At 36.6% G+C, this 57,671-nt stretch carries 50 protein-coding genes (1 of these 50 running past the window's edge); 27 read left to right on the plus strand and 23 right to left on the minus strand.

Going from position 1 to position 57,671, the window contains the following annotated elements; all coding sequences use genetic code 11:
- Positions 1–2,937 (plus strand): BapA/Bap/LapF family large adhesin (locus tag AC1M9K_RS00005; RefSeq protein WP_481588104.1); only part of this gene is annotated, 2,937 nt, incomplete at its 5' end.
- Between the two features lie 77 nt (positions 2,938–3,014).
- Here the strand turns inward: AC1M9K_RS00005 and AC1M9K_RS00010 are convergent.
- The 3 genes from AC1M9K_RS00010 to AC1M9K_RS00020 are packed head-to-tail and all read right to left on the minus strand — an operon-like array spanning position 3,015 to position 6,131.
- Positions 3,015–3,212 carry a heavy-metal-associated domain-containing protein gene (locus AC1M9K_RS00010; RefSeq protein ID WP_035268662.1) on the minus strand — a complete coding sequence of 66 codons (198 nt, stop codon included), beginning with the start codon at positions 3,210–3,212 and terminating at the stop codon, positions 3,015–3,017.
- A gap of 34 nt (positions 3,213–3,246) precedes the next feature.
- Positions 3,247–3,642 (minus strand): Cu(I)-responsive transcriptional regulator, encoded by a 396-nt coding sequence (gene cueR / locus AC1M9K_RS00015; protein WP_035268660.1) that lies wholly within the window; start codon positions 3,640–3,642, stop codon positions 3,247–3,249.
- A 23-nt stretch (positions 3,643–3,665) separates the two neighbouring features.
- Positions 3,666–6,131: a heavy metal translocating P-type ATPase gene (locus AC1M9K_RS00020; RefSeq protein ID WP_481588105.1), complete on the minus strand. Its 2,466-nt coding sequence runs from the start codon at positions 6,129–6,131 to the stop codon at positions 3,666–3,668.
- 309 nt (positions 6,132–6,440) lie between these two features.
- Here AC1M9K_RS00020 and AC1M9K_RS00025 point away from each other — a divergent pair, with 309 nt between their 5' ends.
- On the plus strand, positions 6,441–7,055 hold the full coding sequence (locus AC1M9K_RS00025) for an OmpW/AlkL family protein (protein ID WP_481588106.1): 615 nt from the start codon (positions 6,441–6,443) through the stop codon (positions 7,053–7,055).
- Between the two features lie 69 nt (positions 7,056–7,124).
- Here the strand turns inward: AC1M9K_RS00025 and AC1M9K_RS00030 are convergent, their stop codons facing one another.
- On the minus strand, positions 7,125–7,733 hold the full coding sequence (locus AC1M9K_RS00030; protein WP_035268656.1) for a MarC family protein: 609 nt from the start codon (positions 7,731–7,733) through the stop codon (positions 7,125–7,127).
- A 34-nt stretch (positions 7,734–7,767) separates the two neighbouring features.
- Positions 7,768–9,804, minus strand: a complete 2,037-nt coding sequence (locus tag AC1M9K_RS00035) for a choline transporter (protein ID WP_035268654.1) — start codon at positions 9,802–9,804, stop codon at positions 7,768–7,770.
- A 248-nt stretch (positions 9,805–10,052) separates the two neighbouring features.
- On the opposite strand from AC1M9K_RS00035, the gene betI reads away from it, so the two are divergent.
- Genes betI through AC1M9K_RS00055 form a run of 4 tightly spaced genes read left to right on the plus strand, consistent with a single transcriptional unit; the run spans position 10,053 to position 14,615 of the window.
- Entirely contained in the window at positions 10,053–10,634 is a 582-nt protein-coding gene (gene betI / locus AC1M9K_RS00040) for a transcriptional regulator BetI (protein WP_035268653.1), read from the plus strand.
- A 33-nt stretch (positions 10,635–10,667) separates the two neighbouring features.
- On the plus strand, positions 10,668–12,143 hold the full coding sequence (gene betB, locus AC1M9K_RS00045) for a betaine-aldehyde dehydrogenase (protein WP_481588107.1): 1,476 nt from the start codon (positions 10,668–10,670) through the stop codon (positions 12,141–12,143).
- Between the two features lie 10 nt (positions 12,144–12,153).
- On the plus strand, positions 12,154–13,827 hold the full coding sequence (gene betA / locus AC1M9K_RS00050; RefSeq protein WP_481588108.1) for a choline dehydrogenase: 1,674 nt from the start codon (positions 12,154–12,156) through the stop codon (positions 13,825–13,827).
- Between the two features lie 8 nt (positions 13,828–13,835).
- Positions 13,836–14,615 (plus strand): TorF family putative porin, encoded by a 780-nt coding sequence (locus AC1M9K_RS00055; protein ID WP_481588558.1) that lies wholly within the window; start codon positions 13,836–13,838, stop codon positions 14,613–14,615.
- A gap of 856 nt (positions 14,616–15,471) precedes the next feature.
- Here AC1M9K_RS00055 and AC1M9K_RS00060 read toward each other — a convergent pair.
- The gene (locus AC1M9K_RS00060) at positions 15,472–16,617 is read right to left on the minus strand and encodes an RICIN domain-containing protein (RefSeq protein WP_481588109.1); all 1,146 of its coding nucleotides are present in this window, start codon (positions 16,615–16,617) and stop codon (positions 15,472–15,474) included.
- 246 nt (positions 16,618–16,863) lie between these two features.
- On the opposite strand from AC1M9K_RS00060, the gene zigA reads away from it, so the two are divergent.
- On the plus strand, positions 16,864–18,084 hold the full coding sequence (zigA, locus tag AC1M9K_RS00065; RefSeq protein WP_481588110.1) for a zinc metallochaperone GTPase ZigA: 1,221 nt from the start codon (positions 16,864–16,866) through the stop codon (positions 18,082–18,084).
- Positions 18,085–18,101: 17 nt separating this feature from the next.
- Here the strand turns inward: zigA and AC1M9K_RS00070 are convergent, their stop codons facing one another.
- Complete coding sequence (locus AC1M9K_RS00070; RefSeq protein WP_481588111.1) at positions 18,102–18,800, minus strand: DUF1826 domain-containing protein; 699 nt, start codon at positions 18,798–18,800, stop codon at positions 18,102–18,104.
- Between the two features lie 207 nt (positions 18,801–19,007).
- Positions 19,008–19,244, minus strand: coding sequence for a VF530 family protein (locus AC1M9K_RS00075; RefSeq protein WP_481588112.1), 237 nt, complete (start codon positions 19,242–19,244; stop codon positions 19,008–19,010).
- Positions 19,245–19,460: 216 nt separating this feature from the next.
- On the opposite strand from AC1M9K_RS00075, the gene AC1M9K_RS00080 reads away from it, so the two are divergent.
- The 12 genes from AC1M9K_RS00080 (at position 19,461) to AC1M9K_RS00135 (ending at position 33,103) form a co-directional block, all read left to right on the plus strand.
- A complete protein-coding gene (locus AC1M9K_RS00080; RefSeq protein WP_481588113.1) occupies positions 19,461–19,715 on the plus strand; it encodes a hypothetical protein in 255 nt (84 codons plus the stop codon).
- A 403-nt stretch (positions 19,716–20,118) separates the two neighbouring features.
- Positions 20,119–21,531: an amidase gene (locus tag AC1M9K_RS00085; RefSeq protein ID WP_481588114.1), complete on the plus strand. Its 1,413-nt coding sequence runs from the start codon at positions 20,119–20,121 to the stop codon at positions 21,529–21,531.
- A 115-nt stretch (positions 21,532–21,646) separates the two neighbouring features.
- On the plus strand, positions 21,647–23,392 hold the full coding sequence (locus AC1M9K_RS00090) for a SulP family inorganic anion transporter (protein WP_481588115.1): 1,746 nt from the start codon (positions 21,647–21,649) through the stop codon (positions 23,390–23,392).
- Positions 23,393–23,554: 162 nt separating this feature from the next.
- Positions 23,555–24,757 (plus strand): serine/threonine transporter SstT, encoded by a 1,203-nt coding sequence (sstT, locus tag AC1M9K_RS00095; protein WP_481588116.1) that lies wholly within the window; start codon positions 23,555–23,557, stop codon positions 24,755–24,757.
- 34 nt (positions 24,758–24,791) lie between these two features.
- Complete coding sequence (locus tag AC1M9K_RS00100; protein ID WP_481588117.1) at positions 24,792–25,469, plus strand: YoaK family protein; 678 nt, start codon at positions 24,792–24,794, stop codon at positions 25,467–25,469.
- 12 nt (positions 25,470–25,481) lie between these two features.
- Complete coding sequence (locus tag AC1M9K_RS00105; protein ID WP_481588118.1) at positions 25,482–26,018, plus strand: DUF2058 domain-containing protein; 537 nt, start codon at positions 25,482–25,484, stop codon at positions 26,016–26,018.
- 563 nt (positions 26,019–26,581) lie between these two features.
- Entirely contained in the window at positions 26,582–27,823 is a 1,242-nt protein-coding gene (locus AC1M9K_RS00110) for a mechanosensitive ion channel family protein (RefSeq protein WP_228143075.1), read from the plus strand.
- Positions 27,824–27,853: 30 nt separating this feature from the next.
- On the plus strand, positions 27,854–29,719 hold the full coding sequence (locus AC1M9K_RS00115) for an ABC transporter ATP-binding protein (RefSeq protein ID WP_481588119.1): 1,866 nt from the start codon (positions 27,854–27,856) through the stop codon (positions 29,717–29,719).
- Complete coding sequence (locus AC1M9K_RS00120; protein WP_481588120.1) at positions 29,706–30,140, plus strand: MaoC family dehydratase; 435 nt, start codon at positions 29,706–29,708, stop codon at positions 30,138–30,140. The genes AC1M9K_RS00115 and AC1M9K_RS00120 overlap by 14 nt, the downstream gene beginning before the upstream one ends.
- A gap of 116 nt (positions 30,141–30,256) precedes the next feature.
- Positions 30,257–31,288: an AraC family transcriptional regulator gene (locus tag AC1M9K_RS00125; protein ID WP_035267503.1), complete on the plus strand. Its 1,032-nt coding sequence runs from the start codon at positions 30,257–30,259 to the stop codon at positions 31,286–31,288.
- Between the two features lie 68 nt (positions 31,289–31,356).
- Positions 31,357–31,731: a glycine cleavage system protein GcvH gene (gene gcvH, locus AC1M9K_RS00130; RefSeq protein ID WP_035267502.1), complete on the plus strand. Its 375-nt coding sequence runs from the start codon at positions 31,357–31,359 to the stop codon at positions 31,729–31,731.
- 196 nt (positions 31,732–31,927) lie between these two features.
- Complete coding sequence (locus AC1M9K_RS00135; RefSeq protein ID WP_481588121.1) at positions 31,928–33,103, plus strand: MFS transporter; 1,176 nt, start codon at positions 31,928–31,930, stop codon at positions 33,101–33,103.
- Between the two features lie 54 nt (positions 33,104–33,157).
- Here the strand turns inward: AC1M9K_RS00135 and AC1M9K_RS00140 are convergent, their stop codons facing one another.
- The 4 genes from AC1M9K_RS00140 to AC1M9K_RS00155 all read right to left on the minus strand — a co-directional run bounded on the left by AC1M9K_RS00140 (position 33,158) and on the right by AC1M9K_RS00155 (position 39,212).
- On the minus strand, positions 33,158–34,321 hold the full coding sequence (locus tag AC1M9K_RS00140; protein ID WP_481588122.1) for a PilT/PilU family type 4a pilus ATPase: 1,164 nt from the start codon (positions 34,319–34,321) through the stop codon (positions 33,158–33,160).
- 162 nt (positions 34,322–34,483) lie between these two features.
- Entirely contained in the window at positions 34,484–35,521 is a 1,038-nt protein-coding gene (locus AC1M9K_RS00145) for a 3-deoxy-7-phosphoheptulonate synthase (RefSeq protein WP_481588123.1), read from the minus strand.
- Positions 35,522–35,930: 409 nt separating this feature from the next.
- Positions 35,931–38,066 (minus strand): sensor domain-containing protein, encoded by a 2,136-nt coding sequence (locus tag AC1M9K_RS00150; RefSeq protein ID WP_481588124.1) that lies wholly within the window; start codon positions 38,064–38,066, stop codon positions 35,931–35,933.
- Positions 38,067–38,450: 384 nt separating this feature from the next.
- Positions 38,451–39,212 carry an alpha/beta fold hydrolase gene (locus tag AC1M9K_RS00155; protein ID WP_481588125.1) on the minus strand — a complete coding sequence of 254 codons (762 nt, stop codon included), beginning with the start codon at positions 39,210–39,212 and terminating at the stop codon, positions 38,451–38,453.
- Positions 39,213–39,456: 244 nt separating this feature from the next.
- Between AC1M9K_RS00155 and AC1M9K_RS00160 the strand changes: the two genes are divergently transcribed.
- On the plus strand, positions 39,457–40,662 hold the full coding sequence (locus tag AC1M9K_RS00160; protein WP_035267772.1) for an amino acid aminotransferase: 1,206 nt from the start codon (positions 39,457–39,459) through the stop codon (positions 40,660–40,662).
- A gap of 41 nt (positions 40,663–40,703) precedes the next feature.
- Here the strand turns inward: AC1M9K_RS00160 and AC1M9K_RS00165 are convergent, their stop codons facing one another.
- On the minus strand, positions 40,704–41,813 hold the full coding sequence (locus tag AC1M9K_RS00165) for an S-(hydroxymethyl)glutathione dehydrogenase/class III alcohol dehydrogenase (RefSeq protein ID WP_092766302.1): 1,110 nt from the start codon (positions 41,811–41,813) through the stop codon (positions 40,704–40,706).
- Positions 41,814–41,948: 135 nt separating this feature from the next.
- Between AC1M9K_RS00165 and AC1M9K_RS00170 the strand changes: the two genes are divergently transcribed.
- Complete coding sequence (locus tag AC1M9K_RS00170) at positions 41,949–43,493, plus strand: phospholipase D family protein (RefSeq protein WP_481588126.1); 1,545 nt, start codon at positions 41,949–41,951, stop codon at positions 43,491–43,493.
- A gap of 90 nt (positions 43,494–43,583) precedes the next feature.
- Positions 43,584–44,021 (plus strand): hypothetical protein, encoded by a 438-nt coding sequence (locus AC1M9K_RS00175; RefSeq protein ID WP_180027843.1) that lies wholly within the window; start codon positions 43,584–43,586, stop codon positions 44,019–44,021.
- A gap of 29 nt (positions 44,022–44,050) precedes the next feature.
- On the opposite strand, the gene AC1M9K_RS00180 is transcribed toward AC1M9K_RS00175, so the two are convergent.
- Both AC1M9K_RS00180 and AC1M9K_RS00185 read right to left on the minus strand, forming a co-directional pair.
- The gene (locus AC1M9K_RS00180) at positions 44,051–44,638 is read right to left on the minus strand and encodes a uracil-DNA glycosylase family protein (protein ID WP_035267781.1); all 588 of its coding nucleotides are present in this window, start codon (positions 44,636–44,638) and stop codon (positions 44,051–44,053) included.
- A gap of 13 nt (positions 44,639–44,651) precedes the next feature.
- Positions 44,652–45,374: an SGNH/GDSL hydrolase family protein gene (locus AC1M9K_RS00185; RefSeq protein ID WP_035267784.1), complete on the minus strand. Its 723-nt coding sequence runs from the start codon at positions 45,372–45,374 to the stop codon at positions 44,652–44,654.
- A gap of 154 nt (positions 45,375–45,528) precedes the next feature.
- Here AC1M9K_RS00185 and AC1M9K_RS00190 point away from each other — a divergent pair, with 154 nt between their 5' ends.
- Positions 45,529–46,899, plus strand: coding sequence for an alpha/beta hydrolase-fold protein (locus tag AC1M9K_RS00190; RefSeq protein WP_051586584.1), 1,371 nt, complete (start codon positions 45,529–45,531; stop codon positions 46,897–46,899).
- A 24-nt stretch (positions 46,900–46,923) separates the two neighbouring features.
- Here AC1M9K_RS00190 and AC1M9K_RS00195 read toward each other — a convergent pair whose 3' ends face one another.
- From AC1M9K_RS00195 to AC1M9K_RS00210, 4 genes are read right to left on the minus strand one after another with little or no spacing between them, the layout of a single operon-like run.
- Entirely contained in the window at positions 46,924–47,667 is a 744-nt protein-coding gene (locus AC1M9K_RS00195) for an SDR family oxidoreductase (RefSeq protein ID WP_180027839.1), read from the minus strand.
- Between the two features lie 31 nt (positions 47,668–47,698).
- Positions 47,699–48,397: a histidine phosphatase family protein gene (locus tag AC1M9K_RS00200; RefSeq protein WP_035267788.1), complete on the minus strand. Its 699-nt coding sequence runs from the start codon at positions 48,395–48,397 to the stop codon at positions 47,699–47,701.
- Positions 48,394–49,515: a phosphotransferase family protein gene (locus tag AC1M9K_RS00205; protein ID WP_180027838.1), complete on the minus strand. Its 1,122-nt coding sequence runs from the start codon at positions 49,513–49,515 to the stop codon at positions 48,394–48,396. Before AC1M9K_RS00205 ends, AC1M9K_RS00200 begins: the two co-directional genes overlap by 4 nt.
- 27 nt (positions 49,516–49,542) lie before the next feature.
- The gene (locus AC1M9K_RS00210; protein ID WP_481588127.1) at positions 49,543–50,784 is read right to left on the minus strand and encodes an acyl-CoA dehydrogenase family protein; all 1,242 of its coding nucleotides are present in this window, start codon (positions 50,782–50,784) and stop codon (positions 49,543–49,545) included.
- Between the two features lie 89 nt (positions 50,785–50,873).
- On the opposite strand from AC1M9K_RS00210, the gene AC1M9K_RS00215 reads away from it, so the two are divergent.
- The 4 genes from AC1M9K_RS00215 (at position 50,874) to AC1M9K_RS00230 (ending at position 54,204) form a co-directional block, all read left to right on the plus strand.
- Positions 50,874–51,788 (plus strand): LysR family transcriptional regulator, encoded by a 915-nt coding sequence (locus AC1M9K_RS00215; RefSeq protein WP_481588128.1) that lies wholly within the window; start codon positions 50,874–50,876, stop codon positions 51,786–51,788.
- Between the two features lie 106 nt (positions 51,789–51,894).
- Positions 51,895–52,449 (plus strand): thermonuclease family protein, encoded by a 555-nt coding sequence (locus AC1M9K_RS00220; protein WP_481588129.1) that lies wholly within the window; start codon positions 51,895–51,897, stop codon positions 52,447–52,449.
- A 100-nt stretch (positions 52,450–52,549) separates the two neighbouring features.
- Positions 52,550–52,999: a MarR family winged helix-turn-helix transcriptional regulator gene (locus AC1M9K_RS00225; protein ID WP_481588130.1), complete on the plus strand. Its 450-nt coding sequence runs from the start codon at positions 52,550–52,552 to the stop codon at positions 52,997–52,999.
- The gene (locus AC1M9K_RS00230) at positions 52,996–54,204 is read left to right on the plus strand and encodes an MFS transporter (protein WP_481588131.1); all 1,209 of its coding nucleotides are present in this window, start codon (positions 52,996–52,998) and stop codon (positions 54,202–54,204) included. Before AC1M9K_RS00225 ends, AC1M9K_RS00230 begins: the two co-directional genes overlap by 4 nt.
- Positions 54,205–54,253: 49 nt before the next feature.
- Here the strand turns inward: AC1M9K_RS00230 and AC1M9K_RS00235 are convergent, their stop codons facing one another.
- The 4 genes from AC1M9K_RS00235 to fumC form a co-directional block, all read right to left on the minus strand.
- Positions 54,254–54,856 carry a nitroreductase family protein gene (locus tag AC1M9K_RS00235; protein WP_481588132.1) on the minus strand — a complete coding sequence of 201 codons (603 nt, stop codon included), beginning with the start codon at positions 54,854–54,856 and terminating at the stop codon, positions 54,254–54,256.
- 244 nt (positions 54,857–55,100) lie between these two features.
- Complete coding sequence (locus AC1M9K_RS00240; protein ID WP_035267803.1) at positions 55,101–55,592, minus strand: hypothetical protein; 492 nt, start codon at positions 55,590–55,592, stop codon at positions 55,101–55,103.
- Between the two features lie 142 nt (positions 55,593–55,734).
- Entirely contained in the window at positions 55,735–56,673 is a 939-nt protein-coding gene (locus AC1M9K_RS00245; protein WP_155756974.1) for a DUF4760 domain-containing protein, read from the minus strand.
- Positions 56,674–56,913: 240 nt separating this feature from the next.
- Positions 56,914–57,671: the 3' portion of a class II fumarate hydratase gene (fumC, locus tag AC1M9K_RS00250; RefSeq protein WP_035267804.1), read on the minus strand. It continues 637 nt past the right edge of the window; 758 of the gene's 1,395 nt are visible here — the last part of the coding sequence; its start codon lies beyond the right edge, outside the window; it ends in the stop codon at positions 56,914–56,916.

Raw genomic sequence — 57,671 nt, forward strand, 5'->3', positions numbered from 1 at the left:
ACAGATAGCAATGGTATTGCTGATGATGTTGATGCCGCGATTGCAGCAGCAACACAAGCGGTTCAAACTGCAGAAGCTAAGCATGATGAATTGGTAGAGGCAATTGCTGCTGAAAATGGTGTAATCAGCCCAACAACTCAAGCTGAATTACAAGCGATCAAAGAAGAATTGAATGCGTTGAAAGGTACAGCACAAGGCTTGGTTGATACATTACCTGCATCAGCAGCTAAAGATGATCTAGATGCTCGTTTAGATGCTCTGGATACAGCAGTACCGGCAGTGAACGATTTAGATAACAATGGTATTGTCGATGATCTTCAAGAAATAGTACTTCCAGCGGATAACTCAGTTAATTTCATTCCTGAAGTGATTAACCCGACTACTAAATTACCTTCAGCAGAACAACAACTTGAAGATAAAACTGCATTTGCGGTAGCAAGTGTTGGCTTGGGTGCAGTGCTCGAAGCTAATGTTTTAACAGAAGTTCTTCAAAATTCATTAACAGTTGATGTTGCTGATGGGACAGTTCGCAACTTAACATTGAAATCACAATCAGGTGGTGTTTCGATCGTCTCGATGTACGATCTTAAAATTTATCAATTTGATGAAGAAACTGGTCAATACAAAGAGTACATGACTGAGAAACAATGGTTGAAAGCTTATTTACTGGCTGGTGTTTCTGAAGAATTGAACGTGAGCCTTCCTGAAGGTAAATATATTGTATTCTTAACACCTTCTGTTGGGGTAACAGTATTAAGTGGTTATACATTGAAGGTATTGAATGACATTATTCTGGATTATAATGAAGTTGTGTCAGTCGATGGCGAAGCAACTGGTAATGTAATCACAGATGCAGATGCTGTTGATGGTCAGGATGTACTGCCAACTGGTACGATTGTAGAGTCAGTTATGGCTGGTTCTAATGCAGCAATTACGTTGAATAGTAATTCTGAAACCGCGATCGAAGGTAAATTTGGTACGTTATTTATTAATCAAGACGGAAGCTATCGTTACGAGATTAATGAAGACTTTAAAGGTCCATTCGGGCAAGTAGATGAGTTTACCTATTACGTTAAAACAGAACTAGGTAATACAGCTTCTGCAAAGCTTAATATATCGATTGATAATAAAGTTGTTGAGGTAAAACAATCAGAAATCAACGACACTGTTATCATCAATCCACTTCCTGAAATTAAAGATATCACTGGTGAAGTGCCTAAATTAACAAATGTTAAAGTGTTAGATGTAAGTTTGTTAGATCCAGTTATTAAAGCTGGTGCAGTTGATTTATCTTCGTTCATGAATTTCACAGTGAATGAAAATAATGTTCGTGAAATGACTTTCCAAGGCGATGGCGGCGGTGTAAGTTTAACTTCATACTCTTTATTTATTTATAAGTTCAATGCTGATACCAATGAATATGTCCAAGTTCACAGCATAAATAACTGGTACACAGTAATTTTAGGTGGTAAATCTGATGAAGTTACACTTAAATTTACAGAGGGTGACTATTATGCAGTGACTGTTCCAACAGGACTTAATGTACTTGGTGGATCTGGTCTATATGTTAATAAAGACACACTTTATGATTATTCGACTGTTAAAACAGACAATGATTTTGTCGGTCAAACTTCAGGTCAGATTGAATTAGCTAATGGGTCAGAAATCATTATTGCTGGTAATACTCAGCTTGTTGAAGAAACAGAACTTCAAGGTGTGTATGGTAAATTAATTCTCAATAAGGACGGAACTTACCAATACTTCGTAAATAAACCTAGTGAAGGCACAAGCTTACCATATGGTGAAATCGAGACATTTACTTATGTCATTAAAGATCAGAATGGAAATAGTTCACTCGAAACGTTAACTATTAAAATTGATTTAGCTGTTGCTCAAGATGATTTTGAAGAATCTGAAATTGTAATGCAAAATAAATCAGAAACTATTGTAAATGATACAATTTTAGATATTGGTCTGGCTCAACGTACTATCGATGCTAAATTTGCAATAGCTGAAAACTCAGTCAGTACAGTTGCAATTTCTTTTGAAAGTACTCTATCTTTAACTTCATCACGCAGTATTAGTTACACAGTGAAAAATGCAGCTGGCACTGTAGTTAAGACTGGTGAGTTAAATGCTGTTACTGGAAAAGTATTACAGTTAAATGATCTTCCCGCTGGTGTATATACTGTACAAGCTAATCTTGTTAATCCTGGACTTGCTTATTTCGAGGACTCTACAATCACGTTTAATACAACGTACTTGAATGAATTTACTCCAGTTGCTTTAGAACCAGTTATTGGAAACGTTTCTAATAATGATGACGGTTTAAATTCTATTAGTTCTTATACTATTAATGGATTAACGACGTCGACTTATAGTGGTAATCCTAGTGTAACTGTCGAAGGTAAATTTGGTACTCTTGTTTTCAATAATGATAGTAGCTATACGTATACACCATCAGGAAAAGGATTTGGTAAAGAAGAATTTAGCTATACTGTTTCGACAGTTGGTGGAACGACTTCAACAGCTACTTTAAGCTTTGATGTAAACAAATCATTTACAAGTTCGAAATTTAATGACGCATTCACTGGAAGTGATATCGCGGATAAATTAATCTTCAACTTACTTGATGAAGCCGATGCAACGGGTGGAAATGGTTTTGATACGTGGTCAGATTTCGAAGCAGGTGTCGATGTAATTGATGTATCTCAACTATTTGTTGATGCTAATACTTCAACTACATTCTCAACAGATTCGACTGATCAAGTTGCGGATATCTTAAGTAAATATATCACTGTTAAAGATTCTGTAATTTCAATCGATCGCGATGGTGAAGGTACACAATTTGAAGCTACTCAATTGTTGAATATTGGTCCTCAAAATGCAGATCTGACGTTGGAGCAGTTACTTCAAAACGGTCAAATCATTTATTAATTCTTTAAAAATACGCATACTACGGTATGCGTTTTATCAAAAAAGGCGAAATAATGTTTCGCCTTTTTTATGGCAATTTAATCTTTTAATTCAGGAGGGAAACCATCTTCAGTCAAAACTTCAGCGATTTTTTCAAAGCTATATGTTGTACGAATATCTGCAATTTTGTTGGCAACATCTACATTGACGCTTGCATTAGGATCAAGTGACAATACAGATGCAGTGACACCTTTAGCACAACCCGAACAACTAATATTTTCAATAAATAATTTCATAATAACCTCTTGCGTTAGTTAACATCTATCACTGTCACGATTGAATATGTTCAATTTTATTCAGAATACTGCAGTTTGAAGTCGAATCATTAGAGCACATCTGACTCGCAGCCTTTAATTTTAAAATCATTGATTGCATCGAATGAATTTGTTCTGTCAAAAAATGGATATGTTGATCTGTAATTTTTTTCACATCAGCACTTTTTCTGTCAGGATTTTTCCAAAGCTCAACTAAACTTTTGATTTGATCGATCGAAAAACCAAGATCTTTAGCATGTTTAATAAAACTTAAAGTCGAAAGGTCTTGCTCTGTGTAAACACGATAACCGCTAGCACTTCTGATCGGAACAGAAATGAGATCGATTTTTTCGTAATATCGAATCATTTTAGCAGTTAAGCCTGAACGTCGTGCTAATTCGCCAATATTCATGATCTTTCCTTTGTTTTAAGCTGCTAATTTAATTTCAAAGTTTTGAGTCTTAAGGCATTCGCTAATACAAATACCGAAGAAAGTGCCATTGCGATTGCGGCTAAAACAGGTGAGAGCAGGATACCAGTCAAGGGGTAAAGTACGCCTGCAGCAATCGGAATCAGACAAATATTGTATAAAAAAGCCCAGAACAGATTTTGATGAATATTTCTAATGGTCATTTCGCTTAATTTGATGGCTTTAGATAAGTTATTCAAATTTGATGACATTAAAATAAGGTCAGCCGTTTCAATGGCGACATCCGTACCTGAACCTATCGCAATACCGACTTGAGCTTGCGCAAGTGCAGGAGCATCATTAATACCATCACCAACAAAAGCAACATTTCCATATCGCGTTTGAAGGGTCTCAACGATGTTTAACTTTTCATGTGGTTTGACCTGTGCATAAACTGCATTGATATTGAGTTGATTAGCCACATATTGCGCTGCATTTTGATGATCGCCAGTAATCAAAGCAATGTGCTTGTCGTTCTTTTTAAGTTGAGCCATAACCTCGTAGGTTTCAGGTCTTAATTGATCCGTGATTAAAATAATTGATGCAAGCTCACCATCGATGGAGACCGCGATGGGTGTTTGAGCTTCATCTAGTAATCTTTGATGGTGAGAGAGTGCATGAGAAATCTTTGCATTTTCTCGAGTAATAAATTCTACAGATCCAATTTTAATATCCTGACCATTCAATTGTGCTTGAATGCCGAATCCTGAAATACTCTTAAACTCAGAAATTTCGATCATCTTTATATGATGATCGGAAGCATATTGAACAATCGCTTTAGCAATTGGGTGCTCGGAATGATATTCAACGGATGCAACAGTTTGTAGAACCTGTTGATGTGTAAATGGTGCGAAAATCTCGATATGACTAATCGCAGGTTGCCCTATTGTTAATGTTCCAGTTTTATCAAATGCAAATGTTGAAATTTCTCGAAGTTTTTGAAGTGAAGTCGCATTTTTAAATAAAATTCCGTGTTCAGCAGCACGTCCCGTCGCAACCATTATCGACATCGGGGTTGCAAGTCCCATCGCACAAGGGCATGCAATAATCAAAACAGAAACGGCGTTAATCAAAGCATAGCTCAGATTAGGTTCAGGTCCAATCACCAGCCACGCGATGAAAGTAATCATCGAAATCAAGAGGATAACTGGAACAAACCATAAGGTGACTTTATCGACTAAAGATTGTATGGGGAGCTTTTGTGTCTGAGCATTTTCAACCAACTGAATAATTGAAGATAAAATGCTATTTTCAGAAGAATGTTTGGTTTCAATGACAAGAAATCCATTTTGATTGAGGGTTCCACCAACAACTTCTGAACCCATCAATTTGTGGATTGGAAAAGATTCTCCACTGATCATTGACTCATCTACAAAGCCTTCACCTGAAATAACCACGCCATCTACAGGAATTTTTTCACCAGGCCGAACTTCAACCTGCATACCGATTGTAATTTTATCAATCGATATATCTTTAGTCTGGAGGTCAGATACTCTAACTCGCGCTGTTTTAGGTTGTAAGCCAATCAGATGTTGAATCGCTGCAGAAGTTCGACCTTTAGCTCGTGCTTCTAGATATTTGCCTAACAAAATAAATGTAATAATGAGTGTTGCAGGCTCGTAATAGACATGTACTGACTGTTGTGGCAATAAACTTGGAAAGAACGTAGCAACAATAGAATATAAATAGGCAGCTCCTGATCCTAAACTCACCAAAGAATTCATGTCAGGATGTAAATTTATCAGTGACTTGATACCTTGTGTGAAAAAATGCCGTCCAGGTATAAAAATAACTAAAGTCGCAAGAATAAATTGGAATAACCAGCTCTGATTCTGACTGATGTAAGTACCTATAAAATGATGAAATGAAGGCAAGAGGTGCGAGCCCATTTCAATGATAAATATAGGTAAACTGAGTACAAGTGCGATAATAAAATGCTTGAGAATTTTTTTTGATTCAAGTTCGCGATTTGGAAGTGCTGTGATCGTTTGCTGTTCAAGTACAGCTTCAAACCCTGATCTTTCAATACGCTCAATAACTTGATCAACAGGAACTGGATAAAGTAGATCAATGCTTGCTATCTCAGTTGCCAAACTTACTTGTGCTGCTAATACACCTGGTATTTTTAGTAAAGAACGTTCAACTCGGCTCACACATGCAGCACAAGTCATGCCTAAAATTTTTAATTTTATTGTTGCGCATTTTTTAATTTTAAAACCTGTTTTATTTACGGCTTGAATGATTTGTTGATCTGTTACGTCTGTAGTTAACTCAATTTGAGCTATTTCAGTGGCGAGGTTCACACTGGCATCTTGAATACCATCGACTTTTTTTAATGAGTTTTCAACTCGGCTTACACAAGCAGCACAGGTCATTCCTTCAATTTTGATTTGAATAGATTTAGTTGAAGTAGATGACATACTTAACTCCATATGCTAATTGAAATAAGGTCACGATCATTCTAAACCTTCCCATTGTGGTAAGGTCAATAAGATTTGTTTCTTGTTTCATCATTACTGATTGGAATCCAAATTAGGCGTACGTTCTTTCCTCACTTAAATTAAAAACAATATTCCAAAAATCCATTTAAATTGAATAAATTTTCTTAAATAAAAAATCATCAAAACAAATCAGAATAAAAAATAACCAACAAAAAGAATTATCGATATGATCTAAAGCATTCAATTTAATTGATTAACAATCTTCAAAATTTCAGATATTTATAAAAAATGGGTAATGATATGAATGATAAATTAAGTTTTGGTTTATTCGCGATTTTATTGAGTACCATGGCATTAAGTTCTAATGCGCACAGCGCAGATTATAAATGGAAGATAAGAGGTGCGATTAGCAATATTGATCCCACATCTTCTCCAGGTAGTATTTTTAATCAAACAGCACCCGTCACAATAGATGATGCTTGGGGAGTCACTGGCACGATCTCTTATTTTTATACACCAAATATTGCATTTGATGTATTAGTCGGTTTGCCACCACAGCATAAAATTAATGTTGCTGGTAATGAAGTCGCAAAAACAAAACATTTACCTCCAATTTTTAGTGTGCAATATCACTTCTTACCCAATGAAAAGTTACAACCTTATGTGGGTCTGGGCTTAAATTACACCTATTTTTTTAATGACCGATTATATAGTGGTGATAAGTTCGATCTCTCAGATTCTTTTGGTTGGGCTGGTCAAATAGGCGTAGATTACCAATTTAACCCTCAATGGAGTGTTGGTGCTGATATCCGATATGCGGATATCAAAACTGATGTAAAAGTAAATGGAGAAAAGGTAGGAAGTGTGGACGTAGATCCAACGGTGTATAGTTTAAATATCGGATATAGATTCTAAATATTAGGGTTTAAAAAAAGGAGTCAATGATAAGACTCCTTTTTTATAAATATCAACAACAACCTTCAATTAGCCATTGATGATCCCAGTAACACCAGTCACGATCATATCAATGGCAATCGTACCGATAAGCAATGCAGCAACACGACCCACGATATCTACATATAAGTCGATATAATTAGAATATTTATGCTGTAAATTATCATGCAAATATTTCATTAATATCAAAAGACTACAGGTTAAGAATAAGGTCATAAAGATGACTGTGATCGTCTGCCATAAACTTAATTGAATGCCAGTGATTACAGATGCAGAGATTGTTCCTGGACCGATCATAAAAGGCATGGCGATCGTACCAGCCAAATGGTTTGGTGCTCCACGCATGACCCCAATCGTATCAGCACCTTCAAATACATAACGATAACCAATCACCAAGAAAATGATTCCACCAAAAATTTGGAAAGATTCAAATCGTGCATGAAGTACATCATTAAAAAAGGCTTCACCTGTTTTAGCAAAAATGACAAAAACCACAAAGCTAATCAAACTACCTTGGATCAGGGCCATATTAAAAACTTTTGCATCTGAATTTCGAATAATCCCAAGCATATAAATGCTCATTAAAAAGGGATTAAGCAACGAAAAAAATAGAGCAAAGGCGTTTAGACTTTCTGACATGGTCATTTTCCTTGTTTAGATGAGCTACTACTAACTAAATGTCACGATCGGGAAATTGTGGACGTTTACCTGGACTGATACGGTTAATATGAAGGTACATCATATGACGTTCATATTTGTCCAAAATGTCGTTAATCACTTGTTCTTTGTTGTAACCGACCAAATCATTACCTTGCGAACCTTCAAATAAGTAACTTTCTAAACGATAGTAATAACGCTTTGTTCGTTTAGCACGGGTACTAAAGTTAGGGGTGTCATAACGAACGGGCCAAATCTCATATACGAAATTTTCTTCTTCATTCAAGTGAATAATGAGGTCCAAATGATAAAGCTCAGCATTATCTTCAAGAGGCTTAGTATTCACATCGACTTTGACACCTTTGGATAAAAGTTCCTGTGCCACGGCATCCATTGCAGGTTTACACACATCATCTAGCATTTTTAATGTTTGTTCATGGCTTGGATGAAGCATTACGCGACTGAGTCGCTTTTTCCAATTGAGAATATCCACATTGCCCACGACTGGCGCGGCATTTAAGCTAGTACTGGCTTGTCTGAAATCTTCCAATCTCAAGGATTTGTATAAACCCGCCATCACAAAGAATATGACAAAGCTAAAAGGCAGACCCATGATGATGGTTGTGTTTTGTAAGGCGGTAATACCATTTGCCATCAGCATCGCTAAGGTGAGTAAACCAATGGCTATAGCCCAAAATACGCTGAGCCATCTTGGAGAGTCATGCTCGATATTGGTGAATTTTGTTGTGAAATTACCCAAAACAAGAGCGCCTGAGTCTGCAGAAGTGACGTAAAATAATAATCCTGTAATTGTTGCTATACCTGCTAAGAAGGTAAAACCAGGATATTGTGCAAGTAGGTCATAGAAACCATGCGCTGGATTTTCTAAAACGGTTGTTGCAAGTTGTGCATTACCATCAAAAATTACATTGTGAAGTGCACTATTTCCAAAGATGGATAACCAAGTCAGTGTAAATAGTAGAGGAATAATCAACGTACCAAATACAAACTCACGAATGGTACGACCACGAGAAATTCGTGCTAAAAACAGACCGACAAATGGCGACCATGCAATCCACCAAGCCCAAAAGAAAAGCGTCCAACTGTTCATCCATTCTTTAGGTTGTTCGAATGGAAAACTCATTAAACTCAATTTCGGGAATTGACTGAGGTAATCACCTAAATTTTGGATTAAGCCTGCGAGTAAGAATTCTGTATTACCAATCAAAAGAATAAAGAGGAGTAACCCAATCGAGACATAGATATTGATTTCAGAAAGAACTCGAATCCCTTTATTCACACCTGCCGTTACTGAGATGACAGTAATAACCACCGCGATCCCGATTAGACCAGCTTGAATCCACAAATTTTCAGGTAGATCGAAGAGAACATGAAGACCATAATTGAGTTGTACGACACCAATACCACAGGTAGTCGCGATACCAAAAATCGTACCTAAGACGGCAGCTGTATCTACAGTGTGACCTATAGGACCGTTAATTTTTTTTCCAAAAATAGGGTAGAGAGCTGAACGGATCGTAAGGGGAAGGTTATAACGATAGCTGAAGTAACCTAAGGCTACACCAACCAATGCATACATGCTCCAACCAGTTAAACCATAATGAAACAAGGTCCATACCATGGACTGACGTGCTGCTTCAAAGGTTTGTCCTTCACCTACAGGTGGGTTCATGTAATGCGATAAAGGTTCAGCCACGGAAAAGAACATGAGATCAATACCAATACCCGCAGAAAAGAGCATTGCAGACCAACTCAATAAACTAAATTCAGGCTTAGAGTGTTTAGGTCCTAATTTAATTTCGCCGTATCGAGAGCATGCGATAAATACAATAAAGACAAAATAGAGTGTCGCAGCCAACAGGTAATACCAACTAAAGGTTCTGCTTACCCAATCGAGGGTTTGTGTAATGACGTTATTAGCAGCTTCATTAAACAAAATTGTGGTGATCGAAAACAAAAGTATCAATGATGCTGATACATAGAACACGACCTTATTCAAACTATCCTGCGTTTGATCATTTTTGTTATGCATAAATCAGTGACCATTCAATGAGTAATGAAATGATCTACAGCGCAGTTCGATTTATATCCTGATAGAAGCTTGCTTGATCCACAATTACAAACTTTTGCAAATACAAAACAAACTGAGCTGTACATCATGGAAGTAATAGCACTATAATTTTTATTGATTGAACGTTCAATTAAAAAAACGTTTACTAATGTTACAGCGTTCTTATTGATAAACGCTGATTATAATCTCCTGTAGGTTTAGGTCATCTTATGCCAAAAGTTGGTATGCAACCCATTCGTCGTCAACAATTGATTGATGCTACTCTCTCCACTGTAAATGAGCTCGGTTTTGCTGATGCATCCATTCAACAGATTGCGCAAAGAGCAGGTGTCTCCACGGGTATTATTAGTCATTATTTTGGTGGCAAGAATGGATTGATTGAGGCAACCATGCGCTATTTACTACAGCAACTTGGAGAAAGTGTAAGGGATCTAAAATCAGAGGTTGGACATTCTCCAGAAGATCGTTTAATGGCGATTGTTAAAGCGAATTTTGCAACTCCTCAGACCAATCAAGCCGCGATGAAAGTATGGCTCGCGTTTTGGGCTATTAGTTTGCATCAACCCGATCTACACCGATTACAGCAAGTGAATCACTGTCGGCTACATTCAAATTTAAAACATGAGTTTTTAAAACGTTTAAGCCCCCTAAAAGCTGAGCAAGCAGCTCAAGGGTTGGCTGCATTAATTGATGGGTTCTGGTTAAGGGGCGCATTAACAAGAAGTGAGATTGATACTGATCTTTCTATCCGTCTTTGCCATGCCTTTATCCAGCAGCAACTTACACAATAATTTTTAATATTTACTATATCTGAGGCTAATCGTATGAATAAATTCCCATTACAACGTCCTTATATTCATGGACAATTCGTCGATGCTCAATCAGGTCAAACTTTTGATTCGATTAATCCAGCCACGGGGCAAGTTCTCGCGACCATTCAAGCATGTTCTCAACAGGATGTGGATCAAGCCATTCTATCTGCCAAACAAGGACAGAAAGTTTGGGCTGAAATGACTTATATGCAGCGTTCAAGAATTTTAAATAAAGCTGTAGCTATTTTACGTGAAAGAAATGATGAACTTGCCACCATTGAGTCCTTAGATAGTGGTAAAGCATATAGTGAAACATCGACTGTAGATATTGTGACAGGGGCTGATGTACTCGAATACTACGCTGGAATTTTACCTGTACTCGAGGGTCAACAGATTCCTTTAAGAACAGATTCATTTGTCTATACACGCCGTGAACCTTTGGGAATTGTAGCTGGTATAGGAGCATGGAATTATCCAATTCAAATTGCCTTATGGAAGTCAGCACCTGCTTTGGCGGCGGGGAATGCAATGATTTTCAAAGCCAGCGAGATTACCCCCTTAACAGCCTTTAAATTGGCAGAAATTTATACCGAAGCTGGAGTGCCAGATGGGGTATTCAATGTTGTAACAGGGGGCGGTGATATTGGTGCCTATTTAAGCCAGCATGTAGATATTGCGAAAATTTCATTTACTGGTGGTGTGAGCACTGGAAAAAAAGTGATGGCTCAAGCTGCTGAATCGAGTCTTAAAGAAGTCACGATGGAGTTGGGTGGGAAGTCACCATTAATTATTTGTGAAGATGCTGATTTAGACTTAGCTGCAGATATTGCAATGATGGCAAATTTCTATAGTTCTGGACAGGTTTGTACGAATGGGACACGAGTATTTATTCCAGAATCATTACAGCCAAAATTTGAAGAAAAGCTATTAGAACGTATTCCTTATATCCGCTTAGGTAATCCGCTAGATCCAGAAACAAATTTTGGACCAGTATCTAGCTTTGCGCATATGAATAAAATTTTGGCATTCATCGATTATGCTAAAAGCGAGGGAGCACGTTTAGTGTGTGGTGGTTCTAGAGCAACAGGTGATCATTTAAAAAATGGTGCTTTTGTACTGCCTACAATCTTCAGTGATTGTCGAGATGAGATGACCATTGTTCAAGAGGAAATCTTCGGTCCTGTGATGAGTATTTTGACATATACATCAGAAGAAGAAGTGATTCGTCGCGCTAATAATACTTCTTATGGATTGGCTGCTGGTGTGGTTACCCCTGATATTGTCAAAGCACATCGAATCATCCACCAAATTGAAGCAGGTATATGTTGGATCAATACGTGGGGTGAATCGCCAGCTGAAATGCCAGTCGGTGGCTATAAGCATTCTGGTGTAGGAAGAGAGAATGGTTTAACGACTTTACAACACTACACGCAAATCAAATCGGTACAAGTGGAATTAAGTCCATTGCAATCTGTATTTAAAGCCTAAGGAGAACACTATGACATATGATTACATTATCATAGGTGCAGGTTCTGCTGGGAATGTACTTGCAGCGAGACTCACCGAAGATCCAGATATTAAAGTTCTGCTCCTTGAAGCGGGTGGCCCTGACTACCGTTTAGATTTTAGAACTCAAATGCCTGCTGCTTTGGCTTATCCTTTACAAGGTCGACGTTATAATTGGGCATATTTGACTGATCCAGAACCACATATGAATAACCGCCGTATGGAATGTGGACGTGGTAAAGGTTTAGGTGGTTCATCATTAATTAACGGTATGTGTTATATCCGTGGGAATGCCATGGATTTAGAGCAATGGTCTCAAATGAAAGGACTCAGTCATTGGCGCTATGCTGAATGTTTACCTTACTATAAAAAAGCAGAGTCTAGAGATATTGGTGCAAATGAATATCACGGTGATCAAGGCCCAGTAAGTGTTGCTACGCCAAAGTCAGACAATAATGAGTTATTTCATGCAATGGTTGAAGCGGGTGTGCAAGCTGGATATCCACGTACGGATGATTTAAATGGATACCAACAAGAAGGCTTTGGTCCAATGGATCGTACGGTGACACCTCAAGGCAGACGTTCCAGTACCGCTCGTGGCTATTTAGATATGGCTAAAGGTCGTCAGAATTTAACGATTATTACGCATGCCACAACCAATCGAATCTTATTTGAAAAAAAACAAGCTATCGGTGTTGAATACATTCTTGGTCAAGATGCAACTAATTTACACAAGGTCTATGCTGAGCGAGAAGTATTGCTGTGTGCAGGTGCTATTGCATCACCTCAAATTTTACAGCGTTCAGGGGTAGGAGCTAAGTCATTATTAGAGTCACTGGATGTAAAGGTTGTGCAAGATTTACCGGGAGTGGGTGAAAATTTGCAAGATCATTTAGAAATGTATCTTCAATACCAATGTAAGAAGCCCGTCAGTCTTTACCCTGCATTAAAATGGTATAACCAACCTAAAATTGGCGCTGAATGGCTGTTTTTGGGTAAAGGAATTGGTGCAAGCAATCAGTTTGAAGCAGGTGGATTCATCCGCTCAAGTGATGAGTTTGATTGGCCGAATCTCCAGTATCACTTTTTACCAATTGCAATTAACTACAATGGTACCAATGCAATCAATGAACATGGTTTTCAAGCACATGTTGGATCTATGCGATCGCCGTCAAGAGGAAGAATTCGCTTAACCTCGAAAAATCCTTTTGATCATCCGAGCATTTTATTTAACTACATGAGCACTGAACAAGATTGGCGCGAATTCCGTGATGCAGTGAGAATTACACGAGAAATTATGCATCAGCCTGCATTAGATCAGTATCGAGGTAGAGAAATTAGTCCAGGTTCAGCATTAAAAACAGATCAGCAAATTGATGAATTTGTAAAAAATCATGCAGAAACAGCGTATCATCCTTCGTGTAGCTGTAAAATGGGTGAAGATGATTTAGCTGTTGTAGATGGTTACGGTCGTGTCCATGAAATAGATGGGTTGCGAGTGGTCGATGCTTCTATCATGCCGCTGATTATTACTGGTAATCTCAATGCAACGACGATCATGATGGCCGAGAAGATTGCAGATCACATTCGTAATCGACCTGCTTTAACCCCTTCAGATGCACCATTTTATCGTGCAGAAACTTCACCCTCATTTTCTAAATTATAAATTTTATGATGATTAAAACGACTCAAGCAGTGCTGTTGAGCACTGCTAGCTTTATTATTTTACCCAGTTATGCAAATTCTACGAATCAAGAAACAAATTCACCAATTCAATTTGATGGATATGTCACATTAACCTCCAAATACATTTCACGTGGTTTAACAAATGCACCAGAAAATGATGACCTCGCAATTCAAACAGGTCTAAACCTCAGTTATAACAACTTCTATGTCGGGTATTGGGGTTCTACACTAGGCTACTCTTATGCTGAACTTCAAGGTGATAAGCGCCGTAAAACTGATAAATTAGAGCACGACTTTGTTGTCGGCTACAGTTTTGATACTGGTAGGACAAATTGGAATATTTGGAATGCCACTTATTTCTATCCGAACGCGTCAAATACAACTTCCAATGAAATGGGGGTAACTGCCACACACCAATTCAATGATAAAATCTCTTTATCAACCAGTTTATCTGCATATACATATGATGTCGTGTATGCAAACCAAGGGGATACTTATCTAAACGTAATATATACCCACCAACTCAATGATAAATTATCTGCTATAGCAAGTGCTGCAGCGAGCTATTTTAATGATAATGGGAAATATGAAGGTCTAGAGCTCGGTGATACAAAACGAGAATTTGCTTATCGCTTCTCATCTATCGGGCTAGATTATGCCTTGACACCAGAACTCGGATTGAGTGGACAATATATTTTTGGTGGTAAGAACCGCTATAACGAAAAACAGAAAAATTTAGGTGTAGTGGCTTTCACCTATAGTTTCTAATTTAAAAAAATCTTCAAATGCTTAGGCTTAAATTTTGAATACCAAAATAGCCTAAGCAAAAATTTAATTTTTAAATTAGACTCATCAATAAATAAAATATCGACATATCAAAGATTATTAGTAAAAAAACTTATCAACTTAGTATTTATTTAATAAGTGATAGAAGTATGAATTGACCAAAAATAGGTCATGAATATGACGAGGAGAGTAAAATTTTACGCAATTTTTTTCAAGAATTTATTTAGAAATAATTCTTGTAAAAAAAGTTCACTAAGATTTTTTGATGTTACATAGATGACTATGCTCAAGTATTAACTGATTTCAGCTAAATTCATAAATCAACTAGATATCCTATAATTTATAATTCATGAAGGACAATGGATTGAAAAAATAAAACTATGAATGTTCATATTAAACATGAGGTTAGAATTTGATTCTCTCCAATATTAAAATAGGGCTTTTGATTGCTATCTTCAGAGATAAACTAAACGTCTAATCTCATTTATTAAGTTTTAATATTTTGAAGAATTTTGTTCTCATCATTAACGGCGCTATCGGAAAAATAGCAACGATTTATGAAGAATATTTTTAATTGTTTTTATTTTATTGCTGTCATCAATATTACAAATATACCTTAGACAAATATCTCCCTAAAATCATTGAACTTATTTCGCTTTTTGAGCCAGTATTAAGAATGCTTTTAACCTGAGTGAGCTGGCTTATCTATGAGTAAAATCTCTAATTTAGATATCAAATTGTACTAAAATTAGTACGAGTCACTCAAAGAAAGCAAAAAAATTAAAATTTCAGCATTAAAATTCAGAGCTTTAAATGCTAAAGCTCTGAATTTAATAAGTTAACGTGTAATTTTCCACGTTTGATATGAATTATTGCTTTGACATCCAATCATTTGTAGGCGTGCCATACTATTTGCACCATCAGCGGCATCAAGGCATAGACCTGTTTTTAAGTTGATATATTGGCTTGTATGGTGGCTATACATCCATCGTTGACTACTATCATTATTGCACGGCGCAACTTTAACAAAATTATCTTTATCATCGCCCATCAAACACGCATCCCGATGAGTTAAGTATAAGCGATGTGTGTGATCCGTACTCAGACGTTGATTGCCGTTGTTGGGATCGCATGAATACAATCCCATTTGTTGACCACCATTCAAGCTATCTGCACAAAAACCTCGTGCACCATTTTTCAAAATGAAAGGTTTTTGCTGGGTGTAATTGGCATTATTCACAGTAGAAATGCAAGTAGAATCATCCGTGCAATGCGCTGATGCCACTTGTACACAATTTCCATAAGTTTTAGTCGTTTGTGATTTAGACTTGATTGAAGAGTTTGCTATTGCAGGATAGGTCGCAGAAACAGATGTATGAACATCATTACAACTGTTATAGCCATAAATACCGTTGGGTTGTTGGTGCTGTCGGAAGTTTTCGGTAAATGTAACTAAACTATCAAAACCACCCCAGGTCTGAGGCACATTGATTTTTGCAATTTCAAGTTGTTTACCAGTACTCACGTTTTTAACAAAGGCTGAGACTGTACTGTCATTATTTTTCACAATCTTAAAATTATATTTCGTGCCTTCTTTCCATTCATAAGGTAAGTCACATTGAACGCCATCACCTTCGTGATCAAATTGTCTGCAATACGCAGGGTATCCTGATTTCCAAGATGTCGTTTTCCAGATTGAGAAATTTAAATACTTCTCATCATTGCTTCGTTGCTGTAATCCAACATAACCGATATTTCCATTTTTTAATGAAAATTGATTGGCCCAAAATGTATTACCATCATCTCCTGGCTCATGGGTAATGATGATTTGATTTTCAAGTGTTGCAAAGCCGTTAGCCGGAATATTGTTCCAATGGTAGTCAGTCGAAATCATTCCGCCTGCAACCACAGCATACGTATTCGAAACTCCAAGTAACAGGGAAGTACTTAAAGTGGTACGAAAAATAAGATTGATTAAATTCATTGTTATATGCTCATATAATTAAAAAAATTAGGTCATAGATTCTTTAGTTTTACTTATGATTCTACAGTGATGAATACAATTTAGAATCACTATAAATAAATTTTATTAAAGTTTAACTAAACATTAAACATGTTGAAATGTTATAACATAACAATTATGATTTAGTTACATCAAAAATCAAGATCATTCATTGATTGCAATAAGCGATCAAATGATGTGGTTGAACATGAAAACGAGTAACTCACCATGAATATTGATTCTTCACAACCGTATAAATTACCTGTCACTGTGCTATCTGGATTTCTTGGTGCAGGAAAAACCACACTTTTAAATCATATTTTAAATAATAGAGAAGTAAAACGTGTCGCAGTAATTGTGAACGATATGTCAGAAGTCAATATTGATGCGGCTTTAGTCAGAGAAGGTGGGGCGGAATTATCACGAACGGAAGAAAAACTCGTTGAAATGAGTAATGGATGTATTTGCTGTACTTTGAGAGAAGATTTATTAGTAGAAGTAAGACGATTAGCGGAAGAGAAAAAATTTGATCAACTCGTCATTGAATCTACCGGAATATCAGAACCTCTACCTGTAGCCGAAACATTTACGTTTGAAGATGAAGACGGCGTATCTCTAAATGAGTACGCTCGTTTAGATACCATGGTGACCGTAGTCGATGCATTCAATTTTTTACGTGATTATCGTTCATATGATCTTCTTCATGATCGTGGCGAATCACTTGGAGAATTTGACCAACGTACTGTTGTGGATTTACTGATAGATCAAATCGAATTTTGTGATGTTATTATTCTAAACAAAACTGATTTAATCGATGAGCATCAGAAGTCCCAGCTTTATGCGATTCTCAAAAAGCTTAACCCTAGAGCAAAAATTGAGTCATCTACATTTGGTCAGGTTGAACTCGATAAAATACTCAACACACAGCTTTTTAATTTTGATGAAGCCTCACAAGCACCTGGTTGGTTAAAAGAGTTGAGAGGAGAGCATAAGCCTGAAACTGAAGAATATGGAATCGAAAGTTTCGTATATAGAGCAAGAAGACCCTTTCACCCACAACGTTTTTACAATTTTATCCATTCAGAATGGAAAGGTGTTATACGCTCAAAAGGATTTTTTTGGCTTGCTGCGGAACCAACAATGGCTATGTCTTGGTCACAAGCTGGAGGTATGGCTCGGCATGGTCAAGCAGGATATTGGTGGGCTTCGGTACCACAAGAGGAATGGCCACAAGATACGCAATCTATTCAGGCAATTGAATCGAGTTGGCATTCAGAAACGGGTGATGCCAGACAGGAAATTGTTTTAATTGGTCAAGAGATGGATAAAGAGCAATTAATCCAAAATTTTGATCAATGTTTACTTACTGATTCGGAGATGAGTTTAGGACCAATCGTTTGGTGTAATTTCTTTAACCCATTTGAAACTGAAAAAGAACTACTCGCCTAAATTGTGCAAGTGATTCCTTAACAAATTAAAAGTAATCTGAGTTCTCCTGCATTTTCTTTTGGAGCACGGTGAACACAAGGAAGTACTTTCTGATCAGGATGATCTACAGCCAAACGCCAGAGATGACCAACTCCTAAACTTAAAGGTGTTGCACTATTTTTAGGTTGATAGTGAAGATCCATATAGGTCTCTTCAAGAAAATCGTCAAACTCATGGTCTTCGCCATCAAACAAGGATTTAATTTTTTGACGGATTTCTGGGATAAGAATTTTTTGTTCGACCTGATCATTGGAAATAATATCGCTAGCCGCCCCGTAATAGGTACACAAATATGTATCCGTTGCTAATGGCGATCGATCTACATGAAAAGAATATACATCAGTGCTGATAAAATCCAATTCTTCATCACGCTGATACTCTTTGATTAAGTTTAAAGACGGCGATGCACCCAATTCGGTGAGCAACATTATATCATTGAGGATAATGTCTCTCGCTTTGCTTGCAGAGTCTGAAAGTTTGAGTTGCTCTAATTGTTCGATGGTAATTTCAGTAATATCTTCTATGAGTGTAAGTTTTTCAACGATTTCTTCGAAATTGAAGTCTAAATGCCTATACCAACATAAAGCATTGACAGGGTCTTCAAAAGCTTCATTCGCTAATGCTTGGAAAGTATTCACCAATTTGGCTTGAGGATATGAGTGAATGAGTTCAAGCATATGATCTAAAACTTTTTAAAAACATATTATAACTTCTAGCTCTAGACTTGATAAGACTGGATTTAGATAATCGATCGTTGTCCTATGTAGTAGGAGAGTGGGGCTTCCACCCATAACTACACGCTGTCAACAATAACGATAGATACTCATTAAGGCTATTCTACAATTGGGTGTAAAAAGCTAAACATAGCTTAAGTTTTTTGTTGGCTACAATTTCTGTTTAGCTTTTTGACGGAGAACATACAAATATAAGCTTTCTACTTTTTCACGTGCCCATGGTGTAGTCCGTAGAAATCGTAAAGATGATTTAACACTTGGGTCGATGCAAAAACAACGAATTTCAATTTTACGACTTAATCCTTCAAAGCCTCCGTAGTAATCCAATAACTCATCTAAAATGTCAGCGAGTTTTTTGCGATGTAAAGGATCATTGGAGCTGTTCATAATAGATCAACTGAATTTTGAATTCTAATCATTCGTTGTTTTATGCCATGTAACAAGACAATAGCTAGTATTGGTGCGCTGTTAAAGATATCCTATTTAACATAATTTGAAATTATGCGACTTCAGATTGACTTAACCATAATTTTTTATTTTAATATTGAACTATAAAAAAAAGTTTTCATATAAGAAAATAAACTTTTTTCTGTGAGTAGTATCATGAGTGAAAATTCATTTACAGCAATTCGACAAGTTAAAGAATTATATAGTGATTTCCAAGTAAATCAGCATTTAAAAGCAGGTTGGAAATTACTTGCAGTAACAGCTTTAACACATAGGCATGATCGTGGACACGAAGAAGCCCAAACAATATACGTTTTAGGTAGTGAAGAAGAGCCATCCGAAGAAGAAGTGAAATTTGATTTTGGTGATGACAACCCAATTATTCCAACAGAACATCCATTAAATCCTTAATCATGTTAACTTAATAAAGAGTCCACGTCATCTAATGGTTGACTCTAGTCTTAAATTTGAAAATAAAAGGGCAGTTAATCTTCCTTACCCAAAACTTCTTCTCGGCATTTTATAACTTCTTCTGCTTTTAGATTCTTCAAGTGATATTTAATCAGAGCATGTAGTACATCTGATTCTTTCATCTAAAGTTTTTTCTTAATGACGAATTTCATCGAAGATTCTTTAATGCCGAATTCTTAGCCATCACAAATTATATAAACCCATGTTCAGGGTTATTGTTCTAGATATCTTATTTAACATAATATACATTATGCGAAATTGTGGCGAATCAATCTCTGGTCAATCGACAAATCAATATTTCATGTGTATACATATGCTTAGTCAATTTTAAAGAAAATCGATTATGGATAATCAAAAAAGAATTCATGCTTTCACGGATGATATATTAGGTACAAGTGATGCGATTGAGCTCTCAAACAGAATTCAATCTAAAGACATCTCAATTGATGAAGTTTTAAGAGCTACGATTGAACGCGCAAAATTCGTAAATCCTCTGCTAAATGCAATTGAATTCGAAAACTTTGACCAAATACTTAAATCGCCTACTTTTAAACCAAATCAGATTTTTTCTGCAATCCCTACATTTATTAAGGATAATTTGGATCTTATTGGTTTTCCTACGCAACAAGGATCAACATCGTTCAAATCCAAGGAAAAGATCAAAAATTCTAAAATTACTCAACAAATGTTAGATACAGGCTTAATTGCACTGGGTAAATCCAAAATGCCTGAATTTGGATTAAATGCTTCAACAGAATTTAAGTCTGGGGATTACACACGCAATCCTTGGCATACTGATTATTCGTGTGGAGCTTCTTCAGGTGGAGCTGCGGCACTAGTAGCTTCAGGCGTAGTACCAATTGCACATGCAAATGATGGTGGTGGTTCGATACGAATTCCTGCAGCAAATTGCGGTTTAGTCGGTTTAAAGCCGACACGTGGTCGTTGGTATCCAAATGAAGGTTCGCAGTATTTACCAATTGACCTTGTTTCAGATGGTGTTTTAACACGTTCTGTGCGGGATACCGCGTTTTTCTTTGCTGAAATGGAAAAACGATATAAGCCAAAAAAATTACCCGAAATTGGCTTAATCCAGCATCCATCCAACAAACCTTTAAGGATTGGCCTTGTTTATGATTCATTACAAACCAATACTGATGCTGAGACCCGTCAAACTGTTGAGTCTACTGCTCAATTACTCAGGAATTTAGGTCATCATATTGAAGAATTTTCACTTCCTATTCCAGATTCGTTTGTAGATGATTTCAGCCACTATTGGGGTTTTTTATCATTTATGATTCAACAGTTTGGAAAACCGCTACTTGGCAAAGATTTTAACGTGAATGAGTTAGATCATCTAACAGTTGGGCTTGCAAACTTGTACAAGAAAAATTTCTATAAAACCCCTTTATTTTTATTCCGTTTAAAGCAAATCCAACGCATCTATCAACAAATCTTCCAACAATATGATGTCATCCTTTCGCCAGTTTTAGCGCATGTTTCGCCTCAAATTGGATATCTTTCACCTCACCTCGAATTTGATGTTTTATTTGAGCGTTTAAGGAATTATGTGGCATTCACACCTATTCAAAATATCGCAGGTGCTCCAGCGATATCATTGCCGATGGGTATGACCAAATTAGATTCAAGACCGATAGGTATTCAGCTTTCTGCTGATTTGGGACAAGAACGTTTACTGATAGATCTCGCTTATCAGCTTGAACAGATACAACCTTTTAAAAAAATATTCGATTAAATTCATACGCTAAGGATCATTAATCAAATTCTTGATGATCCTTATCAACAATACTCAGTGCTTGTTTATCACTTTTTATGCATAATATATATATAAATGTGATTTAGAGATTTGTATGGATTTAACGAAGCATTCTGTGGAACGAATCATCCCAGCTTGGAAATGGTTAAAAAAATACAATACTCAAGATTTTAAATCTGATCTTCTTGCATCTGTGATCGTGCTTGCAATGCTTGTACCACAAGGCATGGCATATGCCATGATTGCAGGCTTACCTCCAATTATGGGGTTATATGCCAGTATTATCCCTATGATTGCTTATGCATTGATTGGAGGGAGTACTACCCTTTCAATTGGTCCAGTTGCATTAATCTCTATGATGACTTTTGCCACGCTACAGCCATTATATGAAGTGGGTTCACCAGTCTATATTCAAGCTGCGTATTTGCTAGCAGTAATGGTTGGCATAATTTCATTTTTATTGGGATTATTCAGATTTGGTTTTTTGATTCGTCTCATTAGCCATCCTGTGATTAAGAGTTTTATCATTGCTTCAGCCGTCTTAATTGCATTAGGTCAAATAAAATTTATTCTTAATATTCCATTGCAATCCAGTAATTTAATCGAATTTTTTACGAGTTTGGCTCAATATATTTCTTTATATGATTTGGCCAGCTTATCTTTGGGTTTAGCTTCAATTTTAGCGCTCATTTATTTACCACAATTACTTAAAATTCCAGCATTTTCAAATCATCAAAAATTAATGCAATTAGTACAAAAAGCATTACCGTTATGCTTAGTGCTATTTTCAATCTTACTGGTTCAATCCTTTGATTTAACTGTCTATGGAATTAAAACAGTAGGTGAAATTCCAAGTGGATTACCTCCTATTCAAATGCCGTACTGGACATGGGACATGGTGAAAATACTGCTTCCTGGTGCAGCAATGATCGCTATGGTGAGTTTCGTTGAATCTATTTCGATCGCGCAAGCTACGGCTTTTCAATCACGTAGTAATTTGAACAGTAATCAAGAGCTTGTTGCACTCGGTGTTGCAAATTTTGGCGCTGGAATCAGTGGCGCATTTCCTGTGACTGGTAGCCTATCACGCACAGTGGTCAATGCTGATGCTGGTGCAAAAACACCTATGGCTGGGGTTTTATCCTCGCTACTTATCATTGTGGTCAGTCTATATTTTACAAGTCTATTTGAATATTTACCTTTAGGTGTATTGGCTGCAACAATCATTGTGTCGATATGGAAACTTGTTGAAATTAAACCTTTTATAGCGGCTTGGAAATATTCTAAAGCAGATGGTTTAGCAATGGCACTCACATTTTTAGGAGTGCTGTGTGTAGATATTACGACAGGCTTAATGGTGGGTATTATTTCAACATTCGTGTTGCTGTTATGGAGAATTAGCCGTCCACATATTGCAGTGATTGGTCTCGTTGAAGGCACGCAGCATTTTAGAAATATTTCAAGGCACCAAGTCATTACCAGTAAAAGGCTCGTTTCGGTGAGAATTGATGAAAATTTGAGTTTTCTCAATGCAAACACCCTGAAGGAATTTATTATTTCAGAGGTTAGCCAACATGATGAGCTTCAACATGTTGTCATTAACTGTTCCAGTATTAGTAATATTGACTATTCAGCTTTAGAGACTCTTGAAGAAATGAATTCTGAGTTATCTAAACTTAATATTCAACTACACTTAAGCGAAGTTAAAGGTCCTGTTATGGATCGCTTAAATTCAACCAATTGGATACAACATCTGACAGGTAAAATATACCTCACTCATTTCCAAGCAGTATATGAATTAGACCCGCATTTCAGCGAAAACAAATCATCTTTTGCATAAGAATTTGATATTCTTAAGTAAGAATTATCAAAAAAAATCCAGTGATTTGATTCACTTAATTTTTATTATGAATAAGTTTTATATTTAAAATCATTTTTAAGTATAGAATACCCCACTTATTTATCCGATTTTAAGCCAGACTCGGCATTATTAGGTTCAGTTATGTTCACTGCTCTAGCACGTTTGAGTTTAGTCACCAAAATCATTATCGCCATTATTCTTGGCTTTTTGGTGGCTATTTTTTTTCCTCAAGTTGCACCACAATTAAGCTTGCTGGGTGATTTATTTATTAAAGCCCTTAAATCTGTTGCACCAATTCTTGTTTTTGTTTTGGTCCTTTCTTCGATTGCAAACTTTAAAGTTGGTGATAGCAGCAGTGCGAAAATCAAACCCATTATGATGATGTATGCCGTAGGTATGTTTTTATCTGCGTTAACTGCTGTCATTGTGAGTAATTTATTTCCAAGCACTCTTTTCTTAGATGTCGCTGCGCAAGCTGATTTACAACCACCTGGCAGCTTGACTGAAATTCTTAAAAATTTATTACTCAGTTTTGTTGCGAATCCTATCGTTGCATTAAGTGAAGCAAACTTTATTGGGATTTTGGGTTGGGCTGTTGCACTGGGTATAGCATTTCGTCATGCCACAGACACCACAAAACAGTGTCTGACGGATGCTGCGAATGCCGTGAATCACGTGATTCGTCTTGTCATCAGTTTTGCACCTTTCGGTATTTTTGGACTTGTTGCAGTGACTTTTGCAGATGCAGGTCTTAAAACCTTAGCAAGTTATGCACAATTATTGTCTGTTCTATTAGGGACTATGTTCTTTGTTGCACTTGTAATTAACCCAATTATGGTGGCATTTGTTACGCGTTCAAATCCTTATCCATTGGTTATTCAATGTCTACGTGAAAGTGGGATCACCGCATTTTTCACCCGTAGTTCAGCAGCAAATATTCCGGTGAACTTGGATCTTGCCAAGCGTTTGGGCGTGAATGAATCGACAGCGAGTGTAGCAATCCCGTTGGGTGCTGCAATTAATATGGCGGGCGCATCAGTAACGATTACCGTATTAACATTAGCAGCGGTGAATACACTTGGTATTTCCGTTGACTTTACTACAATGCTTGTTCTTTCTGTTGTGGCTACTGTTTCTGCCTGCGGTGCTTCAGGTGTAGCGGGTGGTTCACTGTTATTGATTCCTGTCGCTTGTGGCTTATTCAATATTTCACCAGATGTGGCTATGCAAGTTGTAGCCATCGGTATGGTGATCAGTGTTCTACAAGATTCAACTGAAACAGCACTCAACTCATCTACAGATGTATTGTTTACTGCTGCGGTTGATCGCGCTCCTTCAAAATAATATATTCATGGCATAAACTTTTAGAATGAAAGATATGCCATTTCAATTCCTTCCAAACTGGGTACAATTTGGGGCTTTCATGCTTGCAGTAAATGCAGGCATGATCAACGTTTTGGGTCTCATTTCTCTATTACATCAGTCAGTTTCACATATGACAGGCAATGCAAGTCTGCTTGCCATCGGTCTTATTGACCATGATTTCAAAGCTGTATTTTTTCTGATTCTTATTATCCTGAGTTATGTTTTAGGCTCTAGTTTTAGCGGTCTGATATTGGGGAATAGTCAATTTAAACTCGGACGCAGATATGGTCTACCATTGAGTTTAGTGACTTTTTTTATTCTGCTCTGTTGGGTATTTATTCCCTATTATCCTCGTTATGCACTGCTATGGGCATGTTGTGCGATGGGTGTACAAAATGCCATGGTAAGTCATTATAAAGGTGCGATTATTCGCACGACTCACCTTTCTGGTGTCTTAACCGATCTTGGTTTAGCATTTGGATATTTTGTAAGAGGTCTTACAATGGAATCCAGAAAAGTTATTTTGCATTTAGTGATTTTATTTGGTTTTATTATTGGCAGTACTGTTGCGGCATTCAGCTATCCTTATTTACAATTAGAAGCGTTTTTAATTCCTGCAGGTTTAAGTTTTTTACTGACCCTGATCTATTGGATTTTATATTTCCGTCATTGTTATTTTCAAAAATCGTAGTTGGTATTACTCATGGTAAAAAATGCCTTGCAAGCACAATTGCTCAAAGCTGGTTTAGTCGATCAAAAAAAGGCTAAAAAACTTTCTAAACAAGCTGTGCATGAGCAACGCACGGGTCAAAGCAATGAAGCTGAGATTAAAGCTAAGATTGAACAAGATTTAAAGCAAAAATTAGAAAAAGATCAGAGTCTTAATCTTGAAATCAAACGCCAGCAAGATGAAAAAGCATTACGTGCAGCAGTAGTGCAAATGATTGGTCAGCATAAAATCAAAGATATTGATGGTGAAATCAGCTACCAGTTCGTTGATGAAAATAAAATTAAGAAAATTTATATTAATCAACAAGTTTACAATGCACTCGTGGCAGGCACATTAGTTATCGCCAAAGATCAAACAGGTTATGCTGTTCTACCAAGAGTGTTATCTGAGCGGATTAATGAAAAAGTCGAAGGATTTATTATTGTGAATAATGCTGAGAAAAATGAGGCTATTACGGATGAGGAAGATCCATATGCAGCTTATGTTATTCCAGATGATTTAATGTGGTAAATCTCTCTAAAGCCTAATTTATTAGGCTTTTTTAACGCTTTATATGTGATTCAGATTGCGGTGTAGCGGGTATAAATTCATGATTAAGATGCTTTAGGTCATATTGCTGCGTCCAACCATCACGAGAAGACTCTATCAATTTTCTGCGCTCGTCTTTTATTCTCTGATTCGATTTTTTTCAATCGATGTTGTTTTGGAGAGCTTTAAAAAAATAATGGATTGACTTTCTCGCATTATTTTTTCATTTTCTAACTGCTGAAGATGAGCAAGTTCAATAATGCTTCTTTGAGGAGCTTTCGCAAAAAGCAAAGAACACAGAGAGATCGATATAAAAAATATTAAATTAGATTTAAACATGGGTTTTATAATTTGAAAATGTAATGACGATAATCTACGAAATTTTATAGTGTGACTTATTTCACATTAATTTTATTTAAAATAGAATTTCATAAAACGTAGTTCAAGTAATTAATTTAATCTATTCTGTTTGATAAACGTTAACTCTAATAAATTTAATAACTTAAACCATTAAGCTAATGCTAATTCATTTAGAGGTGATCAAGTTGGACAGATTAAATTTTGTAACTCAAATCCAAGAATGGTCAGATCAATTTCCTTGGTTAGAGATGTTGACCTCTCTGAGCATTCTTATTCTCATTGCATTTATCGCAAATTTTATTGCTAAACAAGTGGTCGTCCGTGGTATTCGCAAAATTATTAGCAAACTACGTTTTAGTTATAGTGATGTCTTAGCGGAACATAGCGTTATTCGAAGAATTGCAAACATTGTCCCAGCATTGGTGATTATGAATGGAATTGTGACGGTTCCTCACCTGTCTGAAAAAGTCATTACATTGATTCAGATGTTTGCACAAGCCTTCATTTTCTTAACCATTGCCTTGGCAATTAGTCAGCTTCTCACCATTTTTAATATTATTTATCAACGTAATCCTAAATCTCACAATAAGCCAATTAAGGGTTATTTACAGTTAGTTAAACTCATTATTTTTGTTGTTTGTGCTCTGATGGTCATAGGAACATTTCTTAAAAAAGATGTTTTCACGCTATTGGCAGGTTTCGGGGCAATGGCAGCAGTGCTCATGCTGGTTTTCCAAAATACAATTCTATCTCTAGTGGCTTCAGTTCAAATCTCTTCATATGACATGGTTCGGATTGGTGATTGGATTGAAATGCCAACCTTAAATGCGGATGGCGATGTCATTGATATGTCATTACATACGGTGACCGTACAAAACTTTGATAAGACCTATACCACTATTCCGACCAATCGTTTGGTGACAGATACTTTTAAGAACTGGAGAGGTATGCAAGAGCAAGGTGTTCGTCGTATTAAACGTGCACTCTATATCGATCAAAATAGTGTTCACTTCTTATCTGCAATGGAATACAGCAAACTTAAAGAATTTCTGATTTTAGAAAAATATCTGGATGAGAAACAAACTGAGTTAAAAAACTTTAATCAGCAATATGCAAATAATGGGGTCAATAATCAACGTCGTTTAACCAATTTAGGAACATTCCGCGCATATATTGAATACTATTTAAAAAATCATCCAGGTATTGCACAAAATCAGTCCTTAATCGTTCGTCAATTACAACCGACAGGTGAAGGTTTGCCTATAGAAATTTATGCTTTTACAAATACGACAGCTTGGGTGGCTTATGAGGCGATCCAATCCGATATTTTTGATCATCTTTTGGCGATTCTTCCTGAATTCGGATTAAAAATATTCCAGATTCCTTCTGGGAATGATTTCAAGATTCCTCAAGACACAGTAAACTGAGTTTTGATTAGATGAATTAAGATTAGTCGTATGCTGCAGTGGTTTGAAAGACTCGTTGATCCATATCCATCCAAAGATTTAAATCAGCCCTTGCCGAAGAAATTTTTTCCATTTGTTTGGCAAGCAGCATCAGGAGTTAAGCGTTATCTCCTGGCGTTGGTGTTATTTACTGCAGCAACAGCTTCATTTGAAGCTATTTTCTTCTCTCAAATTGGTCATTTAGTTGATTGGTTATCCGCATCGACGCCTCAAAATTTTCTCGAAAATAACCAAACAAATCTAATGATTTTATCTGGTTTTCTACTGGCTAATATTTTCTTTGCAAGTTTGCAATCAATCATAAGGCATCAGATATTATTCAGCAGCTTTCCAATGCGCTTGCGTTGGCGTTTTCACAATTTATTACTTCTTCAAGGCTTGGACTTTTTTCACAATGATTTTGCAGGTCGATTGTCAGCTAAAGTCATGCAAACTTCACTTGCTGTTCGTGAATTTTGGGTAATTTTGGGGGATATCGTTACTTATGTGGTGATTTATTTTATTACCATCAGTGTGGTTTTAGGAAACGTCTCCCCTCTACTCCTTATTCCCCTGATGGCATGGTTGATTTTATTCATTGGCGCGGCATCCTTCTTTATCCCGCGACTTGGAAAAATTTCAAAAAAGCAGGCTGATGCACGCGCGGTGATGACTGGTCGTGTGACTGATGCTTATACAAATATACAAACAGTAAAATTGTTTGCACATGCTGGTCGTGAAAGCCAATATGCCAAAGAGTCTATGCAACTTTTTATGAAGACGGTGTATACCCAGATGCGTCTGGGAACTGCTTATGAAATTAGCATTAATCTACTGACCGCAATTTTATTCTTTGGCGTTTTAGGTACAGCAGTTTGGCTTTGGTTTATTGGTGAAGCAAACATCGGTGTGATCGCCGCAACGACAGCCATGATTTTAAAGCTGAATAGTATGGCTTCTTTTATGATGTGGCAAACTTCAGCCTTATTTGAAAATATTGGTACCATCCAAGATGGGATGACCACGCTAGCCAAACCAATAGCAATTCAAGACAAAGAAGCTGCACTGCCACTCAAGGTACATTCTGGTGCAATTAAATTTGATAATGTGAGCTTTGCATATAATCAAAAAAATGTTATTAATCACTTGAATTTAGAAATTAAACCGGGTGAAAAAATTGGAATCGTTGGTCGGTCTGGTGCTGGAAAATCGACACTGATCCAACTACTACTTCATTTTTATCAAACCCAACAAGGTAAAATTTATATCGATGGTCAAGCGATTGACGAAGTCACCCAAGATAGTTTAAGAAAAAATATTGCACTCGTGACGCAGGATACTTCTTTGCTGCATCGAAGTGTTGCTGAGAATATTAAATATGGTCGACCTGAAGCGACTGATGAAGAAATGTATGAAGCTGTCCGTAAAGCTCGGGCAGAAGAGTTTATCCCGCAGCTTACAGATCTACGTGGTCAGACAGGATATGACGCTTATGTGGGTGAGCGTGGTGTAAAATTATCTGGTGGGCAAAGACAGCGTATAGCAATCGCACGGGTATTCCTAAAAGATGCTCCAATTTTGATTTTGGATGAAGCAACCAGCGCACTCGATTCAGAGGTTGAGGCGGCGATTCAGGCAAGCCTTGATGACTTGATGGAAGGTAAAACGGTAATTGCAATTGCACACCGACTTTCAACCATTGCTCAAATGGATCGATTAATTGTTTTGGATCAAGGAAATATCGTAGAACAAGGATCTCACGATGAGCTGATCCAACAGAATGGAATTTATGCCCAACTTTGGCAACGCCAAACGGGTGGATTTTTAGTTGAACAAAAAGTGAAAGACAAGGAATTAGACGAAGATGCTTTATCTTGATGATTTAAAAGTGGGTGATCAGTTTAAAAGTCGTGAATATGAGTTAACACTCGAAGAAATTAAAGAATTTGCACAAAAATATGACCCTCAAGTCTTTCATACTGATGAAGAGGCTGCAAAAGATCATCCTATTTTTCAAGGTATCGCAGCCAGTGGTTGGCAAACTTCAGCCATTACCATGCGTCTCTGGACTGAATGTTTTCCAATTGCCAAGGGGCTTATCGGTTCAGAGTCAAGCTTAAGATGGCCAAAACCAGCTCGTGCAGGTGATCGTTTGCATGTGGAAGTTGAAATTGTTGCTATCAATCCTTCTAAAACAAAGCTAGATCGTGGAATTGTGAGTTATATCACACAAACAAAAAATCAGTATGGTGATGTTTTGTTGATTTCAACCACAAAAATTGTCGTTTTTAAGGCTTAAACATCGGTTTCACACTAGATTTGTCCGACAAAATTGGTATTTTCTATCTGGAATTTATGTCAGTATTATTTTCACCAAAAATTATGAAAAAAATTGTGTAAAGCAATGGATCGCACATGAAAACAGTTTCAGTTCGCCCAGATTTAGGCATTCCAGGTGTTTATGGACTCTTACTTTTAGATGTTGTTTCTCGTTGGGGTTATAGTGCTGAGTCGCTATTCGCTCCCTTTGGATTCACCAACGAGCAACTTGCCGATCCTGAATTTAGAATTCCACTACAAGTAGCGAATGAGATGATTATTCTCGCGCGCAAAATGACAGGTGAAAGTTCTCTTGGTTATCATCTTGGTAACCAAATGCGGATTTCTATCCATGGTTTTATTGGCTATGCCATTATGACCTCGAATGAGATTACTGATGCACTTATTTTAGCCAACCGCTTTATACAACTGCGTATGCCTTTTCTGCAATTTCATTTTTCGACATTTACAGAACAAGTTTCTTTGCAGTTACAATGTGATATTGATCTTGAACCGCTGAGAACTGAAATTGTCATGGCTTTGACTTTTGGTGTCATTACCATGGCAAAAGCACTGACAGGCATAAATGATTTGTATGGCGAAATTAATTTCGACTTTCCTAAACCTGAAGGCTTTGACAAATACATCAGTCGTCTACACCCTAAAACGATTATTCATTTTGACCAGACTCATTTTCTTGCCAGTTTCGATAAAAGTTATTTAGGCTTGAAGATGGTTAACGCAGATCCGATTGCCAGTCAAATTGCAATTAATCAGTGTGAAGCAGAACTATCAGAGCTTGGAGAACGCCGTCGAATTTCAATGCGTGTTCGCGATATTTTGACACATTCTGAACAGCACTATTTAAGTATTGAAAATGTGGCAGATCGCCTGCATATGTCTGATCGTACACTGAAACGTCAGTTGGCTGCAGAAGGAACTTCTTTTTCAACCTTAGTGGATGAAGTTCGATATCGTCATGCAACCTCCCTACTGTCACGTACTGACTATTCACTTGAACAAATCGCAGATGAACTCGGTTATTCAGATGTTGCGAATTTCAGTCGTGCATTTAAACGTTGGAGTGGTCGAAGTCCAAGCAGTTGGCGTAAAGATCCATATTTATAGAACTTTCGTTTTTAAATAAAACACTGTATAACACAAGAAAATTTTTCAAATCGAATTGAGGAGTCGTGATGAATCATCCTTCAGAGCTTAAATATGCTCGCACACACGAATGGGTACGTATTGAAGGTGATCTCGTTGTTACTGGGATCTCAGATCACGCACAAGATGCATTGGGTGATCTTGTCTATGTAGAAGCACCTGAAGTAGGTCGTGAATTGACTGCTGGTGAACAAGCGGGTGTAGTTGAGTCTGTGAAAACAGCTTCTGATATTCATGCTCCTGTAAGTGGTGTAGTTGTAGAAATTAATGAAAATCTAGAAGATGATCCAGATTTTGTAAATGATGATCCCTATGGCAAAGGCTGGATCTACAAAATTAAACCATCTAATTTGGCAGATGTAGAACAACTTCTCTCAAATACAGATTATGAATCAGGTTTGTGATATTTATGACCAGTCTACGGACTGGTTTTTTATTTATACATTTTCGGATGAATGGCTCACTTTTTGATGTAATTTTCATGTAATTTGATTATAATTAATTCAACTTCTCTCCCTACTTCATTGCTGACCAAAACCAAAAATAATTTTATTTGGCACAGATTGAAGCTTTTAATGGTTCAATATTTCAAGGTTGTCTATGTCTTCTATACATGCTGAGCATCTATGGAATAAATCTTTTATTCTGTGTCTAATTAATAACTTATTTATTTTCATCTTCTATTTTGCTCAGACAACGATATTGCCAATTTATATTCTGAATGATTTAAATGGTAATATTACCCAAGCTGGGCTTGCACTGACTTTATTTCTAGCTTCATCGATCGCAATACGACCGTTTACCGGTCTCATTATCGAGAAGATTGGGCTTAAAAAAGCACTTTATATCTCTGAGTCATTTTTTGTACTGCTCTCTTTCGCTTATATCTTTGCTGATAATCTAACCCTATTACTGGTCATTCGGTTACTACAAGGAATTTGGTTCAGTATTTTGACCACTGCCATGATACCAATCGTCAATGACTTCATTCCAAATCAGCGTAAAGGTGAAGGCATGGGCTATTTTGTCATGTCAGTCAATCTTGCCATTGTACTAGGACCCATGTTGGGCTTGATTCTCATTCAACCATGGGGATATATTCCAGTGGCTACACTTTTAGCTTCAATTGTTTTTATTGGTTATTTGTTCTGCTTTTTGATTCCGATCCAGACACAATTTCAAACTGTTAAGCGCAAAACAAAAATTAGTGTTCATGATTTTGTTGAGATTAAAGCTTTACCTGTTGCGATGATGGCGATGCTCATTTCATTTTCTTATGCAAGTATCATGTCTTTTATCTCGACATATGCTGAATCAAAAAATTTATTGACCTATGCGAGCTTATTCTTTGCTGTTTTTGCAATTTCCATGATGCTTCTAAGACCCTTCACAGGAAAGTTATATGACTCTAAGGGTCCTGCCTACGTTGTCTATCCAGCGATTGTGAGCTTTAGCATTGGGCTATTCATTCTAAGCCAAATTCATTCTGCTGCCGGATTATTGATATCTGCTGTCTTTATTGGTATAGGCTTTGGGTCTGCACAGCCATGTCTCCAAACGCAAGCCATTCAAGCTGTAGCACGTGAACGAGTTGGACATGCGAGTTCAACTTTTTACACCTTTTACGATATTGGCATCGCATTAGGTTCTTTTATTCTAGGTATTGTGATCACACACTATCAGTATTCGATTGCATATATATTATGCGCGATATTGACGCTTTTGAGCTTGCTGTTTTACCGCTTCGTTGTTCAAACTAAAGTTAAAGCGGTCTAGATAGCTAAAAATTTGTCCAAAAAAAAGCCTTCAGATGAAGGCTTTTTTATTTAATTAGATCTCTGCATCTTCATCAAACATACTGAAGGTTTGTGAAGAGGTTTCAGCATTCTCTCGGACGCGTGTACTTTTTAGCTTAATCTGTAGACGTAATTCATTTTTAGAGTCAGCATTACGAATGGCTTCATCATAACTGATCGCACCTTCGTTATATAAATCAAATAATGCTTGGTCAAATGTTTGCATACCAAGTTCTCGCGACTTGGTCATAATTTCTTTCAACTCATGAAAGTTACCTTTCAAAATCAAATCAGAAACTAAAGGTGTATTTAGCATGACTTCTACAGCAGCTCTACGTCCGACACCATCTTCAGTTCGAACTAAACGTTGAGAAATAATGGCTTTCATATTTGATGAAAGATCCATAAGCAACTGATTGCGCCGTTCTTCAGGGAAAAAGTTGATAATTCGATCCAAGGTTTGATTGGCATTATTCGAATGTAACGTGCCTAAGCACAGATGACCAGTCTCTGCAAAAGCGATCGCATGCTCCATGGTCTCCGTATCACGGATTTCGCCAATTAAAATTACATCTGGTGCCTGACGAAGTGTATTTTTAAGCGCATTATGCCATGAGTGACAGTCCACTCCGACTTCTCGGTGAGTGACCATTGATTTTTTATGTTTATGCACGTATTCAACTGGATCTTCTACAGTAATGATGTGCCCTGCTGAGTTCTCATTACGGTAATCAATCATGGCAGCAAGTGAAGTAGATTTACCCGATCCAGTGCCACCAACCACTAGAATTAAACCTCGCTTTTCCATTACCACATCTTTCAATGTTTCTGGTAATTTCAACTTTTCAAAGTTTGGAATTTCAGAGGTAATGGTACGAATGACCATCCCTACATTAAGTTGCTGTTGAAAAACATTCACGCGAAAGCGCGATACATCTGGGACATTAATGGCAAAATTACATTCTAATTCACTCTCAAATTCTGCTCTTTGTTTTTCATTCATTAAGCTATAAGCGAATAGTTTTGTTTTTTCTGCAGTCAAAGCTTGAGAACTTAAAGGCTTCATTGAACCTTGATGTTTCATACTTGGAGGAAAATCAGCTGAAATAAATAAATCTGATCCCTCATGTTCAAAAACGCTTTTAAGCAATCTGAACATGAATTGCCGAGCTTCGCTAAGTAATTCATTACTGAACATTAATTTCCCCAAGTTATAAATATTAAATACTTAAAATACTAATAGAAATATAAGGTTATTTCAGCTGTTTCATCAAATATTTAATGCTTTAAACAAACATTCAAATCTTAAAGGCAAAAAAAAAAGAACCCATATTTGATGGGTTCTTTTTTATGAATTATATTAGGAGAGTTGTTGAGCAACATCCAAAATCAATTGCTCTGTACTTAACCAACCCAAGCATCCATCAGTCACTGATTGACCATAAGTCATGTGATCAGAAATTTTCTGATTGCCATCGACTAAAAAGCTTTCTAGCATGACGCCACGGACTTGTGTTTGAGGTCGTTCATTCACAATTTGCTTTAATACAGCAGGTTGATTCAATGGATTTTTAGCACTATTCCCATGGCTACAATCAATAATCAAAGCTGGTAATACATGGTTATTGTTTTCTTGAATCTTTTTAATTTCAGCGAATTGGTAATTTGTACCCTGATTCGATCCACGTAAGATCAAATGTGCGTGCGGATTACCCTTTGAAGATAAAATGCTTGGACCACCATCTTGACTTAAACCAAGAAATTGATGCGGTTGTGAAGCGGACTGAATGGCATCCAATGCAATTTGGATTGATCCATCTGTACCATTTTTGAACCCAATGCTATAAGGCATATGGCTAGATATTTCACGGTGAATTTGCGATTCGCTTGTTCTCGCCCCAATCGCGCTCCATGAAATCAAATCATCAAAATATCCTGTTGCCATTGGGCTTAAGATTTCTGTGGCCAACGGCAAACCCATTTCAGCAATTTGAATGAAGAGTGATCTAGACTGTTCAAGTCCTTTTTGCATATCTGCTGAACCATTTAAATCTGGATCATACAAGAAGCCTTTCCATCCTACAGTGGTGCGAGGTTTTTCAATATAAGTACGCATCACGATGAAAATCTGATCTTTGACTTGTTCTTGCAGTTGTTTTAATTTTTGTGCGTATTCGAGGGTTGCTTTAGGATCATGAATCGAACATGGACCAGTAATGACCAATAAACGTGGATCATGACCCGCTAAAATGTCTTGTATTGTTTGGCGATGTTGACGAATTTGAAGTGAAAATATCGGACTAACTGGTAAAGCTGATTTTAGTTCTAATGGTAAGCTTAATTTTTTTTCTAAAGTATGTTGAGCTGTGGTTATAAGCTGAGAATTAATTGCATTCATCTTGAATTCCTTTGGGCAGCAATTGCCCTATCTTTTATTTGAGCGTGAGGTGTCTATTGGCTGGGTTTTGTTCTTGACTAAAATAGAACCAATAACCGTTGCTAAAATAAAAAGTATTCAATGTTTTCATGAGATGCTCCTATATTTGTTGAGATGAAAAAAAACCTGATTGGTGTTGCCAATCAGGTATAAACTTGATGGGCAACATTTTTGTTGCCCGAACGCGTCTAGGCAACTAGATGTTAAATTGCCAAAAATAATAATAAGCGTTAGTAATCAAGTGTGTCGTTTTCATCAAATTATCTAAAATATAACCCTTAAAAGTAAAATACGCATAAATAGACTGATTGACAAGCAATTTATATAAAAAATATTGTTATATCAATCATAACTCAAATATATCAATGGTTTATTGCCTATCTGTAGGAAGCCAATCTTTTATAGCACATACTTGTTTGAGCATCAGTTGCTCAGCCTCAGACTTACAAATCGCTTGGCTAAATAAAAAGCCTTGACCATATGCACAGCCAACATCCTGAAGACTTAAGAGCTGTTGGCATGTTTCGACACCTTCTGCGATCACATCTAATGACAGAATAGGTCCGAGCTTAGCAATGCCCTCTACAATTGAATTGATTGACTTCTCCTCATTCATTCGATTCACAAAAGCATAATCAATCTTGAGACAGTCGACAGGATAATCTCTTAAATGCGTCATTGAAGAATGACCGGTTCCGAAATCATCCAATGAGATTCGAAGACCATAATTTTTGAGCTTTTGTAGTGCTCGAATCACAAATTCTACTCCACGCTCAGACAGAATATGTTCTGTAATCTCAACCTCGATTAAATGAGCAGGAATTTGATGTCGTTCTAAACGTTGAATTAACAATTCTGCATAATTGTCACGCATGAATTCAACTGGAGAGGCATTAATTGAGATCGGTACAAGTTGAACGCCCTTAGACATCCAATCTGCCATGTCACTGAAAATCTTTTGATGCATGATTTCACTGATTTTACTGGCCAGCTCATAATCGTTAAACGCTTCTGAGATTGAAGCTGGATAGTGAAGTTGCTGCTGTGTATCATGCCAACGCATCAAAGCCTCAAATCCGATTAGCTGACAGTTATCTAAGCGAACCTTAGGTTGATAATACGGCTCGATTAAATTGTCCTGTATGATATAGCGAGCAGTATCAAGTTGTTGCATCTTCTTTTCAGCAAGTGCAAACATTTCGTCATCATACATACGATACCCACCACGACCCTTTTCTTTAAGATCATTTAGAGCGGTATCCGCACATTTCATCAATCCGAATACATCTTGAGCATCTTTAGGATAAATGGCACATCCAATACTCATCCCACTATTAATCACTTTTCCTGCATAAGTGATGGGGGCAATATTTTGTTTAAGCACTTTCTGTGTGGTTTGATGTAATTCTTCTTCTGATGTCATCCCTGGGACAATAATTGCAAATTCATCTCCACCTAGACGTGAAACAATACACTTGCAATCCAAACTCTTTTGCAGACGTTTAGATAAGACTTTAAGTAGATGATCTCCAGCAGGATGACCTAAAGTATCGTTAATGTTTTTAAAATGATCGAGATCAATAAACATCATACCAATAAGTGTTTTTTCACGATTTGCTTGTGAAATCGCCGCTTTTAATTTATTTTTGAAGGCACGACGATTCATCAGACCAGTCAGATCATCATATTCACTGCTGATTTTTAGTTTAGCTTCGGCAACACGTTGACGGGTAATATCACGTGATACACAGAGAATACTGGTCGTATTTCCTTGTTCATCATGCACAGGTGTTAAAATATTATCCCAATACATCACAGTATCGCCGTGTGTGCTCATCCCCGCAAAACGGGCATTCTTCCCTCGAGCTGCTGTTTTAATCGCTTTTGCCCCCTGTTCACGTACTTCAGGTGGTAACAGCGTTAACCAATCCATTCCAAATTTCTTAACACGCTCTTGACCCAGTAATGCCATGCATCCAGATTTGTTCATGTGTTCAAGCTTGCCATCTGGTGTGATAATTTTTATACAGTCTACGCTGACATCGAGCATATCTGTATTGGCACGCAAGGCCTCAGCAGTTTCACGCATTTTGATTGTACGATCATGGATATTTGTGCAACTTATCATCCAATTTTGCTGATTGGATTGAATCACCTTAGGTTCAGCAAGCATTAAGAACCAAAGATATTCACCTGATTTATTTTTTATACGACACTCTTTTTCAAATTTCTGACCGTTTTTTTGAGCATCATTCCAAATCTGATAAAGATGTTCAGCATCATCAGGATGAACAAATTTAAGCCAGTCTACGTCACGTAAGATTTGCGTATCCGCACCGATATATTGTTTAAGTGCGAGATTACAATACCCTGAGTTGGTGTGACTGACCCAAATCAAATTGGGCAGTAAATCAAGTGCAAATTTAAAGTCATCTGACAGTGTTAGATGCAAAGGCACAGCTTTGGACTGTAAATGATCAGCTCTATTCAGATCCAGAATGCTCATAGTTCACCTATTTGAAAATAACAACCCATCAAAATGACGAATACAAAAATCAGCGTAAAAATTTAGAATTTAATTAATCAGTATTTAAATTTCGTTAATAATGATTATTAATCATCATTAATTTTAAAATACGTGATAATAATAACACTTAAATGGATTAAATTAATACAAATACCATTTCTGCATGATACATAATTTTTATCACTTGTGAATATTAAATAGACAAAATGCATAAAAAATAATGAAATACGACACAATAATGAATTTATTTGATAATTCGACATCTTAGAATTACATAATTCCGATTTTAATTAAAAAAAATACCTACTTATATTAAGTAGGTATCGACTAATATAAAAATAATCTAAACTTATTATTAATTTATTATAAAAAATCTTTAATGTTCTTGATAACCTCACTTGGTTTTTCTGCATGTAACCAATGTCCAGTGCCATCAATCGTCACAAATTTAGCTTTAGGATATTGGAACCGAATAAGATCGTTATCGCGCTCGAGATTAATATAATCGGATAATTCTCCTTTTAAAAACAAAGTTTCATTCGATTGTGGATTAAGACGTTCCCATGACAAAATCTGAAAATATTGTTGTTTAAGTGCATCTAAGTTAAATAGCCACTGTCCATTGCGGAAAGATTTGAGCAGAAATTGAATAACGCCAATTTCATTAATATATTTCTGCATCAACTCGGTTGCCTCCTTTCTTGAAACAACTTGAGCTTTTTGAACTTCTTCTAAAGCTTTGAAAATTTGATCATGATGAGATTTTTGATAAGCGACGGGTGCCATATCAAGTACAATCAACTTAACTACTCGATGTGGTACAAGGTTTGCTAAGTGCATGGCAACTTTCCCCCCCATCGAATGACCAATGATGTGAAATTGTTGCACATTCATATCATCTAAAGTTTCTACAACATCTTGCGCCATGAGTTGATAACTCATTTGATTAGAATGAGGTGATAAACCGTGATTACGCAAATCAATTTGGATGACATCATGCGTTTCCTGAAATGCTCTCGCGAGCATGCCGAGGTTCGATAAACTACCAAAAAGACCATGAATCAGAACAAGAGCAGGTTGACGTTGATTCGCATTTGATTTGGTGATCTCAGCATTTAGTCGCATATATATACTCAAATAGCTTTAAAAATGTGATTCAAATTCTAACAGTAGATTTTGTATTTTAGTGTTAGTTTAATTTTTATTTATATAATTCAGTAAATTAAAGACAATCAAAAAAATTCGGTTATAAGTAAAAGTATTGAGTTTTATAAAAATTAGTCCTGTAATTCGATCTTGTGATCGTGCGGAAATTATATATATTATCCGATTAAACTTTTTACTTTGAACATTTTAGGAAATTTAGACCATGTTTCATCATGTAGATGCTTATGCAGGTGACCCTATTCTTTCACTTATGGAAGAATATAGTAAAGATGAGCGTACTCAAAAAGTGAATTTGAGTATTGGTCTATATTATAACGAAGACAGTATTGTACCTCAGTTAAATGCGGTCAAAGCTGCGTACAAAAATATTGAACCGAGCAACGATAAAGTTAAACTTTATTTACCAATGGATGGTTTGAAATCTTATAACGAAGCGACTCAAGCATTAGTTTTAGGTCCTGATAGTCAAGCGCGTAAAGATGGTCGTGCTGTCACGATTCAAACACTTGGTGGCTCAGGTGCACTTAAAGTTGGTGCTGATTTTTTGAAAAAATATTTCCCTGAGTCAGATATCTGGGTAAGTCAGCCAACTTGGGATAACCATATCGCAATTTTTAATGGCGCTGGTATCCAATCGCATTTCTATCCTTATTTTGATGCTGATACAAATGGCGTTAACGTTCCAGCAATGCTTGAGGAATTAAAAACACTAAAAGCAAAAAGTATTGTTTTGCTTCATCCTTGCTGCCATAACCCAACTGGTGCAGATTTAACGCCAGCAGAATGGGATCAAGTGATCGAAGTACTTAAGACGAATGATCTTATTCCATTCCTTGACATCGCTTACCAAGGTTTCGGTAAAGGTCTTGAAGAAGATGCATACCTTATTCGTGCTTTAGATAAATCAGGTATGAATTTCATTGTGAGTAATTCATTCTCAAAAATCTTCTCACTGTATGGTGAGCGTGTCGGCGGCTTAACATTTGTCTGTGATGATCAAGCTACTGCTCAAAAAGTGCTTGGACAATTAAAAGCAACTGTACGCCGTATTTATTCTAGTCCAGCAAGCACAGGTGCATTGTTGGTTGAAAACGTGTTAAACAACGCAGATCTAACTGCTCAATGGCAAGCTGAATTACAAGAAATGCGTGAACGTATTATTAAAATGCGTGAATTGTTAAATGCTAAATTGAGTGCGGCTCTGCCTGAACGTGACTTTAGCTATCTAGTAAAACAACAAGGTATGTTCAGTTATACAGGTTTGACTGGCGAACAAGTGGATATTCTGAAAGATAAATATGGTATTTATTTAGTCCGTAGTGGTCGTATGTGTGCAGCAGGATTAAACTTAAATAATATTGATTATGTGGCTGAATCAATTGCAGAAGTTTTGAAAGCTACCGCTTAAAAACAAAAAAACGGGCATATCGCCCGTTTTTTATTGCCCAATTAAAAATGAACAACTGTACGGATTGATTTACCTTCGTGCATTAAGTCAAAGGCTTTATTAATGTCTTCTAGCCCCATAGTATGAGTAACAAAAGGTTCTAATTGAATGTCACCCTTCATCGCATCTTCAACCATTTTTGGTAATTGAGTACGACCTTTTACACCACCAAATGCTGTACCCATCCATTTACGTCCAGTCACTAATTGGAATGGACGAGTTGAGATTTCTTGACCTGCACCAGCCACACCGATAATGACAGATTGCCCCCAACCACGGTGTGCACATTCAAGCGCTGAACGCATTACGTTTGTATTACCGATACACTCAAATGAATGATCAACACCCCATCCAGTCATCTCTACAATGACTTGTTGAATAGGTTGATCATAGTCCTTAGGATTGAGGAAATCTGTAGCACCAAACTGCTCAGCCAATTTAAATTTTTCTGGATTAGTATCCACTACAATAATTCGGCCAGCTTTGGCTTGTTTAGCACCTTGAACAACTGCTAAACCAATACCACCTAAACCGAACACAGCAACAGTATCACCTTCCTGTACTTTTGCAGTATTGTGAACCGCACCAATACCAGTCGTCACGCCACAACCCAATAAACAAACGTGTTCAGGGTTTGCTTCAGGATTAATTTTTGCTAACGATACTTCGGCAACAACTGTGTATTCACTGAATGTTGAACACCCCATATAATGGTAAATAGGTTCGCCGTTATACGAGAATCGAGTCGTTCCATCAGGCATAACACCTTTACCTTGAGTGGCACGTACAGAGACACATAAGTTTGTTTTATTTGATTTGCAGAACAAACATTCGCCACATTCTGCAGTATAAAGTGGAATGACATGATCACCTGGTTTTACACTGGTTACACCTTCACCAACTTCAACTACAATACCTGCACCTTCGTGACCCAGTACCGCAGGGAATACGCCCTCTGGGTCTTCACCAGAAAGTGTAAATGCATCAGTATGACAAACACCTGTATGCGTAATTTTCACCAATACTTCACCAGCTTGTGGTGGAGCAACATCTAATTCAACAATTTGTAATGGCTGACCTGGACCGAATGCCACCGCTGCACGTGATTTCATGATGAAAACTTCCTTTGTAAATTAAGATTTAACAGATAAGTTACAGTAACCGCTTTTGATAAAAACATTCAACTATTTGATTGATGATATTATAGCCATACAACTGAATAATAAGATTTAGGAACGACAGCTTTGATGCTTATGTTGCGATATATATTGTGTTTACTCACATTCTTTATTTTAACTGGATGTAATTTGGCGATGAATACAAGTATAAAACAAGTCCCAATCCAACCTCATACCACACATTGGCTCAGCAATACACCAGAAACAAAACGCAATATTGAACAAGGTTTAACTGCATTCTTACCGCTTCATGATCCTTTTATGAGTATGGCTTCACGTGTTCATTTAATACGTGAAGCACAACATACGATCGATTTACAGTACTATATCTGGGAAAATGATGTGATTGGTCAGCATTTATTGTCTGACCTACTTAAAGCAGCTGATCGTAATGTGAAGGTTCGACTGTTAATTGATGATCAAAATGGCACTCAATTAGACTCGACCTTAAGTGCATTGTCTGAACACCCCAATATCGAAATTAAGCTATTCAATCCCTACAAATTTCGCGGCTTTAGAGTTTTGGATTATGTGTTTCGCTTTAATAAAATCAATCATAGAATGCATAACAAACTGATTATTGCTGACGGAGCGATTGCTGTTACTGGGGGGCGTAATATCAGTAATGAATATTTTGATGCCAGTGACAATTTTCAATTCGCGGATATGGATATTTTATTTGCAGGGCAATCAGTTTCAGCTGCAAACACGGTGTTTCACCAATTTTGGAATGATGAGCTGAGTTATGATATTCAGCAAATAATTCCTGAGTCTCAAAAAGAATTGGCGCATTTAAGATCGTATTATTCAACCAAGCAAAATTTTCAAGGTGCTGAAACTAAAAAACGTATTGATCAAGCAGAACGTTTTTTAGAAGAAAATTTAAAAAAACATCCTATTCGCTGGTCTAAAGCTCATTTTGTTGCAGACAGCCCCAATAAAATCAGAGCGAAAGCTCAATCTCATGAACTGCTGTTTAATCAGTTCAAATCCATTATGGGGAAACCTGCTCAAGAAATAAACTTGGTGTCTGCCTATTTTGTTCCTACTGTTCATGGTGAGTCTTTACTCAAACAATTGAGTGAGCAGAATGTCAAAGTTCGAGTTTTAACAAACTCATATTTGGCAAATGATGTCCCGATTGTTCATGCATTTTATCAAAAATATCGAACCTCACTCTTAAGGTCAGATGTAAAACTTTACGAGTTTAAACCTTATATTGAACGGTCTGATCGGACTTGGTATGAAATTATGACGGGTAATGTTATTCCTGCGAAAGGAAAAAATGCGTCGCGGCTTCATGCTAAATTTTTTACTGTAGATGATAAAGTTTTTATTGGAACATTCAATTTTGATCCACGTTCAGCGTATTTGAATACTGAACTTGGACTGATCATTGAGTCAGCCGATTTTAAAACAGAGATATCTCAATCTTTAAATGAAAATCTTCCCAAAGTTGCCTATCAACTACATTTGGATGCACATCAAAACTTAAGATGGGAAGAACAACGAGGTGAAGAAAAGTTAATACATGATCATGACCCTGAAACGACTCGTTTTCAGAGATTTATGTTCAAGTCTTTGTCCTATCTCCCAATCGAATGGATGATGTAAATTCTTTGTTGTGACTGGTTTGTACAACCAGGATAAATTGCATTATTATTCACGTTTTATTTTTTGAACCCTTGGTTCTACTCTACTCCCATGCAATTTTTTGATCTTAGTCGACAGTATAATCTGAACGACATACTCACGCCTTTTTTATCCCTTGAAGATTTATCTCAGCATGAATGGTATTTAGCTAAAATCAGTGTTGATTATGATTGCCTTACTGATGAAGACCTAATTGAAGGTTCTATCACCTTAAAGTCTAACCATAATGTTCAAATTGAATTGGCTTGGTTAATTTTAGACAATGGTCATGAGTTACAAGTTTTGTTCAAAGGCATTGAAACCTCTGTCTCAGAGCAAACACTCGTGATTGTGAAGGGTGCCCGCTTAGTTGATGAAAAAGGACAAGAATTATCTGCTCAAGCATTATCTTTATGGATTGATGGTACTCTACTCAATATGCTTCCACATATTCGTAAAGAAATTAAATCACGTTTAAACTTGTGGGATTATGTAGATTATGATGTGTAATAAGCATCTCGATTGACTTTAACAGGTTGTTAAATTAATCCAATTGACTGGAAAAGTTCACGATAGTATTCGGCTTTCTTTTCGAGAGCTAAAGGATAAGCTCTTGAAGAAGATGGCATACGATGAATTCGGATATCTTTGTTATCAAATTGCAGATCCACGACTGTACCCATTTTAACTTTAGTGTGTACAGATGCATTCATTGACTTTAATAAGGTCTCAGTTGCTTTATCACCTGTGGTCATAATATCTCGACAATATGGAATTTTTTTAAGCAATAGAAACATATCTGTCGGTGTAACGATTTCTAGAAATTGATCTGAGGCATTGTCTTTCAAACGCCGTATTTGATAGGCTGTATCAAATATTGCAATGCCCAACTCATTTAGAAAATCTTTCAGCATTTGCTCTTTGAATTGTTTATTTTCACGGTCTAGAAAATAATGAGAGTCTTGAAAAAAGATCAACCCATATATTTTCCACATATCATTTTGAAAATTCGGATAATAAAAATCCATTTTCCATCTTGCTTTCGGCGGAGGAAAACTGCCAAGCATGAGTAATTTGGCTTGTTGAGGTACAAATGGCTCAAGTGGATGTGTTTCGATATCAGTCATATCAAATTTCGGTCTAACTTTTCGATCTAAAGTGATTTTGAATAATCGAACTAATTTTTTTTGCCCAAAGCTGATAGATTTCTTTACTTGGATGAAATCCATCCTCAGCCATCTTTAAATTGAGTTGTTTATACTCATCCAAATCATATTTAACCAATTCAAATTTTGGTTGTGGTTCAATCCAATTTTCCAATTCAACATTCATTTGATGGGCATATTTTCCAAACAACCAAGCTAAAGGATTTGGTAATGCAGGAAACTCATTCATCGGTGGAACTCCAGTCGCGATAATGAGCTTGGGTGAAAATTTCTCAGCGATCAGTGAATATAATTGTTCTTGTAGGCAGATCCATTTATGTGGTGAGATGAGCTGTGTTACATCATTGACCCCTATCGAAGTTACTACAATATCAAACTGATCGTCATTAATAGCCTGTATAGTTCGAATTACATCTGAAGTACGATTTCCAGTTTTTGCAATTAATGACCAGCGAATTTGAAAATGATCTCTTAGTTCTTGTAACAATGTTCCGCTTAGCGCATCTTCTTGAAATTGCACACCCACACCAGCAGCAGCTGAATCACCTAAAATTAAAATTGATATTTGAGGGCCATTCCCAACCAAACCATTTCTTTCCCCCAAAGCTTCTGCTAAACGAGGTGTATTTTTCTTGACTTGGTAACCTTGCACAAGTAATGCTGGAATGAGTGCGATTGTCGCTAATTTAAGAAACATGTATTTGATTTTAGGTTTTGATATTTCCTATTTTAAACGATTTTTTGATATTTTCATTGCTATTTATTATTGAAAATAATTATCATTTACAATGATTAATTCAAAGCTATAATCTATGAATCATCCTATCAAATTTTTTTCTATATTGATGTTAATGAGTGCCGCAGTAAGTGCTGATCTTTCTGTAAATCATTCATTACAAGTCAGCACTCAACCTTATGCCCCTGCATGTGAAGATATGGATGCCAAAAGTAAAGTGCTTCAGCAAATCCAAAACAAGATTCAGATGCATCCTGAGCAAAAAAATCATCTCCTCGATCAATTTTGGTCGGAAATTCGTAAAAATCAAACCCCAATAATTGAAGATTTTAATGAAACACACCAACGTGTCATTTATTTATATCGTGGTGCAAAACACAATGTGCGATTAATCAGTGGTCCGAGTAATGATCATGAATGGTTAACTCGGCTTAAAGGTACTGATATTTGGTTTAAAGAAAGTATTGTCGATTCAAGATTTATCGGAAGTTATAGTTTTGCTGTGGATTCGCCGAATATCGATGGATATTTATCAAATTACTGCCCACATTTAAACCCAAATTTAAAAGAATCACGAGATCAGCGTCGATCTATTTTAAAGGTACAACAACTCGACCCTTTCAATCCTCATAAGTGGTTTGATTCTAAAAACATTGCCTTAAAAACGAATACCACGCTGAGGAATGAAAATATCGCAAAACTCAGTCGAGCGCCCAATTTTATTGATCCAACTCAAATGGCTGAAAATAGTGAAAAACAATTAGTTTCATCCGTGTTGAAAAGTAAAGTTTTGGGAAATGATCGTCTTATTCAGATTTATGCAACTCCACCTCAAGTCGGAAAATCATATATCACTCTGATTTTTTTTGATGGTGAGCAATATGCGCATTTAGTTAAAGTTCCCCAGATATTAGATCAGTTGGTTCAACAACAGCAACTCCCACCTATACAGGCTGTTTTTGTTGGACACCCAAATGATCAATTACGTGCTAAAGAACTTAGCCCCAATCCAGAATACACACAGTTTTTTCAAGAAGAATTATTGCCTTGGATGAGTCAACATTTGCCCTATCAACATGATCACAACAAAACAGTCTTATTGGGTTCAAGTTTAGGTGGTCTGAGTTCTGCTTATTTGGCGTTAAAAACATCCAATGATATTAGTCACGTCGTGCCACTTTCTGGTTCATTTTGGTGGAAATCTGATCCAAACGATACAATCAATGGTATGAGTAAACTGATCAGAGCTTCAACATTAGACAATACAAAGAAACTCAATTGGTATATTTCAGCCAATAGCTATGAAAATTCGAGACAAAATAATAGCTTAAGCATTCTAGAAACCTCTCCGATTGTCGCTCAGGATTTAATCGATCAGGGACACAATGTTCACTATCAAGAATATATAGGCGGACATTCATATGCCGTTTGGCAAATCGTCATACAAGATGCTTTGAAATATTTCTTTAAAAATAAATCCCACTAAATGTGGGATTTATAAGACGTTATTTTAACTCAGCTTATTGACGAGCTGAAGCGGTAAAACCTTCATTGCAAAACCCAATGGCAACCATGGCCACTTTGGAACATATGCTTTGACTGGTTGCTTTTCGATTGCTTCAGCTAATAGTCGTGATCCTGTGGCTTGATCGACCTCAAAAGGTAATTTTCCAGCACCTTCATTAATTTCAGTTCGAATGTAACCAGGATAAATCGTTGAAACTTTAATTGGTGTTCCAAGAAGTTCAGCTCGAATCCCTTCGGCTAAATGCGCAATTCCCGCTTTACTGGCAGCATAAGCTGTAAGATGTTTTGGCATACCACGCAAAGCACTCATCGACGAAATTACAACTAAATGTCCTGAATTTTGAGATCTAAAAATTTCGACCGCTGCTTCACATTGTGCCATCGCAGAAATAAAATTAGTTTCAACTGTTGCTTTATTAATCGCAAAATTACCTTTACCGATACGACGTCCTTCGCCCACACCAGCATTGACTATCACTCGATCGATAGTGCCTAGCTCATCTTTAAACTCTTTAAATACACGGAAGACTTGCTCATCATCCGTGACATCCAATGCCTTCGCACTTACTTTTACCTGATAGCGTTGTTCTATTTCATCTTTTAAAGCATACAACCTTTCTAAACGACGTGCACAGATCGCTAGGTTATATCCTTTTTTTGCAAACTCTTGTGCCATCCCAGCACCGATACCTGAGCTTGCACCTGTAATTAATATAGTTTTGTTCATTCCATTTTCTCTCTATGGCATATAGCCTTGATCAAATCCAAGTGAGCAAATCACGATCTTGTTCTTTTAAATAATGATGTTCATTTAAACTGAGTAATTGTGGTTCTGTACCAACCAATCTTAAGGTGGTAAAACTGGTATTGGTGATTGCCCAGTTCAATGCAAAAGTTTTGTCTGCACTTAAACCAAGTAAATGCCCTGCAACAACAGATATAACACCACCAGACGTATAAACTACGGCATAGCGAGGTTTTTCTGTTTCAAGTTGTATACATAGTTTGTTCAAGCCTTGAAGTACTCTTTGCTGAAATTGAGGCCAGCTTTCATCATAATCATGATGATGATCACCCTTGGTCCAACGTTGAATTGCACCTTCAAAAATTTTTCCTAAATATGCACGAGGATCTACCGCTTGACCAACATCTTTTTTAAGTAATGCAGGATCTGCAAAACGTGGTTCATATTTTGCAAACACTTGTTGATGATTGAACTCGTTCCAATGTGGATCGATATCAATATGACTGTCAGGAAAACACTCATTCAAAGAGATATCCGCCGTCTGCTGATGACGTTTCATCGAGCCAGCTAATACATAGGGCTGCTCTTGTATTAACTTTTGAAAATATTGCCCCAACACACGTGCTTGAACTTCACCTTTCTGAGAAAGCTGATCATAACTTTCAGCACCAAATGAAGCTTGACCATGTCTGACCAAATATATTGTCGTCATCTTGGCAGAATATCCTGTAATTTTGCGAGATAAGTTTTTGCAATTTCATTCGCTTCAAGCTTTTGTATACCTATGAGTTTTAAAGCACGAATATGTAATGCATGAATCACAATCCAAAAATCCTTAAATGCAGGATTATCCGTTTGTTTATGGTAATAACGATAATAAATTTGTTGTGCTATGACCGCTAATCTAAAGATCCCAAAAACTTCATAGAACGTCCAGTTAGATGGCTTTAGTCCTGTTTTTTCTAGGTAATAATCCACAACTTCTTTACGTGTAAACATGCCTTTAAGATGTGTAGGTTGTCGACGTGTCGATTTAAAGATCATATTGTCGTTTTCTTCAACCCAATATGCTAAGGCTGATCCTAAATCCATAAGTGGATCACCAATTGTCGCCATTTCCCAATCCAACACCCCGATGACCTCAGTAGGCTGTTGAGGATTCAAAATGACATTATCAAAACGCCAATCGTTGTGAATAATACAGTTGGTTGAATCCTCAGGAATATTGTCTTTAAGCCAATTTCGTACAAACTTAAAGGTCGGCACATTGATGGTATGGGCTTTGTCGTAGCGACTGTCCCAACCTTCGACCTGACGACGGCAGTAACCCTCACCTTTTCCAATTTGCTCAAGTGCTGTTCCTTGATAAGGAACTTGGTGCAATTCAATCAATTTGTCTAAAACATTTATACAAAGCTGATGCACATCAAATTCAGTGAGTTTTAGTTCTGGTGGAAGCTTTGCCCTTGGTATAATTCCCTCGATTCGCTGCATCACATAAAAATCGCATCCGAGTACAGATTCATCCTGACATAATGCCAGCATTTTGGGCACGACTGGATATAGATCTTTTAAAGCTTTCTGAACATTATGTTCTCGAACCATATCATGAGCAGATTTGGCTTTGGTTCCTGCGGGTGGTCTTCTTAATATCAGATCTGCATTGCTATATTTTAGCCGGTATGTCCAGTTTGAAGCTCCACCAGAATATTGTGTAACTTCTACAGGCTCAATCACTTCCACACCATTTTGATTTAACCAGTTTGTGACTGAAACGATATCGAGCTCTTCACCACGTCTGACTTGCCCTGCTGTATCTATAACTGACATATTTCTTCCTTAAATCGAGTGCTCATCTTATTGAGAATGACGAGTTGAAAAACCATGTTTCGCAAGTTCCAATTTTGCAATCATGCCTTTATGCACCTCATCTGGCCCATCTGCCAAACGTAATGCACGCGCTTGTGCAAAAAAACCTGTCAATGGCGTATCTCTAGATAGACCTGCACCGCCGTGAATTTGCATTGCCATATCGACAACTTTTTCCAAAACACTAGGTGCAACGACTTTAATTGCAGAGATTTCAGTGAGTGCAGCCATATTGCCCAGTTTATCCATTTTATATGCCGCATATAAGGTCAAAAGACGTGCTTGATCGATGGCAACACGCGCTTCCGCGACTCTTTCCAAATTACCACCAAGTTTCAAAATTTCCTTACCGAATGCTTTTCTTTGCATTCCACGATCAATCATTAATTCCAATGATTTCTCAGCAGCACCGATACAACGCATGCAATGATGAATACGTCCTGGACCAAGTCGCCCCTGTGCAATCTCAAACCCTTGACCTGCTCCACCAATAAAATGAGTGACTGGAACACGAACATTATTAAAGGTTACTTCTCCATGACCGTGTGGCGCATCATAATCACCAAATACAGGTAACATTCTTTCAATTTTTACGCCCTCAGTTTCAACTGGAACTAAAACCATTGAATGTTGTTGATGTCGACCTTTATTTGCATCTGGTGTATGTGCCATAAATATAATGATTTTTGCATTAGGATCGCCTAAACCCGAAGACCACCATTTGCGTCCATTTAAAACAATTTCGTCTCCCTCAATTACAGCAGTGGCTTGCATGTTCGTCGCATCTGAAGAAGCAACTTCTGGTTCAGTCATGCAAAATACGGATCGAATTTTTCCGTCTAAGAGAGGTTTTAACCATTGCTCTTTTTGTTGTTCTGAGCCATAGCGCCAAATTAACTCCATATTACCGCTATCTGGCGCATTACAATTGAAAACCGTAGGAGCCAATAAACTACGGCCAGTTAACTCAGCAATGTGTGCATATTCTTGAACTGTTAAACCTTGACCAAATTCTGGGTCTGGTAAAAAAAGATTCCACAAATTTTGCGATTTAGCTTTTTGTTTGAGTACTTCAAGTTCTGCTGGCCACATCCATGATGTCCAATCATCACTTGAATTTAATTGATGAGCTTTATGCCAAAATTCTTGTTCTATAGGCTCTATTTCGTCTTGAATAAAGCGTTGTGCTAAATCATAAAAGTGTTTAGCTTTTTCCGTTAATTGAAACATTAATCCCTCGAACTATATTCTCTTCACGCTTTACATCAACATAGCTTGAAACCTACTATGAATGAAATGATTTATTTAAATATTACTTTATGAATAGAATTCATCAGGAGTCTGTGGATCTGAGCGCTTTTTCACACATTGATATCAATCTATATCCATTATTTATTGCGATATACGAACATCAAAGTATCAGTAAAGCCGCAAATTTGATGTGTATTACACAATCTGCAGCCAGTCACGCTTTACAGCGATTGAGATTACAATTGAAAGATGATCTTTTTATCCGAAGTGGTATAAAGATGGTTGCGACACCCTTTTCACATCAAATTTATCCACGAATAAAAGAAACATTAATCGCAATTCAGCATATCTCGACTCATCATATATCTTTTGATCCACTGACGATTCAATCTATTCGTATAGCAATTCATGATGAAATTGAGCCTTTAATTTTTCCGCAGTTAATCCGTCATTTTCGTGATTTAGGACTAGCGACACGGTTTCAAAGTATCAAATTAGATCGAACTAATTGGGCAAAAGATTTATTGTCACAGCAACTTGATTTAGTGGTCGATCTTCAACAGAAAGTTGATGAGAAAATTTATTTTAACCCTTTAGTGAATGATCGCTTTGTCATATGTGGTTTGACAACCATCGAAAATTTAGAACAATACAAACATGCCCAACATATTGGTGTTTCATCAAGGCATTCTGGTGTGCTTATTGAAGATTTACATTTTAAAAAGTTGAATATTCAACGTGATATTTTTTTACGCTGTCAACACTATTCAACAGCACTACAAATTTTGAAGGAGTATCCTGACACATTGCTAACCTTACCTTTTAGTATTTTAAAAAATTTGAAATTACCTCAAGATTTAAAAATTTCTGAACTTCCTGTTGAATTTCCTTTAATGAAAATGGGAATTTATTGGAATTCACAATTAGCATCACATCAAAAGTTTGAATATTTAATTTCAGAAATTAATAAAATTTTTGCTTAGGCTATTTAGTTGAAAATCTGTGTGAACACCATCTGTTCAATATTGAATCAAACACTCACTTCGAGTTGATTTATCATATTAATGCTTGTTTTCTCTTGTATTTTCTATGTTTGATCAACTCCCTGCATCATGGCTCATTGGGCTTGGTGCAATTTTATGCTTGTTACTTCTTATTATCTTCAGACAAATATGGATTTATCTTCTTCAAGTATTTAAACCTTTTAAAAAAGGAAAAACTTATTGGTGCCGTGTTACAGCGGTGAGTGATGGTGACACCCTCTCCTGCCATCGTTTGAATTTGAGACGTTCTAAAACTAAATTACGCTTTGCTTTTGTAGATGCGCCTGAATCTAATCAAAGTTACGGGCTTGAATCCCAACGCTTAGTTAAGAAAATGGTTCAAGGTAAAATTGTTCGTGTAAAAATCACGGATATTGATCGTTATGGACGTTGCGTGGGTGTGGTCTACCGCTATCGCAAGCATATGAATGAAGAATTAGTGAGGCGTGGTGGTGCGTGGGTTTACGAAGAATATATACGTGATCCAAAGCAATTAAAATATATGATCTCGCTACAAGATAGTGCAAAACGCAATAAACGTGGTCTCTGGCGCGGGACCCGTCCTATTCGACCAAGTACTTTTAGAAAACAAAAAAACTAATATTTTCAGTACCCTGATTATCAATAAGTGCATTACGCTTGATTCGTCTAATTATTGAGCGTAAATTCAAGCCAACAAACTAGTTAGCTTGGTTAACTATATGCAAAACTCTCCCAAATTCCGTGTCGTTTTGCTGCGAAGTGCGCGACTCTTTAGTGACCGTTTAAATGATATCTTGGCTCAATACCAACTGAACTATTCAATGTGGCAGTTGATTTATCATATCTATGATCATGACTCCATCACTTCAATTGATTTGGCTCATGAACTCAATGTTTCTAAACCATCAATTGCAAAACGCATTAATACTTTACATAAATTAGATGTTATTCAGTTTTTAGAATCATTTGATAAACGCCAAAAATTAATTCAATTAACCGAAAAAGGTAGAGATCTTTATCAAATTTGTACAATTCAGATTGATCAATTTGAACAACAGTTTTTGAATCAAGTAAATCCTGAAGACATTGCTCAAAGTGCTGGGACACTTCAACTGTTTTTGTCTATTTTAGAGCGTGATAAAAGCTTAAATATCGTGGAGGAGTTATGAGTACTTCCTCAAATCAAGTTAATCAGCCTCTTTGGACACGTAACTTTATTTTGGTCAGTTTAATTAACTTTCAATTGGTACTGACTTTTTATCTTCTCGTCATTGTCATTGTGGGATTTTCGATAGCAGAACTTGGAGCGACGACGGCGCAGGCTGGTTTAGTATCAGGACTTTTTATTGTGGGTACACTGATTGGTCGTTTATTGGTGGCTAAGTTCCTCGTTAAATTCGGTTCTAAAGTCACCATGCTGGTCGGACTCACTGGATTTCTCATATTTTCAGGCTTTTATTTTCTCCATTTAGAGGTTGGAGCTTTATTAATCGTTCGATTCTTGCATGGCTTTATGATGGGGGTTGCCTCCACCGTATTTGGCACAATTATCGCTCAAATTATTCCAGCTACTCGTCGTGGTGAAGGTATAGGTTACTACAGTATGAGTAGTACTTTAGGAACTGCAATTGGACCATTTTTGGCAATCTGGCTAATGCTTCATGTCAGTTACAACATTATTTTTGCCCTATCTTCAATCCTTGCAGTTTTATGTTTAATTACAGCTTTATTTATTCAAGTTCCTCAATTGCAACAGGTTTCGTCTATACCTGATCAGGCCTATACTCAAAATAGTTTTCTATCTCAATATATTGAAAAGAGCGCCTTACCCATTGCTCTGATCATGTTGGTAAGCTCCCTCTTTTACTCTGGTGTTCTATCGTTTATTAATTTTTATGCCAAAGAAATTGATCTGGTTGAAGCAGCATCATTTTTCTTTCTCATTTATGCGTTGACGATTCTGCTCTCTCGTCCTATTACGGGACCACTGATGGATAAAAAAGGCGAAAATATAATTATGTATCCTGCCTTTCTCATTATGGCACTTGCATTCTTCTTGTTGAGCCAAGCTAACAGTTCGGGTCTTTTGTTGATTTGCGCAGGATTATTAGGTTTAGGATACGGTAATATCCAATCAATTTGCCAAACAATAGCAGTAAAAAGTACTAGTTTGGAACGGATGGGATTTGCAACCTCAACTTACTTTATCTTTTTAGATGCAGGTTTAGGATTCGGTCCTTATTTCTTAGGTTTAGCTTTAGATTTGATCAGTTACCAACAACTCTATTTATATAGTGCTATTGGTACTATATTTTGCATTGTCTTATATTATGTATTACATGGGAAAAACGTTCGAAATACAAAAATTGCTTAGGCTATTTATAGGTTTAAAAAAAGCACTCCGATGAGTGCTTTTCCATATTTTATTTAAACACTTTAAAACGTGTAGCGTCGTCAATATAGCCTTTATCGAAAGCTTCAGCTTCCTTAGATCCAAATACCAATTGTGCGCGTAGTTTCCACGAAGCTGGTATAGCCCATTCAGTTTGGACTTGATCATCTACAATCGGATTATAATGTTGAAGGTTTGCACCTAAACCTTCTGTATGCAAAGCTGTCCAAACCGCAAACTGTGCCATTGCTGTTGAATGTTCCGCCCAAATTGGAAAGTTTTCCGCATACGAAGGATATTTCTCTTGTAAGTCAGTGATCGTATCCATTTCTTCGAAAAATAATACAGTGCCTATGCCTGCAGCAAAGCTATCCATTTTTGCAGAAGTTTTTGCTGCACTCGCCTCGTCCTTTGCATATGACTTTAGCTTCTCTTTCACAAAGCCCCAAAATTTTTCATGTTCAGCGTTAAATAAAATTACAGCGCGCGAAGATTGAGAGTTAAAAGATGATGGGCTTTGTTTAATCGCATGCTGAATAAGATCTGTTAAGTACTCAGGAGATTGTTCAACTGCTTTTCCTAAAGCATAAATCGTACGGCGTTTTTGAATTAAAACTAAAAATTGATTCGACATTTTCTGAAATCCTTTGGTATTTCCTCGGGGAAATACGATACTATGACCTTTAATTCATTAGAAATACTTAACCAAAGATTAAATATTCAACAAATCAAATATGTTGTAGTGTTACATTAAGCATTTATCAGACCAACATCTATCCATTTTGAACCCTAATTCGAAGATTTGATTTTATTCGTATTTTTTTACCCAATAGTAAAAAGCCCTCCATGATAGAGGGCTTTTCTTGGTATATGTAAGCTTAAAATTTAGCTTCAAGAACCTGAGCCGATACTTGGTTTTTCCATAGGGAGCGTAAGGTTGGCAAATAGAATTTTTCACCTAACTCCACTAATTCAGCATCAATCGCCGTATGGACTTCATGCATGAACAAATAGTCTAAATCTACCGTACTGAGCTTAGGTTGTTCTTTAGAAAACTTCGCTCTTTTTTGTTGAGCAGTTTTTACTAGCTGATCTGCAAATTCACGATTTTTGAATTGTGTAATAGCATTCAGACGCAGTTCAATCACACCCCAACCTGTCAGTAGCAGTTTGAAGGTTTCAAAATCTTTTGTTGTTGATTCCCATGTCATGTCTTCTAGATTTTCATCTTTAGGTAGAACAGGAAGTAGTAATTCCATAATACTTGGGAAGATTTTTTTAAAGTTAAGAATAAATTTAACAGGATGTTCACCTGGATAATCTTGAAATTGAACATTTTTTTGAACATCTGTTAAATATATATCGAGCATTGAAAATTTCCGTAGATTGGCTGTCTTAAGTCTAAGATAAGAACTTTGATACAACAGCAATTAAAAGCAATGCGTATTTTAACAATTGTGACGAGTTAATCAATCTCATAATAATTACATGACTATGTGATGAAGTTTTTACTTATTTTTTTAATGTTTTGCAGTTATCGCATAATAAATCTTCCTCTGTTGAATATTTCGTTAATTTCTCTATTAATCTCATGATAGCTATCATTATTAGCCACCCTGAGCCCGTTAAAATTGTTAATGTAATGTTCCGAAGATTATTAAATTTATGTTTCTTTCTATTCTGAACTTCATCATCAATACCTTGCTTACAATTGATACATTCTGGTTTTTTGTTCTCTTCCCACCTTTTATGCAAAATTTCGAGTTGATTGTAAATTTTAGGACTATCAATCTCTCTTAAATATTCAATTACAGGTTGGAAGAGATTGTAATTAGCTTTAAGTATTGATTTGAAACTACTTTTTATTAAGTCTTCATCTAAGTTGTTATGTCTGATTCCAATTGCTACAAATTCCAAAAAATTTAATAAATATGTTACAGCCGATTTTTCCTCATCTTCCAATGAATTAAATTTTTCTCTAGTCAATTGCACTTTATCTTTCGACTCTACGTTTTGATCCTTCCCCAAATTCCTTCTTATTTTGGTTGCAATATCAACCTTAGCAATATACGCAGTAGAATTCCTACTATTCATCAATACTTGTACTGAATGACTTCTTATAGTGTTTATAATTTGCACCCTTGAAGTAAAAATCCAACCAAAAACGGCAGCTATAGCTGCTAAAACCGTAACTAATGCTGTCGTTTTAAACTGCCCATCTGTATTTTCTATATCAAAATTTAGAAATTTATAATCTTCAAAAAAACTTTTCCAAATTAATATTTCTACAAACGTGATACCTAATAAAATTAAGATGAGAAGGAGTTGATTACTACTTCTAATCTTAATAAAGAAATTATCTCTACGATAAATATAAAAATAAGCAATTACAGTGACATATGGAATAATCAAAAGATAAGTATAAAAGTAATTCAATTTTATTTTACTCAAAAATAAAGCACCCTAATGGATGCTTTATTACACAAATTTAAATGAGTCTCAACCTAATCCATAGCCTTCTTCAAGGATTAGACGAGCTTTATAATTATTCATGATTGTCTCCTTTATAAAAGCCTTAAGTGACGTATGAAAGGTCGTTATATAAATAGTATTCTGAAATGAATAATTGGTCAATATATTAAAGACAGTTGCTTGTCAATATATGTTATCAACATTCAAATCATATCAAAATCACTTCACATTAGGTGAAACCATATTCTCAGGTACAACGACTTCATCAAACTGCTCAGCTGTGACTAAATTCAGCTCTACAGCAACTTGTTTCAGAGTCTTTCCTTCCTTGTAGGCAGTTTTCGCAACCTTAGCCGCGTTTTCATAACCAATCACAGGATTCAATGCAGTAACTAACATCAACGAGTTATGCAAGAAATAATCGATCTTATCTTGGTTTGGCTCAATCCCCACAGCACAATGCTCATTAAAGCTATTACATGCATCACCTAGCAGTTGAATTGATTGCAGTAAATTATAAGCAATAACCGGCATAAAAACATTTAGTTCAAAATTACCTGAAGCACCAGCGATATTAATTGTCGTGTCATTACCCAAAACCTGCGCAACAACCATCGTCATAGCTTCACTTTGAGTAGGATTCACCTTACCTGGCATAATACTCGAACCTGGTTCATTTTCAGGAATACGAATCTCCCCAAAACCACAACGAGGACCACTCGCTAACCAACGAATATCATTGGCAATCTTATTTAAACTCGCAGCAAGTGTTTTCAGTGCGCCAGAAGCAAATACTGCAGCATCACGCCCTGCTAGTGCTTCAAACTTATTTGGTGCAGTCACAAAAGGTAAACCCGTAAGCTCAGCCAATTTTTTTGCTGCATTTATAGCATAATCAGGATGAGCATTTAGACCTGTACCGACAGCTGTACCACCTAATGGCAATTCATATAACCCTTCTAAAGCTTGCTCTAGAC

It is taken from the genome of Acinetobacter sp. 24-47-67 (assembly GCF_056779735.1).

Excerpts from the sequence above, each read along its gene's own strand:
- AC1M9K_RS00185 (WP_035267784.1), bottom strand. The coding sequence starts at position 45,374 with ATGTTTCTTAAATTAGCGACAATCGCACTCATTCCAGCATTACTTGTG.
- zigA (WP_481588110.1), top strand. The coding sequence starts at position 16,864 with ATGAATATTGATTCTTCACAACCGTATAAATTACCTGTCACTGTGCTA.
- AC1M9K_RS00115 (WP_481588119.1), top strand. The coding sequence starts at position 27,854 with ATGCTGCAGTGGTTTGAAAGACTCGTTGATCCATATCCATCCAAAGAT.
- AC1M9K_RS00100 (WP_481588117.1), top strand. The coding sequence starts at position 24,792 with ATGCCATTTCAATTCCTTCCAAACTGGGTACAATTTGGGGCTTTCATG.
- AC1M9K_RS00160 (WP_035267772.1), top strand. The coding sequence starts at position 39,457 with ATGTTTCATCATGTAGATGCTTATGCAGGTGACCCTATTCTTTCACTT.
- AC1M9K_RS00075 (WP_481588112.1), bottom strand. The coding sequence starts at position 19,244 with ATGAACAGCTCCAATGATCCTTTACATCGCAAAAAACTCGCTGACATT.
- AC1M9K_RS00165 (WP_092766302.1), bottom strand. The coding sequence starts at position 41,813 with ATGAAATCACGTGCAGCGGTGGCATTCGGTCCAGGTCAGCCATTACAA.
- AC1M9K_RS00215 (WP_481588128.1), top strand. The coding sequence starts at position 50,874 with ATGAATAGAATTCATCAGGAGTCTGTGGATCTGAGCGCTTTTTCACAC.
- AC1M9K_RS00235 (WP_481588132.1), bottom strand. The coding sequence starts at position 54,856 with ATGTCGAATCAATTTTTAGTTTTAATTCAAAAACGCCGTACGATTTAT.
- AC1M9K_RS00155 (WP_481588125.1), bottom strand. The coding sequence starts at position 39,212 with ATGCGACTAAATGCTGAGATCACCAAATCAAATGCGAATCAACGTCAA.
- AC1M9K_RS00200 (WP_035267788.1), bottom strand. The coding sequence starts at position 48,397 with ATGACGACAATATATTTGGTCAGACATGGTCAAGCTTCATTTGGTGCT.
- AC1M9K_RS00090 (WP_481588115.1), top strand. The coding sequence starts at position 21,647 with ATGGATTTAACGAAGCATTCTGTGGAACGAATCATCCCAGCTTGGAAA.
- AC1M9K_RS00225 (WP_481588130.1), top strand. The coding sequence starts at position 52,550 with ATGCAAAACTCTCCCAAATTCCGTGTCGTTTTGCTGCGAAGTGCGCGA.
- AC1M9K_RS00210 (WP_481588127.1), bottom strand. The coding sequence starts at position 50,784 with ATGTTTCAATTAACGGAAAAAGCTAAACACTTTTATGATTTAGCACAA.
- AC1M9K_RS00020 (WP_481588105.1), bottom strand. The coding sequence starts at position 6,131 with ATGGAGTTAAGTATGTCATCTACTTCAACTAAATCTATTCAAATCAAA.
- AC1M9K_RS00205 (WP_180027838.1), bottom strand. The coding sequence starts at position 49,515 with ATGTCAGTTATAGATACAGCAGGGCAAGTCAGACGTGGTGAAGAGCTC.
- AC1M9K_RS00195 (WP_180027839.1), bottom strand. The coding sequence starts at position 47,667 with ATGAACAAAACTATATTAATTACAGGTGCAAGCTCAGGTATCGGTGCT.
- AC1M9K_RS00030 (WP_035268656.1), bottom strand. The coding sequence starts at position 7,733 with ATGTCAGAAAGTCTAAACGCCTTTGCTCTATTTTTTTCGTTGCTTAAT.
- AC1M9K_RS00175 (WP_180027843.1), top strand. The coding sequence starts at position 43,584 with ATGCAATTTTTTGATCTTAGTCGACAGTATAATCTGAACGACATACTC.
- AC1M9K_RS00230 (WP_481588131.1), top strand. The coding sequence starts at position 52,996 with ATGAGTACTTCCTCAAATCAAGTTAATCAGCCTCTTTGGACACGTAAC.
- AC1M9K_RS00105 (WP_481588118.1), top strand. The coding sequence starts at position 25,482 with ATGGTAAAAAATGCCTTGCAAGCACAATTGCTCAAAGCTGGTTTAGTC.
- AC1M9K_RS00010 (WP_035268662.1), bottom strand. The coding sequence starts at position 3,212 with ATGAAATTATTTATTGAAAATATTAGTTGTTCGGGTTGTGCTAAAGGT.
- cueR (WP_035268660.1), bottom strand. The coding sequence starts at position 3,642 with ATGAATATTGGCGAATTAGCACGACGTTCAGGCTTAACTGCTAAAATG.
- AC1M9K_RS00055 (WP_481588558.1), top strand. The coding sequence starts at position 13,836 with ATGATTAAAACGACTCAAGCAGTGCTGTTGAGCACTGCTAGCTTTATT.
- AC1M9K_RS00135 (WP_481588121.1), top strand. The coding sequence starts at position 31,928 with ATGTCTTCTATACATGCTGAGCATCTATGGAATAAATCTTTTATTCTG.
- betB (WP_481588107.1), top strand. The coding sequence starts at position 10,668 with ATGAATAAATTCCCATTACAACGTCCTTATATTCATGGACAATTCGTC.
- AC1M9K_RS00150 (WP_481588124.1), bottom strand. The coding sequence starts at position 38,066 with ATGAGCATTCTGGATCTGAATAGAGCTGATCATTTACAGTCCAAAGCT.
- AC1M9K_RS00025 (WP_481588106.1), top strand. The coding sequence starts at position 6,441 with ATGAATGATAAATTAAGTTTTGGTTTATTCGCGATTTTATTGAGTACC.
- AC1M9K_RS00180 (WP_035267781.1), bottom strand. The coding sequence starts at position 44,638 with ATGACTGATATCGAAACACATCCACTTGAGCCATTTGTACCTCAACAA.
- AC1M9K_RS00060 (WP_481588109.1), bottom strand. The coding sequence starts at position 16,617 with ATGAATTTAATCAATCTTATTTTTCGTACCACTTTAAGTACTTCCCTG.
- AC1M9K_RS00035 (WP_035268654.1), bottom strand. The coding sequence starts at position 9,804 with ATGCATAACAAAAATGATCAAACGCAGGATAGTTTGAATAAGGTCGTG.
- AC1M9K_RS00240 (WP_035267803.1), bottom strand. The coding sequence starts at position 55,592 with ATGCTCGATATATATTTAACAGATGTTCAAAAAAATGTTCAATTTCAA.
- betA (WP_481588108.1), top strand. The coding sequence starts at position 12,154 with ATGACATATGATTACATTATCATAGGTGCAGGTTCTGCTGGGAATGTA.
- AC1M9K_RS00085 (WP_481588114.1), top strand. The coding sequence starts at position 20,119 with ATGGATAATCAAAAAAGAATTCATGCTTTCACGGATGATATATTAGGT.
- AC1M9K_RS00220 (WP_481588129.1), top strand. The coding sequence starts at position 51,895 with ATGTTTGATCAACTCCCTGCATCATGGCTCATTGGGCTTGGTGCAATT.
- AC1M9K_RS00080 (WP_481588113.1), top strand. The coding sequence starts at position 19,461 with ATGAGTGAAAATTCATTTACAGCAATTCGACAAGTTAAAGAATTATAT.
- AC1M9K_RS00190 (WP_051586584.1), top strand. The coding sequence starts at position 45,529 with ATGAGTGCCGCAGTAAGTGCTGATCTTTCTGTAAATCATTCATTACAA.
- gcvH (WP_035267502.1), top strand. The coding sequence starts at position 31,357 with ATGAATCATCCTTCAGAGCTTAAATATGCTCGCACACACGAATGGGTA.
- sstT (WP_481588116.1), top strand. The coding sequence starts at position 23,555 with ATGTTCACTGCTCTAGCACGTTTGAGTTTAGTCACCAAAATCATTATC.
- AC1M9K_RS00120 (WP_481588120.1), top strand. The coding sequence starts at position 29,706 with ATGCTTTATCTTGATGATTTAAAAGTGGGTGATCAGTTTAAAAGTCGT.
- AC1M9K_RS00145 (WP_481588123.1), bottom strand. The coding sequence starts at position 35,521 with ATGAATGCAATTAATTCTCAGCTTATAACCACAGCTCAACATACTTTA.
- AC1M9K_RS00140 (WP_481588122.1), bottom strand. The coding sequence starts at position 34,321 with ATGTTCAGTAATGAATTACTTAGCGAAGCTCGGCAATTCATGTTCAGA.
- betI (WP_035268653.1), top strand. The coding sequence starts at position 10,053 with ATGCCAAAAGTTGGTATGCAACCCATTCGTCGTCAACAATTGATTGAT.
- AC1M9K_RS00125 (WP_035267503.1), top strand. The coding sequence starts at position 30,257 with ATGAAAACAGTTTCAGTTCGCCCAGATTTAGGCATTCCAGGTGTTTAT.
- AC1M9K_RS00170 (WP_481588126.1), top strand. The coding sequence starts at position 41,949 with ATGCTTATGTTGCGATATATATTGTGTTTACTCACATTCTTTATTTTA.
- AC1M9K_RS00070 (WP_481588111.1), bottom strand. The coding sequence starts at position 18,800 with ATGCTTGAACTCATTCACTCATATCCTCAAGCCAAATTGGTGAATACT.